Origin of the sequence: Marivita sp. (assembly GCF_020055675.1) — a bacterium.
Taxonomy (GTDB): domain Bacteria; phylum Pseudomonadota; class Alphaproteobacteria; order Rhodobacterales; family Rhodobacteraceae; genus Marivita.
Genome location: NZ_JAIPUS010000023.1, coordinates 1 through 55,694, shown reverse-complemented (window position 1 = coordinate 55,694; position 55,694 = coordinate 1). Strand labels below are relative to the sequence as shown.

General features: G+C 62.7%; 55 protein-coding genes and 1 tRNA gene (1 of these 56 running past the window's edge). 32 read left to right on the top strand and 24 right to left on the bottom strand.

The window, feature by feature from the left end; translation table 11 throughout:
- A protein-coding gene (locus LCF59_RS13820) for an ATP-binding protein (RefSeq protein WP_292288197.1) crosses the window boundary here: on the top strand, positions 1 to 1,296 show its 3' portion. It extends 249 nt beyond the left edge of the window; 1,296 of the gene's 1,545 nt are visible here — the last part of the coding sequence; the start codon falls outside the window, past its left edge; it ends in the stop codon at positions 1,294 to 1,296.
- A gap of 494 nt (positions 1,297 to 1,790) precedes the next feature.
- Here LCF59_RS13820 and LCF59_RS13815 read toward each other — a convergent pair whose 3' ends face one another.
- Complete coding sequence (locus LCF59_RS13815; RefSeq protein ID WP_292288196.1) at positions 1,791 to 2,210, bottom strand: hypothetical protein; 420 nt, start codon at positions 2,208 to 2,210, stop codon at positions 1,791 to 1,793.
- Positions 2,211 to 2,250: 40 nt separating this feature from the next.
- On the opposite strand from LCF59_RS13815, the gene mtgA reads away from it, so the two are divergent.
- From mtgA to msrA, 5 genes are all read left to right on the top strand, one after another.
- A complete protein-coding gene (mtgA, locus tag LCF59_RS13810) occupies positions 2,251 to 3,063 on the top strand; it encodes a monofunctional biosynthetic peptidoglycan transglycosylase (RefSeq protein WP_292288195.1) in 813 nt (270 codons plus the stop codon).
- A 123-nt stretch (positions 3,064 to 3,186) separates the two neighbouring features.
- The gene (locus tag LCF59_RS13805) at positions 3,187 to 3,852 is read left to right on the top strand and encodes a glutathione S-transferase family protein (protein ID WP_292288194.1); all 666 of its coding nucleotides are present in this window, start codon (positions 3,187 to 3,189) and stop codon (positions 3,850 to 3,852) included.
- 96 nt (positions 3,853 to 3,948) lie between these two features.
- A complete protein-coding gene (queG, locus tag LCF59_RS13800) occupies positions 3,949 to 4,983 on the top strand; it encodes a tRNA epoxyqueuosine(34) reductase QueG (RefSeq protein WP_292288193.1) in 1,035 nt (344 codons plus the stop codon).
- A gap of 75 nt (positions 4,984 to 5,058) precedes the next feature.
- Positions 5,059 to 5,508 carry a peptide-methionine (R)-S-oxide reductase MsrB gene (msrB, locus tag LCF59_RS13795; RefSeq protein WP_292288192.1) on the top strand — a complete coding sequence of 150 codons (450 nt, stop codon included), beginning with the start codon at positions 5,059 to 5,061 and terminating at the stop codon, positions 5,506 to 5,508.
- The gene (gene msrA, locus LCF59_RS13790) at positions 5,505 to 6,011 is read left to right on the top strand and encodes a peptide-methionine (S)-S-oxide reductase MsrA (RefSeq protein WP_292288191.1); all 507 of its coding nucleotides are present in this window, start codon (positions 5,505 to 5,507) and stop codon (positions 6,009 to 6,011) included. The genes msrB and msrA overlap by 4 nt, the downstream gene beginning before the upstream one ends.
- A gap of 96 nt (positions 6,012 to 6,107) precedes the next feature.
- Here the strand turns inward: msrA and plsY are convergent, their stop codons facing one another.
- The 5 genes from plsY to LCF59_RS13765 are packed head-to-tail and all read right to left on the bottom strand — an operon-like array spanning position 6,108 to position 9,936.
- Positions 6,108 to 6,719, bottom strand: coding sequence for a glycerol-3-phosphate 1-O-acyltransferase PlsY (gene plsY, locus LCF59_RS13785; RefSeq protein WP_292288190.1), 612 nt, complete (start codon positions 6,717 to 6,719; stop codon positions 6,108 to 6,110).
- Complete coding sequence (gene pyrC / locus LCF59_RS13780) at positions 6,719 to 8,014, bottom strand: dihydroorotase (RefSeq protein WP_292288189.1); 1,296 nt, start codon at positions 8,012 to 8,014, stop codon at positions 6,719 to 6,721. The genes plsY and pyrC overlap by 1 nt, the downstream gene beginning before the upstream one ends.
- 3 nt (positions 8,015 to 8,017) lie before the next feature.
- Entirely contained in the window at positions 8,018 to 8,407 is a 390-nt protein-coding gene (locus tag LCF59_RS13775) for a hypothetical protein (RefSeq protein WP_292288188.1), read from the bottom strand.
- A 21-nt stretch (positions 8,408 to 8,428) separates the two neighbouring features.
- Positions 8,429 to 8,965, bottom strand: coding sequence for an aspartate carbamoyltransferase catalytic subunit (locus LCF59_RS13770; RefSeq protein WP_292288187.1), 537 nt, complete (start codon positions 8,963 to 8,965; stop codon positions 8,429 to 8,431).
- Between the two features lie 8 nt (positions 8,966 to 8,973).
- Positions 8,974 to 9,936, bottom strand: a complete 963-nt coding sequence (locus LCF59_RS13765; RefSeq protein ID WP_292288186.1) for an aspartate carbamoyltransferase catalytic subunit — start codon at positions 9,934 to 9,936, stop codon at positions 8,974 to 8,976.
- Between the two features lie 189 nt (positions 9,937 to 10,125).
- On the opposite strand from LCF59_RS13765, the gene LCF59_RS13760 reads away from it, so the two are divergent.
- From LCF59_RS13760 to LCF59_RS13740, 5 genes are all read left to right on the top strand, one after another.
- Positions 10,126 to 10,608, top strand: coding sequence for a hypothetical protein (locus LCF59_RS13760; protein ID WP_292288185.1), 483 nt, complete (start codon positions 10,126 to 10,128; stop codon positions 10,606 to 10,608).
- 70 nt (positions 10,609 to 10,678) lie between these two features.
- Positions 10,679 to 11,467, top strand: a complete 789-nt coding sequence (locus LCF59_RS13755; RefSeq protein WP_292288184.1) for a uracil-DNA glycosylase — start codon at positions 10,679 to 10,681, stop codon at positions 11,465 to 11,467.
- Positions 11,468 to 11,470: 3 nt separating this feature from the next.
- Positions 11,471 to 12,013: a molybdenum cofactor biosynthesis protein B gene (gene moaB / locus LCF59_RS13750; RefSeq protein ID WP_292288183.1), complete on the top strand. Its 543-nt coding sequence runs from the start codon at positions 11,471 to 11,473 to the stop codon at positions 12,011 to 12,013.
- A 94-nt stretch (positions 12,014 to 12,107) separates the two neighbouring features.
- Positions 12,108 to 13,565 carry an HlyD family efflux transporter periplasmic adaptor subunit gene (locus tag LCF59_RS13745; protein WP_292288182.1) on the top strand — a complete coding sequence of 486 codons (1,458 nt, stop codon included), beginning with the start codon at positions 12,108 to 12,110 and terminating at the stop codon, positions 13,563 to 13,565.
- A 3-nt stretch (positions 13,566 to 13,568) separates the two neighbouring features.
- Positions 13,569 to 16,976 (top strand): efflux RND transporter permease subunit, encoded by a 3,408-nt coding sequence (locus LCF59_RS13740; RefSeq protein WP_292288181.1) that lies wholly within the window; start codon positions 13,569 to 13,571, stop codon positions 16,974 to 16,976.
- Here LCF59_RS13740 and LCF59_RS13735 read toward each other — a convergent pair whose 3' ends face one another.
- Positions 16,977 to 17,825: a protein-disulfide reductase DsbD domain-containing protein gene (locus LCF59_RS13735; protein WP_292288180.1), complete on the bottom strand. Its 849-nt coding sequence runs from the start codon at positions 17,823 to 17,825 to the stop codon at positions 16,977 to 16,979.
- A 103-nt stretch (positions 17,826 to 17,928) separates the two neighbouring features.
- On the opposite strand from LCF59_RS13735, the gene LCF59_RS13730 reads away from it, so the two are divergent.
- On the top strand, positions 17,929 to 18,486 hold the full coding sequence (locus tag LCF59_RS13730; protein WP_292288179.1) for a YqgE/AlgH family protein: 558 nt from the start codon (positions 17,929 to 17,931) through the stop codon (positions 18,484 to 18,486).
- Positions 18,487 to 18,507: 21 nt separating this feature from the next.
- On the opposite strand, the gene LCF59_RS13725 is transcribed toward LCF59_RS13730, so the two are convergent.
- Together LCF59_RS13725 and LCF59_RS13720 are read right to left on the bottom strand one after the other, a co-directional pair.
- The gene (locus LCF59_RS13725) at positions 18,508 to 19,563 is read right to left on the bottom strand and encodes an MBL fold metallo-hydrolase (RefSeq protein WP_292288178.1); all 1,056 of its coding nucleotides are present in this window, start codon (positions 19,561 to 19,563) and stop codon (positions 18,508 to 18,510) included.
- The gene (locus tag LCF59_RS13720; RefSeq protein WP_292288177.1) at positions 19,560 to 21,260 is read right to left on the bottom strand and encodes an acyl-CoA dehydrogenase; all 1,701 of its coding nucleotides are present in this window, start codon (positions 21,258 to 21,260) and stop codon (positions 19,560 to 19,562) included. Before LCF59_RS13720 ends, LCF59_RS13725 begins: the two co-directional genes overlap by 4 nt.
- A 138-nt stretch (positions 21,261 to 21,398) precedes the next feature.
- Between LCF59_RS13720 and LCF59_RS13715 the strand changes: the two genes are divergently transcribed.
- Together LCF59_RS13715 and LCF59_RS13710 are read left to right on the top strand one after the other, a co-directional pair.
- A complete protein-coding gene (locus LCF59_RS13715) occupies positions 21,399 to 22,352 on the top strand; it encodes an L-threonylcarbamoyladenylate synthase (RefSeq protein WP_292288176.1) in 954 nt (317 codons plus the stop codon).
- Between the two features lie 4 nt (positions 22,353 to 22,356).
- The gene (locus tag LCF59_RS13710) at positions 22,357 to 23,544 is read left to right on the top strand and encodes an MFS transporter (RefSeq protein WP_292288175.1); all 1,188 of its coding nucleotides are present in this window, start codon (positions 22,357 to 22,359) and stop codon (positions 23,542 to 23,544) included.
- Here LCF59_RS13710 and LCF59_RS13705 read toward each other — a convergent pair.
- The 3 genes from LCF59_RS13705 to LCF59_RS13695 form a co-directional block, all read right to left on the bottom strand.
- The gene (locus LCF59_RS13705) at positions 23,541 to 24,512 is read right to left on the bottom strand and encodes an MBL fold metallo-hydrolase (RefSeq protein WP_292288199.1); all 972 of its coding nucleotides are present in this window, start codon (positions 24,510 to 24,512) and stop codon (positions 23,541 to 23,543) included. The genes LCF59_RS13710 and LCF59_RS13705 overlap by 4 nt on opposite strands.
- 365 nt (positions 24,513 to 24,877) lie before the next feature.
- Positions 24,878 to 25,450 (bottom strand): 16S rRNA (guanine(966)-N(2))-methyltransferase RsmD, encoded by a 573-nt coding sequence (gene rsmD / locus LCF59_RS13700; protein WP_292288174.1) that lies wholly within the window; start codon positions 25,448 to 25,450, stop codon positions 24,878 to 24,880.
- The gene (locus tag LCF59_RS13695) at positions 25,447 to 26,658 is read right to left on the bottom strand and encodes an FAD-dependent oxidoreductase (protein ID WP_292288173.1); all 1,212 of its coding nucleotides are present in this window, start codon (positions 26,656 to 26,658) and stop codon (positions 25,447 to 25,449) included. Before LCF59_RS13695 ends, rsmD begins: the two co-directional genes overlap by 4 nt.
- 95 nt (positions 26,659 to 26,753) lie before the next feature.
- Here LCF59_RS13695 and LCF59_RS13690 point away from each other — a divergent pair, with 95 nt between their 5' ends.
- Positions 26,754 to 27,242 carry a peroxiredoxin gene (locus LCF59_RS13690; protein WP_292288172.1) on the top strand — a complete coding sequence of 163 codons (489 nt, stop codon included), beginning with the start codon at positions 26,754 to 26,756 and terminating at the stop codon, positions 27,240 to 27,242.
- 63 nt (positions 27,243 to 27,305) lie between these two features.
- Here the strand turns inward: LCF59_RS13690 and LCF59_RS13685 are convergent, their stop codons facing one another.
- Both LCF59_RS13685 and mutY read right to left on the bottom strand, forming a co-directional pair.
- Positions 27,306 to 28,448, bottom strand: a complete 1,143-nt coding sequence (locus LCF59_RS13685; protein ID WP_292288171.1) for an alkane 1-monooxygenase — start codon at positions 28,446 to 28,448, stop codon at positions 27,306 to 27,308.
- A gap of 76 nt (positions 28,449 to 28,524) precedes the next feature.
- A complete protein-coding gene (gene mutY, locus LCF59_RS13680; protein ID WP_292288170.1) occupies positions 28,525 to 29,580 on the bottom strand; it encodes an A/G-specific adenine glycosylase in 1,056 nt (351 codons plus the stop codon).
- An 82-nt stretch (positions 29,581 to 29,662) separates the two neighbouring features.
- Between mutY and LCF59_RS13675 the strand changes: the two genes are divergently transcribed.
- The gene (locus LCF59_RS13675; protein WP_292288169.1) at positions 29,663 to 30,175 is read left to right on the top strand and encodes a DUF721 domain-containing protein; all 513 of its coding nucleotides are present in this window, start codon (positions 29,663 to 29,665) and stop codon (positions 30,173 to 30,175) included.
- 36 nt (positions 30,176 to 30,211) lie between these two features.
- Positions 30,212 to 30,901: a DsbA family protein gene (locus LCF59_RS13670; RefSeq protein WP_292288168.1), complete on the top strand. Its 690-nt coding sequence runs from the start codon at positions 30,212 to 30,214 to the stop codon at positions 30,899 to 30,901.
- A 69-nt stretch (positions 30,902 to 30,970) separates the two neighbouring features.
- Here LCF59_RS13670 and LCF59_RS13665 read toward each other — a convergent pair whose 3' ends face one another.
- From LCF59_RS13665 to LCF59_RS13650, 4 genes are read right to left on the bottom strand one after another with little or no spacing between them, the layout of a single operon-like run.
- Positions 30,971 to 33,013, bottom strand: a complete 2,043-nt coding sequence (locus LCF59_RS13665; RefSeq protein ID WP_292288167.1) for a hypothetical protein — start codon at positions 33,011 to 33,013, stop codon at positions 30,971 to 30,973.
- Entirely contained in the window at positions 33,013 to 35,784 is a 2,772-nt protein-coding gene (locus LCF59_RS13660; protein WP_292288166.1) for a DUF4159 domain-containing protein, read from the bottom strand. The genes LCF59_RS13665 and LCF59_RS13660 overlap by 1 nt, the downstream gene beginning before the upstream one ends.
- On the bottom strand, positions 35,781 to 36,659 hold the full coding sequence (locus tag LCF59_RS13655; RefSeq protein ID WP_292288165.1) for a DUF58 domain-containing protein: 879 nt from the start codon (positions 36,657 to 36,659) through the stop codon (positions 35,781 to 35,783). Before LCF59_RS13655 ends, LCF59_RS13660 begins: the two co-directional genes overlap by 4 nt.
- A complete protein-coding gene (locus LCF59_RS13650; protein ID WP_292288164.1) occupies positions 36,656 to 37,663 on the bottom strand; it encodes a MoxR family ATPase in 1,008 nt (335 codons plus the stop codon). Before LCF59_RS13650 ends, LCF59_RS13655 begins: the two co-directional genes overlap by 4 nt.
- 69 nt (positions 37,664 to 37,732) lie before the next feature.
- On the opposite strand from LCF59_RS13650, the gene LCF59_RS13645 reads away from it, so the two are divergent.
- On the top strand, positions 37,733 to 38,323 hold the full coding sequence (locus tag LCF59_RS13645) for a DUF1285 domain-containing protein (protein ID WP_292288163.1): 591 nt from the start codon (positions 37,733 to 37,735) through the stop codon (positions 38,321 to 38,323).
- Positions 38,324 to 38,442: 119 nt separating this feature from the next.
- Here the strand turns inward: LCF59_RS13645 and LCF59_RS13640 are convergent, their stop codons facing one another.
- Positions 38,443 to 39,261 carry a sulfotransferase family protein gene (locus LCF59_RS13640; RefSeq protein ID WP_292288162.1) on the bottom strand — a complete coding sequence of 273 codons (819 nt, stop codon included), beginning with the start codon at positions 39,259 to 39,261 and terminating at the stop codon, positions 38,443 to 38,445.
- A 139-nt stretch (positions 39,262 to 39,400) separates the two neighbouring features.
- On the opposite strand from LCF59_RS13640, the gene LCF59_RS13635 reads away from it, so the two are divergent.
- Both LCF59_RS13635 and LCF59_RS13630 read left to right on the top strand, forming a co-directional pair.
- Positions 39,401 to 40,978, top strand: a complete 1,578-nt coding sequence (locus tag LCF59_RS13635; protein WP_292288161.1) for a DUF5928 domain-containing protein — start codon at positions 39,401 to 39,403, stop codon at positions 40,976 to 40,978.
- 11 nt (positions 40,979 to 40,989) lie between these two features.
- Complete coding sequence (locus tag LCF59_RS13630; RefSeq protein WP_292288160.1) at positions 40,990 to 41,361, top strand: histidine triad nucleotide-binding protein; 372 nt, start codon at positions 40,990 to 40,992, stop codon at positions 41,359 to 41,361.
- A gap of 70 nt (positions 41,362 to 41,431) precedes the next feature.
- On the opposite strand, the gene LCF59_RS13625 is transcribed toward LCF59_RS13630, so the two are convergent.
- Positions 41,432 to 42,349 (bottom strand): ABC transporter ATP-binding protein, encoded by a 918-nt coding sequence (locus LCF59_RS13625; protein ID WP_292288159.1) that lies wholly within the window; start codon positions 42,347 to 42,349, stop codon positions 41,432 to 41,434.
- A 76-nt stretch (positions 42,350 to 42,425) separates the two neighbouring features.
- On the opposite strand from LCF59_RS13625, the gene LCF59_RS13620 reads away from it, so the two are divergent.
- From LCF59_RS13620 to LCF59_RS13605, 4 genes are all read left to right on the top strand, one after another.
- Complete coding sequence (locus tag LCF59_RS13620; RefSeq protein WP_292288158.1) at positions 42,426 to 42,611, top strand: zinc-finger domain-containing protein; 186 nt, start codon at positions 42,426 to 42,428, stop codon at positions 42,609 to 42,611.
- On the top strand, positions 42,608 to 43,228 hold the full coding sequence (locus tag LCF59_RS13615) for a Pr6Pr family membrane protein (protein ID WP_292288157.1): 621 nt from the start codon (positions 42,608 to 42,610) through the stop codon (positions 43,226 to 43,228). Before LCF59_RS13620 ends, LCF59_RS13615 begins: the two co-directional genes overlap by 4 nt.
- A gap of 100 nt (positions 43,229 to 43,328) precedes the next feature.
- Positions 43,329 to 46,133: a DNA polymerase I gene (gene polA / locus LCF59_RS13610; protein WP_292288156.1), complete on the top strand. Its 2,805-nt coding sequence runs from the start codon at positions 43,329 to 43,331 to the stop codon at positions 46,131 to 46,133.
- Between the two features lie 236 nt (positions 46,134 to 46,369).
- Positions 46,370 to 46,834 (top strand): DUF305 domain-containing protein, encoded by a 465-nt coding sequence (locus tag LCF59_RS13605; RefSeq protein ID WP_292288198.1) that lies wholly within the window; start codon positions 46,370 to 46,372, stop codon positions 46,832 to 46,834.
- Positions 46,835 to 47,055: 221 nt separating this feature from the next.
- On the opposite strand, the gene LCF59_RS13600 is transcribed toward LCF59_RS13605, so the two are convergent.
- Together LCF59_RS13600 and LCF59_RS13595 are read right to left on the bottom strand one after the other, a co-directional pair.
- Positions 47,056 to 47,131, bottom strand: a tRNA-Ala gene (locus LCF59_RS13600).
- A 69-nt stretch (positions 47,132 to 47,200) separates the two neighbouring features.
- Positions 47,201 to 47,515 (bottom strand): TIGR02300 family protein, encoded by a 315-nt coding sequence (locus LCF59_RS13595; RefSeq protein WP_292288155.1) that lies wholly within the window; start codon positions 47,513 to 47,515, stop codon positions 47,201 to 47,203.
- A gap of 177 nt (positions 47,516 to 47,692) precedes the next feature.
- On the opposite strand from LCF59_RS13595, the gene LCF59_RS13590 reads away from it, so the two are divergent.
- Positions 47,693 to 48,313, top strand: a complete 621-nt coding sequence (locus LCF59_RS13590) for a M48 family metallopeptidase (protein ID WP_367273405.1) — start codon at positions 47,693 to 47,695, stop codon at positions 48,311 to 48,313.
- A 30-nt stretch (positions 48,314 to 48,343) separates the two neighbouring features.
- Positions 48,344 to 48,994, top strand: a complete 651-nt coding sequence (locus LCF59_RS13585; RefSeq protein ID WP_292288153.1) for a GntR family transcriptional regulator — start codon at positions 48,344 to 48,346, stop codon at positions 48,992 to 48,994.
- Between the two features lie 18 nt (positions 48,995 to 49,012).
- On the opposite strand, the gene LCF59_RS13580 is transcribed toward LCF59_RS13585, so the two are convergent.
- Positions 49,013 to 49,852, bottom strand: a complete 840-nt coding sequence (locus LCF59_RS13580; RefSeq protein ID WP_292288152.1) for a universal stress protein — start codon at positions 49,850 to 49,852, stop codon at positions 49,013 to 49,015.
- Positions 49,853 to 50,051: 199 nt separating this feature from the next.
- On the opposite strand from LCF59_RS13580, the gene ccoN reads away from it, so the two are divergent.
- Genes ccoN through ccoP form a run of 4 tightly spaced genes read left to right on the top strand, consistent with a single transcriptional unit; the run spans position 50,052 to position 53,482 of the window.
- The gene (gene ccoN, locus LCF59_RS13575) at positions 50,052 to 51,656 is read left to right on the top strand and encodes a cytochrome-c oxidase, cbb3-type subunit I (RefSeq protein ID WP_292288151.1); all 1,605 of its coding nucleotides are present in this window, start codon (positions 50,052 to 50,054) and stop codon (positions 51,654 to 51,656) included.
- A gap of 16 nt (positions 51,657 to 51,672) precedes the next feature.
- Entirely contained in the window at positions 51,673 to 52,401 is a 729-nt protein-coding gene (ccoO, locus tag LCF59_RS13570; protein ID WP_292288150.1) for a cytochrome-c oxidase, cbb3-type subunit II, read from the top strand.
- A gap of 11 nt (positions 52,402 to 52,412) precedes the next feature.
- Positions 52,413 to 52,607 carry a cbb3-type cytochrome c oxidase subunit 3 gene (locus tag LCF59_RS13565; RefSeq protein ID WP_292288149.1) on the top strand — a complete coding sequence of 65 codons (195 nt, stop codon included), beginning with the start codon at positions 52,413 to 52,415 and terminating at the stop codon, positions 52,605 to 52,607.
- 5 nt (positions 52,608 to 52,612) lie between these two features.
- Complete coding sequence (ccoP, locus tag LCF59_RS13560) at positions 52,613 to 53,482, top strand: cytochrome-c oxidase, cbb3-type subunit III (RefSeq protein WP_292288148.1); 870 nt, start codon at positions 52,613 to 52,615, stop codon at positions 53,480 to 53,482.
- 227 nt (positions 53,483 to 53,709) lie between these two features.
- Here the strand turns inward: ccoP and LCF59_RS13555 are convergent, their stop codons facing one another.
- Entirely contained in the window at positions 53,710 to 53,865 is a 156-nt protein-coding gene (locus LCF59_RS13555; protein ID WP_292288147.1) for a hypothetical protein, read from the bottom strand.
- 100 nt (positions 53,866 to 53,965) lie between these two features.
- Between LCF59_RS13555 and LCF59_RS13550 the strand changes: the two genes are divergently transcribed.
- The gene (locus LCF59_RS13550; protein WP_292288146.1) at positions 53,966 to 54,853 is read left to right on the top strand and encodes a LysR family transcriptional regulator; all 888 of its coding nucleotides are present in this window, start codon (positions 53,966 to 53,968) and stop codon (positions 54,851 to 54,853) included.
- 71 nt (positions 54,854 to 54,924) lie between these two features.
- Positions 54,925 to 55,694 (top strand): 4Fe-4S dicluster domain-containing protein (locus tag LCF59_RS13545; RefSeq protein ID WP_292288145.1); only part of this gene is annotated, 770 nt, incomplete at its 3' end.

Here is a 55,694-nt window from a genome sequence, read left to right as displayed (position 1 = left end):
ACTGGGTGCAAGTCGACGGAAGATGAGCACCTCACGAACTTGGAGACCGTTGGCGAACTCTGCCCCGATGCCCGCATCGAGTTTAAGCGCGTGTTGGTGCAAAACCATAATAAAAACGAAGACTATGTAATTCTCTTACGAGTACACTATCGAGATGACAAACTAGTAGAGATTACGGATGGATCAGCCTTCATCAGGGAAGGCGATAAAAAAAGAAAACTCACTGAGGCAGAAAAACGAGAAATTCGCCTAAATCGAGGCGAATTGGATTGTGAGTCTGAGCCTGTCAACCTGACTTTTCCCGATGATTTTGATATGGGACTTCTCAATGAATATCTAGAAGCGTTCATTCGAAAACGTCAGCTCGATAATCGATACACTATCGAAGACATCTTAAAGCTATCAAAGCTTGGGACGGACGCTAAGTACGGGTTCCAACCCAACCTTGCTTGCGCGATGCTCTTTGCCAAAGACCCCAGAGCTGTCGTCCCGGGGGCCTTCATACGGGTGATGCGCTATGACGGCACACGGGAACAATTTGGTACGCGCTTGAACTCAGTTGCCGACAGGATTTTTGAGGGGCCGATTGCTCGTCAAATTCAGGACGCGGAGTTATACATAGAGACGCAGGTCCGCAACTTCACTCGACTCGGCCCGGACGGGAAGTTCATCACAAAACCCGAGTACCCGAAGGAAGTTTGGCTTGAGGGCATCGTAAATGCGGTCGTCCATCGTAGCTACAATCTCCGGCAAATGAACATCTACGTGAAGATGTTCGAAGACAAGATGGTGGTCGAGTCTCCTGGGTCTTTCATGCCGCCGACGACTGAAGAAACGGTCTACGACGCTCACAACCCCCGCAATCCTCACCTCATGTGGGGGTTATTTTACTTTGACTACGTTCAGTGCGCTTTTGAGGGAACACGGCGGATGAGGGCAGGAATGCGACAGGCAAACCTCCCTGATCCGCATTTCGTGCAACGTCAGAGTGGAACTTTCTCCGTTACGGTTTCGCTAGAGAACGACGTGCAGCATCGAAAACAGTTTGTTCGCAGCGAAGCAGCAGCGGCCATCGCTCCAGAGGAATACGACACTCTCAACGAAAGCGAGAAGATGATCGTTAACTATCTCGTGGATAATAATTCGGTGAATGTCACAGATGCCGGTCTTGTAATAGCTAAAGATTGGAGAGAAACTAAAATAGTCCTCGAAGGCTTAAAGACAAAGGGGGTCATCGACAGATCTCCAGGTAAGCATCGTAGTAGGCATAGATATTACTATTTAAAGATCCGATAGATTTTTATACCGCTGGAGAAAGCAAGCTGATAGGAATAAGCCGCACAATCATTCTGAAAATCGTTCTAGCTTATTGGACTGAACCTTAATTTAGAGCCGTGATAATCGGCATAATTCACGAGTTTTGAGTACTACCCGTTGAGCTCAAGTTCAATTTTATGCAGCCGCGAGCCAGTACCGCGGATCCTGAGAACGGCAGATAAGGGCAGGTCAGTACCGGTCTATCATATTTCACGACCTTAACTTTGCAAACCCCACTCGCTGCGCATCGCCGCCGTTCGTCCTGTCCGCAGCGAACGGCCGCTTCCCGCCCCGTCTGTCGATGCCCTGCTTCGTGTTGCGCCTTGCAGGAGGGGCTGCTCGGGGCTGAACCCCGGCGACTGTTCCGTTGCAGTTAATGTGATCTTGCCGGCGTCATGGGGGCTTGGCTGTGCTCCGAGGTTCTATGCAAGGCCGTTCGTCCTATGGTTGCAGGCGTCTGTGCGCGTATGGCACTAGGAGAGGTAGGTTGCGACAAGGGCCAGGAGCGGTGCGGCGATGGTGGCGGCGGCCAGGAGGCGGTTCCGGGCGAGGCGGAACCACGCGCCGAGCATCAGGCCGAGGCCGAGCATCGCGGCGGGCAGGGTGATGGATCCGACCATGGCGACGGTCATCCAGATGTCGATATGACCGGTACGCGACAGTATCCAGAGCGTGAAACTGGCCAGGGCGGCGGCAAGAATGCTTGCCCCGCCCAACACCGCGGCTTTCTGCGCCAAGGATGTCACATGGCCGATCACGAGGCCGAAGATGTAGAAGCCGCCATAGAGGATCAGGATCATCATGTCGGGGTTCTCGACGAAAATCACGGGAACGTAAACGTATTCATGCTTTTGCCTTGGCTGTGCCGTGACAAGACCGGAATCCGGCGTCATACGCAGGGCGACCCAAACGTCCGGGGGGATGTTTTCACCGATGGCTGTTGCGCATAGGCTGCACGAGATGGCAGGCGAAAAACCGAAATCGACGTCGCAGCAGGGCCCCAGGCTGACCACGCCAAAGGCCAAGCGTGCGCGCACCTCCAAGGCGCCCTCTGTGGTGGACAGGGTGCTTGCGCCCTATCGCTGGCTGGTCCGGTGGAGTTTTCGCACCGCGCTGGGGCTTGTTGTGCTGGCGCTGTTGATCGTGGGGCTTTTCGGGATCGTGACCCCCCCGACGACGCACACGATGTGGTCGGAAGGGCGCCGGCTGGGCAGTTCAGTGACCCAGGTCTGGGCCGATCCGGAGGCGATTGCACCGGTGATGATGCGCTCCGCCGTCGCGGCGGAAGATGCGAATTTCTGCCTGCATTGGGGCTTTGATGTCGATGCGATCCAGGCCGCGATCGAAGCGGGCGGTGCGCGGGGGGCCTCCACGATCTCGCAGCAAGTGGTGAAGAACGTGTTCCTCTGGCAGGACAGGTCGTGGCTGCGCAAGGGGATGGAGGCGGTGCTGACCCCGGTGACCGAGGCGGCCTGGTCAAAGCAGCGAATCCTAGAGATTTACCTCAATGTGGCGGAATTCGACGAAGGTGTTTTCGGTGTTCAAGCCGCGGCGCGGCATTATTTCGGGGTTGATGCGGCCGATCTGAGCGCGTCGCAGGCGGCGCGGCTGGCGGCGGTGTTGCCGTCCCCCAAGACGCGGTCGGCCTCGCGGCCCAGCAATTTCGTCGAACGCCGGGCGCGGCAGATCCGGGCCGGGGCCGAGACGATCCGGCAGGATGGGCGCGCGGCCTGTTTCGGGGGCTGACGGCGACAGGCTGTGAGACGAATTCCGCCCGCGCCGCATTTATGACCCGGGGGGCCATTGTATTGCGGACCGCTTCGCGGCAATGAGGGGGCACTGATCCACCCTTTTTTGGACCTCGACCGCATGGCCAAGCTATATCATGTTCCTTTGTCGCCGTTCTGCCGCAAGGTGCGTCTGAGCCTTGCGGAAAAGAAAATCGAGTGTGAGCTGATCGAGGAACGTTACTGGGAAAAGGACCCTGATTTCCTGCGCCGCAACCCGGCTGCGAAGGTGCCGGTTCTCAGGCTCGACGGGCGCACGATGGCCGAAAGTGCCGCGATCTGCGAATATATCGAGGAAAAATATCCCGAACCGCCGCTCATGCCGCGGTCCGCGGACGCGCGCTACGAGGTGCGGCGCCTGGTGGGCTGGTTCGATGACAAGTTCCACAACGAGGTGACGTCGAAACTCTTGTACGAGCGGGTCAACAAGAAGGTCACCAAGCAGGGTTTTCCGGACAGCAGCAACGTGAAGGCGGGGTCGAAGGCGATCAAGTACCACCTCGATTACATGGCCTGGCTGCTCGATCACCGGCGCTGGCTGGCCGGTGATACCATGACCCTGGCCGATTTTGCGGCGGCCGCGCATTTGTCGTCGCTCGACTATATCCGGGACGTGGACTGGAATCGCAGCGAGGCGGTCAAGGACTGGTACGCCAAGATCAAGTCGCGCCCGGCGTTCCGGTCGATTCTTGCCGACCAGGTGCCGGGCTTTCCGCAACCGCCGCATTATGCCGATCTGGATTTCTGAGGCGGCCCGGAGTCTTCGTCTCAACACTCCGGCCTTGGGGGGCCAGCCCCCCAAACCCCCCGGCATATTTGCAAAGAGAAGAAGAGGAAGTCCGCGATGGAACTGACGGGCCGGGTGAAGGCGCAGGCCGTGGCAGAGGGGTTTTCAGCCTGTCGCATCTGTCGGCCCTGGGATGTGCCCGAGGTGCCGGCGCGGTTGCAAGCCTTTCTCGATGCCGGATATCACGGCCAGATGGGCTGGCTCGCGGATCGGGCGCATTGGCGCGGCGCGCCGCAGGTGCTGTGGCCCGAAGCGCGGTCTGTGATCCTGCTGGCCGAGAATTACGGCGCGGACCAAGACCCGCTGGAGGTTTTGGAGATGCGCGAACGGGCGGCCGTTTCGGTCTATGCGCAGAACCGGGATTACCATGACATCGTCAAGAAGCGGCTCAAGCGGCTGGCGCGCTGGCTGATTGATCAGGCCGGCGGTGAGGTGAAGGTCTTTGTCGATACTGCGCCGGTGCCGGAGAAGGCCCTGGGGCAGGCGGCCGGTCTGGGATGGCAGGGCAAGCACACGAACCTCGTGTCGCGCGACCTGGGGTCGTGGTTTTTCATCGGTTCGGTGTTCACGACGCTGGATCTGCGCCCGGATGCGGCGGAGACGGACCATTGCGGGTCTTGCCGCGCCTGTCTTGATATCTGTCCGACAGATGCCTTTCCCGCGCCGTACCAGCTCGATGCGCGGCGCTGCATTTCCTATCTGACGATCGAACATCGCGGGCCGGTGGATGAAGAATTGCGCCCCCTGATGGGCAATCGCATCTATGGCTGTGACGATTGCCTGGCGGTCTGTCCTTGGAACAAGTTTGCCAGCCGCGCGGCGGAGGCGCGGTACCATGCCCGCGACGACCTGCGGGCACCGGCGCTGGCCGAACTGGCGCGGTTGGACGATGCGGCGTTCCGGGCACGGTTTTCCGGCTCTCCGATCAAGCGGATCGGGCGCGACCGGTTCGTGCGCAACGTGCTTTATGCCATTGGCAATTCGGGGGCCGCCCGGCTCCGGGCGGTGGCGCAGGACCTTGTGGACGATCCGGATGCGGCCGTGGCGGACGCGGCACGCTGGGCCGTGATGCAACTGGCGGAGACGGGTTGAAAAGGGTGCAACAGGGGTTGGACTCTGGCCAGCGCGCGCCATTTATAGGGAAAGCGACAGCACAGGAGGCGGCGGATGGCCAAATATGAGAAGAACCCTGACGTTATCGCGACGCTCAGTCCGGAGCAGTTTCGCGTTACCCAGGAAAATGGAACGGAACGGCCGGGTACCGGGGAGTACCTCGATAACACGGCCCCCGGCATCTATGTCGATATCGTCAGCGGCGAGCCGCTTTTCGCATCCGCGGACAAATTCGAATCCGGGTGCGGCTGGCCAAGCTTTACCAAGCCGATCGCACCGGTGCATGTGACCGAACTGCGCGACACCACCCACGGGATGATCCGCACCGAGGTGCGCTCGACCCATGGTGACAGTCATCTGGGGCATGTTTTCCCCGATGGTCCGCAAGACAGGGGTGGTTTGCGTTATTGCATCAATTCCGCCAGCCTTCGCTTCATTCATCGGGACGACATGGAGGCCGAAGGTTATGGCGCTTACCTGAGCCAAGTGGAGGATATGGCATGACTGAACGCGCTGTTTTGGCAGGCGGCTGTTTCTGGGGGATGCAGGATCTGATCCGCAAACTGCCCGGAGTAGAGAAAACCCGCGTTGGGTACACCGGCGGTGATGTGCCGAACGCGACCTATCGCAACCACGGAACACATGCCGAGGGGATCGAGATCCTGTTTGATCCGGAGGTGATTTCGTATCGCCGGATTCTCGAGCTGTTTTTCCAGATCCACGATCCGACCACGCTGAACCGGCAGGGCAACGATGTGGGGATGAGCTATCGCTCGGCAATCTATTACGTGGATGCGGAGCAAAAGGCGGTGGCCGAGGAGACGATTGCCGATGTCAACGCGAGCGGTCTGTGGCCCGGCAAGGTGGTGACAGAGGTGGCGCCCGTGGGTGAGTTCTGGGAAGCGGAACCCGAGCATCAGGATTACCTCGAACGGTTCCCCCAGGGGTATACCTGCCATTTCCCGCGCCCCGACTGGGTTTTGCCCAAGCGCGCGGCGGCGGAATAAGGCGACCCGATTTCGCAACGCCCCCCCGCGCCAGGGGCATGATACAGGGCCTGCGTCCTTGATAAAGCGACGTGCCCTGTCGCCAGGGCGCGCGGGTTATCCCCTCGACCCGCCGATCCGGGGTTCCTGGCCGTCTTTCAGGCGGGCAAGATTTGTCCGGTGCCGCCAGATTATCAGGCTCGTCAAAAGCAGGGTCAGCAGGAAAATCTGGCCCTGTCCGACCAGCAGGCACATCAGCGGTGACCAGGCGGCCGCGACAAGCGCCGACAGGCTGGAAATCCGGCTGATCGCGGCGGTGGCCAGCCAGATGGCACAGGCCAGAACACCGACAGGCCAGGCCAGCCCCAGCAGCAGACCAAGGAAGGTGGCGACACCCTTGCCCCCCTTGAAGCCCAGCCAGACCGGGAAGCAATGGCCCAGGAACGCCGCAAGGGCCGCGACCTGTGCTGCATCTTCACCGGCCAACGCGCGGGCCAGCAGAACGGCCGCCACGCCCTTGGCCGCATCGAGCACCAGGGTGGCGGCGGCGGCGGGTTTGTTTCCGGTGCGCAGCACATTGGTCGCGCCGATATTGCCCGATCCGATTTCGCGCAGATTGCCGAGGCCGAATGCCCTGGTCAGGATCAATCCGAAGGGGATGGCGCCGAGCGCGTAGCCGATGATGGCCCAAAGCAAAAGGATCAGCAGGCTCGACTCGGATACAGGCATTACGGACTCCGGTAGACTGAGGTTCCACTGACGAAAGTTTCGAGAACCTTACCCTGCAAGCGGGCGCCATCAAAGGGGGTGTTCTTGGATTTGGAAAGAAGCTTGAACCGGTCGAGAACAAGCGGTTTATCCGGATCGAACAGCACCAGATCGGCGGGCGCGCCCTTGGCCAGGCGACCACACTCAAGGCCAAGCCGCCGCGCCGGATTCAGCGACAAGGCGCGAAAGAGCGTCGGCAGATCGAGATCGCCGGAATGATAAAGGCGCATCAGCACCGGCAGCAGGGTTTCCAGCCCCACCGCGCCGCTGGCGGCTTCCTCGAAGGGCAGGCGCTTGCTTTCCTCGTCTTGCGGGGTGTGGAACGATCCGATGACGTCGATCAGCCCGGATTTGACGGCTTCGACCACCGCGTGCCTGTCATCCTCGGCCCGCAGGGGTGGTTTCACCTTGAAGAAGGTGCGGTAGTCCGCGACGTCATATTCGTTGAGCGTGAGATGGTGCATGGAGACACCCGCCGTCACGTCGAAGCCGTTCCGCTTGGCCCGTTCCAGCGCGGGCAGGGCGCGGGTCGTGGTGATCTGGTCGGCATGATAGCGCACGCCTGTCATCTCGATCAGCGCGATGTCCCGGTCGATCCCCATGCGTTCTGCCATGGGCGACACCGCTGGCAAGCCGCGCAGCGACGCAAACTTGCCGGACGTGGTGGCGGCGCCTGCCGAGAGGTTGGGTTCCTGCGGATGGCCGACGATCAATGCGCCCAGGGCGCGGGCATATGTCATGGCGCGCGACAGAACCTTGGTGTCGCGCACGACGCTGTCGCAATCGGTGAAGGCGACGGCGCCTGCATCCATGAGAAACCCGATCTCTGTCATCTCGCGGCCTTCGCGGCCCTTGGTCAGGGCGGCCATTGGCAGGACATGCACCGGAGCCGCCTCGTTGGCGCGGCGGCGGATGAATTCCAGGGATTCGGGTGTGTCGATGGCCGGGGCCGTGTCGGGGCGGGTCACGATGGTGGTCACCCCGCCTGCCGCCGCGGCCAGACCGGCAGAGCCATAGCTTTCCTTGTGGCGCTCGCCGGGTTCGCAGATCTTGACGCCGATATCGACGATGCCCGGCGCCACGCATTTTCCCTGCGCGTCGCGCCGGTTGTCCTGCGGCACGTGGTCGGTGCCGATGTCGGGTGTGGGAGTGTCGAACCGTTCGGCGATCACGCCGTTGCGCAACAGCAGCGCGCCGGGGGCGACGGTCCCGGTTTCGGGATCGACAAGGCGGGCATTGGTCAGAAGCAGGGTCATGGGTCAGGCCGCCTTGTTTTGCCGGGCCGCGTCGATCCGGTTCAGGACCGCCTGCGGATCGGGTTGGTACTTGATCAGGTGCTTGTCGCCATTGCGGGTGATCACCTGGACCGACCCCGCGATGATGCGCAGCTTGACGATATCGTCCAGCCGCGCCTTGCGTTCGTAGGGGCCCTTGAGGCTTTGGCCGGAGAGGGTCCAGCTTTCTTCCATCACCTCGTCCAGCATGTACCAGCCGCGCAGCCCCACGGCAAAGAGGCCGCCCACGGCCCCTGTCCAGACATGCGGATTGCCCAGCAGCCAGAGAATGGCCATGCCGGCGGCCATCGCAATGGCGGCCATGACGGCATGCGCGCGGATATAGGTGGACCTGTCGGGTTTGAATTCAGTCATACGGGCCTTTGGCAATACGGTTCAGTTGAGCAGGACCTTGGCAAGGATGATGCCACCTGCGACGAGACCAAAGAGCACAAGCACCAAAATCACCACCGAGGTGTTCGTTCCCGGCGCCGGGGCGGAGGCTCCGCCACCCACGCCCTTGGCCGATTCGGTGTGGATCGGGGCCGCGATGGTCGCAGCTTGCGGTTCGTTGAAGGTCCCCATCCAGCGCAGCGGACTGGAGATGGTCAGATCCTGTTCCGTCTGGTTGAAGGCCTGAGAGGGCAGGACAAGGGCAAAACCGGTGAGCGCGTCGAGCTGGGCGCGCATCTTTTCGAACTCCGAACCGGTGATGTCATGCGCCGTGGCAAGGTATTGCGACAGCGGCATCTCTCCCAGGTCGCGGATGTCGATCACATCGACAAAGGCGGCGCGGAGGGAGGTTGCGCCAAGCGCGTATTGCAGGGGCCATTCGCCGGTCCCGGCCTGGGTGGTGAAGCGTTCCATCGCTTCGCGGGGCAGGTCGATGTGAAACACCCGCACCACGCCGCGTTCGCTGCCTTTGATGTGCATGGAGGTTCTCATGCCATCACGCTTACGTCCTGCGCCGCGCGCCGGACCCTGAGCGATTGCGCCAGTAGGTCCATCGCCGCCATACGCACGGCGACGCCCATTTCCACCTGTTCTTGAATCACCGACCGGTTGATGTCGTCGGCCAGCGTGCCGTCAATCTCGACGCCGCGGTTCATCGGGCCGGGATGCATGACGATGGCATCGTCCCTGGCATAGCCCAGCTTTTCGGCATCGAGCCCGTAGCGGTGGTAGTATTCGCGTTCAGACGGAATGAAACCGCCATCCATGCGTTCTTTCTGAAGCCGCAGCATCATCACCACGTCCACATCGCGCAGCCCTTCACGCATGTCTTCGAACACCTCGACACCGAAGTCTTCGATCCCGGACGGCATGAGCGTCTGCGGACCGACAAGGCGCACGCGGTTTTCCATCTTGCCCAGAAGCATGATGTTCGACCGGGCGACGCGGCTATGTGCGATATCTCCGCAAATCGCGATGGACAGCCTGTGCAGCCGCCCTTTGGCGCGGCGGATCGTCAGCGCATCAAGCAGCGCCTGCGTCGGATGTTCGTGCCGCCCGTCCCCCGCATTCAGAACAGCGCAATCGACCTTCTGGCTCAGCAGGTCGACCGCCCCGGAATGGGGGTGCCGCACGACCAGAAGATCGGGCCGCATCGCGTTCAACGTCAGCGCGGTGTCGATCAGGGTTTCCCCCTTTTTCAGCGAGGACGCCTGCATCGCCATGTTCATCACGCCCGCCCCGAGCCGCTTGCCCGCCAGTTCGAAGCTGGCCAGCGTGCGGGTCGAGCTTTCGAAGAACATGTTGATCTGCGTCATGCCGGCCAACACCTCCGTGCAGGATGTGCGCGTGCGGTTTCGTTCGGCATAGGTGTCGGACAGGTCGAGCAGGGTTGAAATCTCGTCCGGGCGCAAGGCTTCTATTCCGAGAAGATGGCGGTGTGAGAATGACATCGTCTGAAAAGCCCCCTGTTTGCGATGCTTATAGGCAGCGTGGACAGGTCCAGCAAGACGCGGGATTGCGGCGGCGTGAATTGGCCGGGCCACTATATGTTGGGGGTTTAATAAAAAAGACTTCGCCTTATGGTTGACGCGTTGCCGGTGTCTATTTACGGCTGGTCCCAATACATCTGTGGGGAAATAATGAAATTCAAAAGCTTTTTTGCCGCCCTTCTGTTGGGAGGCGGGCTCTTTCTGAGTGGCTGTGCAGAACAAGCGCAGCGTGTGCCGGCAACCTATATTCCGAGCATCGTGTATCGCGGTGCGACTTGCCAAGAGTTGTATGACGAACGCGTGATGCTGGCGGGATACGTCAAGGACGTGACGCAAGAGCAACGCATGGCGGCACAATCGGACACGGTTTTCTTCAGCTATTCGTTGATCTTCTGGCCCGCGATCTTTGCCCTGCCGATCAGTGTCGATATGTCGTCGCAACTGGCCACGGCGCGCGGGCATTACGACGCGCTCAGCAAGGCGATGGCCGAACAGGGCTGCATGCGCGGGGCGCGCGGGAGCGCGCCACAGGCGCATGCGCCGGAGATACGCCGCGGCGCGCCGACAGGGGCAGCGCATCCGGTCGTCCTGCCGAACTGGAAACGCTATCCCGGACAGTTCCCGCCGCTGTAATGCACGGGTGCCCGGCGACGGGACGTGATCGGTGCTTTTGTCGGCTTGGGTCGCGGGGTAGGTTGCGGACATGGATTCGCAGATCGACTGGCACGCGGCCCGCGCCGCGCTGGACTGGCAGCTTGAAATGGGTGTGACCGAGACGATCTCGGACACACCCATCAACCGTTTTGAACAGATTGCCCCGCCGCCCAAGGCCGGGGTGGCCCAGGGCGCGCAGGCCGCCGTACAGCCGGTGTCTGCCGCATCGGCCTTCGACCCGGTGACCGAGGCCGAGACCTTGGCGCAAGGGGCGCAGGATCTGGCCCGGTTGCAGGCCGTGATGGCGGATTACCCGCATTGCGAATTGCGCAAAGGCGCGCGCAACCTTGTCTTTTGCGACGGGGTTGCGGGCGCACGGGTGATGATCGTGGGCGAAGCGCCGGGGCGCGACGAGGACCGGATGGGCAAGCCCTTCGTCGGCCGTGCGGGGCAATTGCTGGACCGGATGCTGGCGGCGATCGAACTGGGCCGGGACCGCGCAGGGGCGCAGTCGGTCTATATCACCAACGTCCTGCCCTGGCGGCCGCCGCAGAACCGCGATCCGAAACCCGATGAAATGGCAATGATGCTGCCGTTTTTGAAACGGCACATCGCGCTTGCCAACCCGGATGTCCTGGTCTTGATGGGCAACGTCCCCTGCCAGGCGCTGCTGGGCAAGCGCGGCATCACGCGGCTGCGTGGCGCCTGGGCCGAAGCCGAGGGCCTGCCCGTTCTGCCGATGTTTCACCCCGCCTACCTGTTGCGCAATCCGGCGGCCAAGCGCGACGCCTGGGCCGATCTTCTGAACCTGCGCGCGCGCCTGGACATGAAAGCCTGAGCCATGACCCGTATCGATGACAGCAAGGACTTCCTGCCGATCCGCATCGCCGTTCTGACGGTCAGTGACACCCGGTCGCTGGACCAGGACCGATCCGGAGACACGCTTGTGGGACGGATAGACGGCGCCGGGCACATCTTGGCGGATCGCAAGATCGTAGCGGATGAACGCGACCAGATCGCAGAGCAGCTGCGCGCCTGGTGCGATCAGCCGGATATCGATGTCGTGATCTCGACAGGTGGCACCGGCCTGACCGGGCGGGATGTCACGGTCGAGGCGCACAGGGATGTCTATGACAAGGAGATCGACGCGTTCGGCACGGTGTTCACCATGGTGTCGTTCCAGAAGATCGGCACCAGCGCGGTCCAGAGCCGGGCAACCGGGGGTGTGTGCAACGGCACTTACCTCTTTGCCCTGCCCGGCAGTCCGGGAGCCTGCAAGGATGCGTGGGACGAGATCCTGAGGCTTCAATTGGATTATCGGCACCGGCCTTGTAACTTTGTCGAGATTTTACCGCGACTGGATGAACATTTGCGACGGAAATGATGCGCCGTCCCGTGTAAGGACAAGACGTGTTATTGGAAAACATTCAATTCCGACTATCTGTAAGGTCGGGACTTGAGGACAAGGATTGTCGCGGATGCGGTTTTTGCGCCGGAGCCTGACGGGACTCTTTTTGATGGCTGTGACGCTTGGGCTGTTGGCCTTTGCCGGCGTGCAGGTGCGCGACGCCGTGCAGGACCGTATGGCGCAGGAACCGCGGTCGTTCGAACAAAGCGAACGGGTGTTCGCCGTGAATGTGGTTCCGGCCGAGTTCGAGACGATCACGCCTGTCATCACCGCCTTTGGTGAGATCGAAAGTCGCCGCACGCTGGAAATCAGAACCGCCGTCACGGGGCGGGTCATCGAGATCGCGCCCGAGTTCGTCGAAGGCGGAACGGTGACAGAAGGCCAGGTGTTGGCGCGGCTGGACCCAACCGATGCGGAGTCTGTCCTGCAGCGGGTGCAAAGCGACATCGTCGATGCCGAGGCCGAACAGCGCGAGGCAGAGCGCGCGCTGGTTCTGGCACGGGACGAATTGGCCGCCGCGCAGGATCAGGCCGACTTGCGGGACCGCGCGTTCCAGCGGCAACGCGATCTGGAAGAGCGTGGCGTTGGCACGGCGGCCGCGGTCGAGGTGGCCGAACTGGCAGCAGGGCAGGCGCGGCAAGCGGTTCTGTCGCTGCGGCAGGCGATCGCGCAGGCCGAAGCGCGGATCGATCAGGCCGCCACGCGATTGTCCCGTGCCCGGATTGCCGAGGCCGAGGCGCAGCGGCGGCTGGATGATACGGTGATCACCGCCGGGTTCTCCGGCACGCTTGCGGATGTCTCCGTGGTGCAGGGGCGGCTGGTGTCGTCCAACGAACAATTGGCCCGCCTGATCGATGCAGATGCGCTCGAAGTGGCCTTCCGGCTTTCGACCCAGCAATTCGCGCGCCTTCTGACCGAAAACGGCACGCTTCGGACCGCCGATGTGCGTGTGGTTCTGGACGTCTTTGGCACGAACCTGAACGCGCAAGGCACGTTGATCCGCGCCGGGGCCGCCGTGGGTGAGGGTCAGACCGGGCGTCTTTTGTTCGCCACTCTGGACAGCGCGGCCGGTTTTCGCCCCGGCGATTTCGTGACGGTGCAGATTGATGAACCAGCGCTCGACCGGGTGGCGCGGCTTCCGGCCACAGCGTTGAATGCCGCAGGCGAGGTGCTCGTGCTGGCCGAGGAAGACCGGCTGGACGTTGTTTCGGTCGATTTGCTGCGGCGACAGGGCGATGATGTGCTGGTCCGGGCAGAGAACCTGCGCGGGCGCGAGGTCGTGGCGGAACGCACGCCGCTTCTGGGGGCGGGCATCAAGGTGCGGCCCCTGCGCCAAAACGGTACGGCGGAAACCGAGTCTCCCGACATGGTCGAGTTGACCGAGGAACGGCGCGCGCGGCTGACTGCCTTTGTGCAGGCCAACACGGGTATGCCCGAGGCGGCCCGGCAGCGCCTCCTTGACCAGTTGTCGCAAGGCAGTGTCCCGGCGCGGGTGGTCCAGCGGATCGAATCCCGGATGGGAGGGTAACCGATGGCACGCGCGCTTCCCGGACGGGCCAGCGGGATCCTGAGCTATTTCGTGCGCCACCGGACGGTGGCCAACCTGCTGCTGGTCATCCTGATCGCGGCAGGCGCGTTTTCGATCCCGAACATGCGGGCGCAGTTCTTTCCCGATGTCGTGGTCGATGACGTGGATGTGTCCGTCGTCTGGGAGGGCGCAGGCGCCGAGGATGTCGACCGGGGCATCGTGCAGGTGCTGGAACCCGCGGTTCTGGCGGTCGAGGGCGTCGAAAGTTCGCAAGCGTCCTCGCGCGAGGGGCGGGCGAGCATCCGGCTCGAATTCGAACCCGATTGGGACATGTCGCGCGCGGCTGACGATGTCCAGCAGGCGATCGACGGGGTGACAACCTTGCCCGCCGATGCCGAAGACCCGGTGGTCCGGCGCGGCGGCTGGCGCGACCGGGTGACAGACCTGGTGATCACCGGGCCGGTTGGCGTGGATCAGCTTGCCCGCTTTGCCGATGAGCTGAGCACGCGGCTTTTTGCCGAAGGGGTCACGCGGACCACGATCCGGGGGCTTTCGGCGCCGCGCACCGTGGTCGAGGTGCCGTCGGCCAACCTGATCGCCTTTGACATCACGATGGCCGAGATTGCCGAAGCCATCGCGCAGGAGGTCGATACCGATCCGGCCGGCGATGTCGGCACCGCGAACACGCGGGTGCGCACCGGTGTCGAAAAGCGCAGCGCGGACCAGATTGCCGATATCGTTCTGCGATCCAACCCGGACGGATCGACCCTGAGTGTCGGCGATGTGGCCACCATCCTGATCGAAGGGATAGACCGCGAACGCAGCTATTTCGTGGGCGAGGATCCCGCCATCTCGATCCGAGTGGATCGCAGCGCACAGGGCGATGCCATCGCCATTCAGCGCAGGGTCGAGGAGGTGGCCGCCGAGTTCGAGGCGTCGCTGCCCGAGGGTGTGAGCGTCGACCTGATCCGCACGCGGGCGGAGCTGATCTCGGGGCGGCTGGATATCCTGACCGACAATGCGCTGACCGGCCTGGCGCTGGTTTTGATGCTGCTCTTTCTTTTCCTGAATGTGCGCACCGCGTTCTGGGTGGCGGCCGGGATTCCCGCTGCGCTGCTGGCGGCGATCGCGCTGATGTACATGGCGGGGATCACGATCAACATGATCTCGCTGTTTGCCCTGATCATCACGCTGGGGATCGTTGTCGATGATGCCATCGTGGTCGGCGAACACGCCGATCACCTAGCGCGCACTGGTCTGACCCCGATCGAGGCAGCAGAACGCGCGGCGCAGCGAATGGCATTGCCGGTGTTTTCTGCCACCTTGACGACGATCATTGCCTTTTATGGCCTTGTCATCATCGGCGGGCGGTTCGGGGACCTGATCTCGGACATTCCCTTCACGGTGATCGCGGTGCTGACGGCGTCTTTGATCGAGTGTTTCCTGATCCTGCCCAACCACATGGCCCACGCGATTGCCCATAGCGCGAAGGAACACTGGTACGACATGCCGTCGCGCGTGGTGAACAGGGGCTTCCGCTGGGTGCGGGAAACCCTGTTCCGTCCCTTTATGGCGCGGGTGATCCAGGCGCGCTACGCGGTCCTGGCCGGGGCGGTTCTGCTCCTGGCCTCACAGGCGGCGCTGTTCATCCGGGGCGATGTTCAGTGGCGGTTCTTCAATTCGCCCGAACAAAGCTCTGTCACCGGCAATTTCGCAATGGCACCGGGCGCCACCCGCGCGGATACGTTCGAAATGATGCGCATCTTCCAACGCTCGGTCGAGGACGTGGCGCAGTCCTTCGAAGATGAACATGGCGTCAACCCGATCGACTATGTCATCGCCGAGGTCGGCGGCAATGCGGGTCGCGGAATCTCGGGTGCGGACACCAAGGATGCCGACCAATTGGGCGGTATTTCCATCGAGATGATCGATGCCGACCTGCGGCCCTTCTCCAGCCGCGCTTTCGTGAGCGAGCTGGAAGACAGCGTTCCGCGGCATCCTCTGGTCGAGACGATCAGCTTTCGCAGCTGGGGCAGCGGACCGGCCAGCGATTCGCTTGATGTGCAGTTTTACGGGGCGAATGCCGAGACGCTGAAGGCAGCGTCAGAAGACCTCAAGAAAGCGCTGTTGCCTTACCCGGAGGTCTCGGCGGTCGAGGACAACCTGGCCTATGACAAGCAAGAGCTGATCCTCGAACTGACGCCGCAGGGAAAGGCGCTGGGCTTTACCATCGACGGCCTGGGCCGGGTGCTGCGCGCGCGACTTGGCGGGATCGAGGCGGCCACCTATCCCGACGGCCCGCGCAGCGCCGAGATCCGGGTGGAACTGCCCACCGGTGAATTGACCGCGGATTTCCTTGAACGCACGCAGATGCGGACCCCGGGCGGCGCATATGTCCAGCTTGCCGATATCGTCAGCGTGGAGCGGCGGACCGGGTTTTCCACCGTCCGGCGCGAAAACGGGATTCGCCTGATTTCCGTCACGGGCGATATTTCCGAAGACGATCCGGCCCGCGCCAATGACATCATGCTGGCGCTCGAAACCGAGATCCTGCCCACCATTGCCAGCGAACGGCAGGTCGACTACCGCCTGTCCGGTCTGAGCGAGCAGGAGGGGGAATTCCTCAATGATGCGCGCACCGGTCTGATCCTGTCACTGCTGGCAATCTACCTCGTGCTGTCGTGGGTGTTCGCAAGCTGGACGCGGCCCATGGTTGTCATGGCGGTGATCCCGTTCGGGCTGGTCGGTACGATCTACGGCCATGCGCAATGGGATGTGCCATTGAGCATGTTCACGGTTGTCGGCCTGCTCGGGATGACCGGGATCATCATCAACGACTCCATCGTTCTGGTCACAACCATCGACGAACAGGCGCAAGATCGCGGGCTTGTGCCATCGATCATCGACGGTGCGGCCGACAGGCTGCGGCCGGTGTTCCTGACCACGGCAACCACGGTCCTGGGATTGATCCCGCTGCTTTATGAACAATCGAGCCAGGCGCAGTTCCTCAAACCGACGGTGATCACGCTGGTCTACGGGCTGGGCTTCGGGATGTTCCTCGTCCTGCTGATCGTGCCGTCCCTTGTCGCGATCCAGAGCGATATCGGCCGTCTTGCCCGCTCTGCGCGGCGCGGTTTGAGATTCCGCCGCCCCGGTGTTCGGGCCGCAATCGGATTGGCCGGTGTGTTGATCGTCGGCTGGCTGGCGGCCACCATGGGGGCTTTTGCCCTGACCGGCGGACTTCCCGCCACGCTGAGTGCCGCGTTGGCGGGCAAGGCGCTGGGCGGTGAGATTGCACTGGGCACGATCCTTGGGCTTTTTGTCCTTGGCGCGGCGCTGATCTGTTTGGCTGTCTACGTTTTGGCGATCATTGCGCTGGGTCTCTCGCGACGGCGCAACGCGGCCGTGTGATCAGGGCGTGCAGCCGCGAATATCGACGGCGCGTCTGTCGCCGATCACGGTGAACCGCAGCTTCGAGCGGTCCAGCGCAAAGCTTTTGCCCTCGACATGCAGCAGCCGCGTGCTGGCATGTAGCGCATCGGCGTCCCGCATGCTGTCGGGTTCGGCCACCCAGACATGCGGATTGCCCGCCTCGACCACCACGTATTCGGTGCCGCCGGCAGAGGGCATGTCGATCCGCGTGTGCAGGACGAGCCCGCCGTTCGCGCCCGGCTCGATCCGGCAGCTCACGGCGCGCACCCCGGCCTCTTGCGCCGTGTAGGGCATGTCGGCCAGGGCTGCGGCGATCACGGGATCGGGGCGGGCCTGCGTGGCTGGCAAAGCCGCGGCAAAGCTGAGTGAGGCGGGGATGCAAATGTCCTTGCAGATGCCGATCTGCAGGTTGCCCTCCAGCACCATGCCGGCGTCTGCGGTATCGGGTGTCAGGCGCAGGGGGATGATCACCTCGCGCAGATAGCCGATTGACCGCATGCCCTGTTCGAAGAACACCACCGGGCTGGGCCAGATCGGGGTGACAGAGGCGATATTGCGCGAGTCGTGCCAATCGAGCTGCGGCGGAATGCCGGCATCGCCGGGCGCGCGCCAGTAGGTCTTCCATCCCGGGTCCAGCACGATGTGCAGCGCGGCCATATGGGTCCCGTCGTCCATGCGCCACCCCGGGCGCAGTTCGACCCTGGACACGCCGGTGGTGTCGCTGGCCGAAATCGAGGATCCGGAGACAAGGCCAAGCGACAGGGCCAGGACAGAAAGGACAAAGCGAAATTGCATCATATCCAAGGTGATGGCGGTTTTCGGTCTCAAAGAAAAGTCACAAACAGGCGATCCAGTGATGCATCCCCGCCCGTGTGCCCTTGCAACCCCGCAAGGGGCTGTCCATGTTTGGGAGGTGACTGGACCCGAACCCATGACCGACCTGACAGGTCGCCTGCTGATCGCGATGCCCGGGATGCCCGACCCGCGGTTCGAGCATAGCCTGATCTATGTCTGCGCCCATTCCGAGGATGGATCGATGGGGCTCATTGTGAACAAACCCTCGGCCGATGTGAGTTTTCAGGCGTTGATCGACCAGTTGTCGATCGAGAACACCGCGGATCTGACAGGCATCAACGTGCATTTTGGCGGCCCGGTGGAGCTTGGTCGCGGGTTTGTCCTGCATTCGACGGATTTCGAGTCCGAGATGACAACACTTTTCGTCGATGACGATTTTGCCATGACCGCAACGCTCGATGTGCTGGAAAACATTGCCAGCGGTGGCGGGCCGGAAAAACGGCTGATCGTGTTGGGCTATGCCGGTTGGGGGCCGGGGCAGCTTGAGGAAGAAATCATGCAGAACGGCTGGCTGATCTGCGACGCAAGCCGCGAGATCGTGTTTGACCGGGCCGACGTCGACAAATGGGAGGCCGCACTGGGCACGCTTGGCGTTTCGCCCCTGGCGCTGTCCTCGGAGGGTGGCCGCGCCTGACGCGGTAGCCCCGACACAGGGTCATCCCGATACGTGAAAACGCCAGGCGCCCCGGTCGTCCAGCGTGCGTGTCGCACGTCCCGCGTGCCAGAGGTGAAGGCAGTGGGCCACCGCCTCGACAAGGGCGAGCCCGTATTCGCCCTCCCCGATCTTGCGCTTGAAAAGCGGTGCAAAGCATTCTCCTGCGGTTCGCGGCGTGGCAAGATGCGCCTCGAGCCGCCGTAGCGCGCCATGGTGGTTCTCGATCAGTTGATGCAGCCGCAGCGGCACACCGGTGAAGGGCAGCTTGTGACCGCCCAGAACCAGATGATCCTCCCGCGCGATCGTGGACAGGCGTTCGCAGGCCTCGAGCCAGTCCGCAACGGGATCGGCCTCGGGTTCGGTGGCGTAGACCCCGATATTCGAGCTGATCGATGGCAGGATCTGATCCCCGGCAAGAACCAGGTTGTCGTCGCGCGACCACAGCGTGGCATGTTCGGGCGCGTGGCCATTGCCGATATGCACATCCCAGGTGCGCCCGCCTGCCGTGATCATGTCGCCCTGCCGGATACGGGTATAGCCGAGCGGCAGGGGCATCACGCAATCGGCAAGGTTGAACGGACGCTCCGTCCGGCGTTTTTCGAGGATCTCCGGCTGCATGCCGCAGCGCTGCCAGAACGCGAGTGTTTCGGCACTGGGTGTGGCTTGTTCATCGAGTTGAAGCATCCGCGCCATGAGCCACGCCGTGCGGGTCGTGATCAGATCGGCGCCGTGTTCGGATTGGAACCAGCCCGCCAGCCCGATGTGATCGGGGTGGTGATGCGTGACGATCACGCGGTGTATCGGTTTGCCGCCCAGCGGCCCGCCGATCAACCGCGCCCAGAGCGCGCGGCCGCGTCTGGACGCGAAGCCGGTATCGACAAGTGTCCAGCTGTCGCCCTCATCCAATGCATAGACATTGACGTGGTCCAGCTTCATCGGAAGGGGCAAACGACACCAGAGGACACCGTCGGCCACCTGCGTGGCGCCGCCCTCTTCCGGCGGGGCATCCCAGGGGTATCGGATACCGCCCGCGCTCGGGGTCAACCTGTCCTTCATGCCGCCAGGTCGTCCATGCTCAGGGCATACAGCGCCTCGGCCCCCTGCCGCGCATGGGCCAGCAGGCCAATGTGTTCTGGCAAAAGCCGGTGAATATAGAACTTGGCAAGGCGTTCATGTGTGCCATCCCGGTCGGCGCGCGCGGCCTTGAGATGAAAGTGACCGCCCAGCACGCGGGCAAAGCCGCGCAGGTAGGGTCCCGATCCGGCAAAGCGATCCTGCGCGCCCTGCGCCACCATCCATTCGGTCGTTTCGCGCAACGTCTCGCAGGCCTGCCAGACGGGTTCGGCCAGTTCGGGCAGGTCGGCGCGCGCCGCCTCGGCCTCGGCCTCCATTTCGTCGAGCAGGCTATACGCCGCCTCGCCGCCGTCCATCAGCTTGCGGCCCACAAGGTCCATCGACTGGATGCCGTTGGTGCCTTCATAGATCGCGGTCACGCGCACGTCGCGGGAATACTGCGCGGCACCCGTTTCCTCGACAAAGCCCATGCCGCCATGCACCTGCACGCCGGTCTGTGCCACCTCGATCCCCGTCTCCGTGCCGAACACCTTTGTGATCGGTGTCAGAAGCGCCGCGCGCGCGGCCCAGTCATCATGGCCCGTGGCCGTTTCCATGTCGACCGCGACGGCATTGGCCAGCGCGATGGCGCGGGCGGCAAAGGTGTCGGCCTTCATGGTGGCCAGCATCCGGCGCACATCGGCGTGGTCGATGATGGTGCCATTCTCGGTCCGGCCTTGCTGGCGTCCCTCGGCATAGGCGAGCGCGTGCTGATAGGCTCCATCGGCGACGCCGACCCCCTGCACGCCAACCCCAAGACGGGCATTGTTCATCATGGTGAACATGGCGCGCATGCCATCGTGTTCCTCGCCGACACGCCAGCCGGTTGCGCCGGCGTATTCCATCACCGCGGTCGGGCTGCCATGCAGGCCCATCTTGTGTTCGAGGCTGACCACCCGAAGATCGTTGGCCGCGCCGGGTTTGCCATCGGCGTCCGGGAGACGCTTGGGCACCAGAAACAGACTGATTCCCTTGGTGCCGGGCACCGCGTCGGGAAGACGCGCCAGAACGAGATGACAGACGTTTTCCGTGAAGTCGTTGTCGCCCCAGGAGATGTAGATTTTCTGACCCGTGATCGCATAGGTGCCATCATCATTCGGCTCTGCCTTGGTGGTCAGCGCGCCCACGTCGCTGCCTGCCTGCGGTTCGGTCAGGTTCATCGTGCCCATCCATTCGCCCGAGATCAGCTTGGGCAGGTACAGGGCCTTGAGTGCATCGCTCGCGTGGTTTTCCAGCGCCTCGATCTGCCCCTGCGTCATCAGCGGGGCCAATTGGATCGACAGGCAGGCGGCGCTCATCATCTCGTTCACGGCGGTGGCCATCGTCATCGGCAGACCGGTGCCGCCAAAATCGGGATCGGCGGCGATCGCGATCCAGCCGCCCTCGGCGATTGCCCGGAACCCGTCGTCGAACCCGGGCGGCGTCCGCACAATGCCGTTCTCAAGCGTCGCCGGGTGCAGATCCCCGGCCCGTTGCAATGGCGACAGCACGTCCTCGCACAGCTTGCCGGCCTCGGTCAGCACCGCCTCGACAGTGTCCGGGGTGGCTTCTGCAAAGCGGTCAGTCGCGGCGACCTGGCCAAACCCGACCACGTGATCGAACAGGAAACGGAATTCGGAAACGGGGGCACGATAGGTCATGAACACCTCTTGTTGGGTTGGGGCCGGTCGTTCTGCGGCTTGGCAATCGTGTGCCGGAGCGATAAACAATCGTCAGCCCTTGGTAATATCCTGACGAATGCGGACCCCCCCATCAACAAAAACGCGGCGTCAAATCGCATGAACCAAACCCCGCCCGAACGCCTGCCCGATACCGATGCGGGCCATCACATCGCAGCCGCCATGCTGCGCGCCGGCCGCCTTGTCGCCTTTCCGACCGAGACTGTCTATGGCCTCGGCGCGGATGCCACCAACGACAGGGCGGTGGCCCGGATCTTCGAGGCGAAGGGACGGCCCAGCTTTAACCCGTTGATCGTGCATTTCGCGGAACTGGAGGATCTCAAGCAACATGTTGTCTGGACCGACGAGGCGGATACGTTGGCGCGGGCCTATTGGCCCGGCCCTCTGACGCTTGTTCTGAAGAAGCACCCCGGCAGTGCGATCTCGTCGCTTGTGACGGCGGGGCTCGACACGATCGCTGTGCGGCTGCCTGGCCATCCCGCCGCGCAGGCGATCCTGGGGGCGCTTGGCCGGGGCGTTGCCGCCCCATCGGCGAATCGGTCCGGGCAGATCAGCCCCACGCAACCGTCCCATGTCCTCGACAGCCTTGGGGGCAGGCTCGACGCGGTGCTCGACGGTGGTGCGTCCGAGGTGGGGGTTGAATCCACCATCATCGGATTGCTCGACAAACCGGTTCTTTTGCGTCCCGGCGGGATCACGGAGGCCGAGCTGGCGAAAACGCTGGGCCGCAACATTGCCGTGCGGCACAAGGCTGAGGCGATTTCCGCCCCCGGCCAGCTCATGTCGCATTATGCGCCGACAGCACGTGTCCGCCTGAACGCAACAGACTGGCAGACGGGCGAGATGCGGCTGGGTTTCGGCGAGGTGGACTGCGACCTCAACCTGTCCGCGGACGAGGATCTTGTCGAAGCGGCATCGAACCTGTTTGACTATCTGCACCGTCTCGATGCCAGAGGCGGCGAGGCGATCGCCGTCTCCCCGATCCCGCATGAAGGGCTGGGCATCGCCATCAACGACCGTCTGAGCCGCGCCGCGGCCCCGCGCGACGGCTGACCGGGTGACCATCGAAACCGATCCGAGCCGGCCGCCGACAGGCCTGATCGCCCTGCTTTCCGGGTGCAACTTCGTCATCGGCATGGGCGCCTTCGTGGTTATCGGCATGGTGCCGCTCCTGGCCTCCGACCTCGGAATCAGCACCGCCGCCGCCGGGGGCGCGTTGACGGTCTACGCGCTGGCTTACGCGGTCCTGTCGCCGCTGCTGGTGTCCATCACCGGGCGGATCGGGCGGCGCCGGGTGATCGCGGCCGGGATGGGTCTTTTTGCGCTGGGCACGCTGTTTTCGGCTTTGGCGCCGAACATGACCCTGCTTTACCTCTCCCGCGCGCTGGCGGCAGCGGGGGCCGGACTCGTGACCCCGGTGGGTGCCGCGGTCGTGGCGGCGTTGGCGCCGAAAACCGCTCAGGGCAAGGCGATTGCAACCTTCTATTTCGGTCTGACGCTGTCGCAGGTGTTGGGCGTGCCCGCAGGCGGCTGGATCGCCTTCACCTTCGGCTGGCGCGCGGCGTTCTGGATCGTGCTGGCACTTGCGCTTGTGGGCGCCGGGCTGGTCTGGGTGCGGGTGCCGGCCGGCCTGCGCTTCACGCCAGTGTCGCTGCGCGATCTGGGACGCGCGCTCAGAGACGGGGTCGTGATGGGCGCGGTGCTTTTCACGGCGAGCTTTCTGGGCGCGATCTATGTGCTTTTTACCTATCTTGCGCCGCTGCTGGAGCAGACGATGGGCTATGGCCGCGACGGGATCACCCTTGTCCTGCTGCTCTTTGGTGCGGGCGCCGTGGCGGGCAACCTGATCGGCGGCGTGCTGACGGACCGGCTGGGACCGGTCAAATCCCTTGTGCTGCTCTGCCTCGGGCAGATCGTGCTGATGCCGGCCTTTTCGGGTCTGCCCGTTTCGGGAGGGCTGTTGCTGGCCCTGGTCTTTGTCTGGTCCGCCTTCGGCTGGTCTTTCGTCGCGCCGCAGCAGGTGCGGTTGCTGCAATTGGCGCCCAGCCTCGCCGGAGTTGTCCTGGCGCTCAATGCGGCGGCGATCTATGTCGGGACGGCTGCGGGATCGGCGCTGGGCGGGGCGGTGCAAACCATGGGTGATTTGACATGGCTGGGCGCCGCCGGCGGGGTCGTGGCGCTGGGCGCGCTGGGCCATATCCTGTGGTCCCACCGCGCCGCCAACCTGCGGTCTGCAGGGCTCTAGTCGAACTTCCAGAGCGCCGGCACAAAGCTGTAGGTCTCGCCCTCGCGCATCACGTGGCCGACACCCGGAAAGGGGAAGTGATAGCCCAGCACCGCCATTCGGTCGGTGGCCGCCATGTCCAGAAGCCGCTTGCGCGTGGCAACGGTCTGATCCCCGTCCGAGTCGAAATCATTGTACCACTCGGGATGGGCAAAGTTGGTGTAGGCGTGGCTCATGGAATCGCCCAGCGCGATCAACTGCTGTCCTCCGCTTTCGACCACCACGGCCATATGTCCGGGGGTATGGCCGGGCGTGTCGATCACCCGCACGCCGGGCACCACCTCGAATCCGTCCGACATCAGCTCCCACTCCGCGCCGTCCACGGAGATCGAGTTTTGCGCGCCCACGACAAATTGCTGAAGCTCTTGCGGCACCTGCGTGGCAAGCCCGTCCTGCATCCAGTAATCATGCTCTGTCTCGCCGAGGTAATAGGCGGCATCCGGGAAGATCGCCTCGTCGAAATCGTCACGAATGCCCCAGATGTGATCGGGGTGCGCGTGTGTGATGACCACATCGGTGATCGATGAGGGGGCGATCCCGGCAGCCTCCATATTCACCAGAAGCCGCCCGGCCGTCGCCATGAAACGGTTGCCCGACCCGACATCCACCAGAACCGTGCGGTCGCCGATCTCGATCAGGATGTGATTGGTGTGCGAGATATTGGTCTCGGTCGACAGGTAATGCGCTGCCAGAAACGCCTGCACCCTGTCAGGATCGGCATTCACCCCCAACCCTTCTGTTGGCAGGGCAAGATAACCATCCGACAGGATAGTGATCTTTGCCTCGCCAAGCGTGAAGCGGAAATGCCCCGGATTGCCGCCCTCCGGTCCACCAAGATTGGCAAGGGCCTGTGCGCCCGGCAGGGCAAAGGCAGGCATGGCAGCGGCGGTTTTCAGAAACGCGCGGCGGGTTGGGCGCAATGGCATGATGTCTCCTCCGGGAAATAAATTCAGATTTGTGAATAACATGGGGACCCACGGTGCGGCAATTGGCTTTTGCCAGGCAGCGCCAAAGGCCGCGACAGGGCGCAACTTGTCGAAGATGGGCACACTTTGGTGAGGATGGATGACGGCCGGCAGGATCCGGGACCCCGGCAAAGCTATTCCTGCAGCCTGTCCAAATCCCAGCGGCGCCAGAGGCAGGACAAAAGCGTTTCACCGGCGACCGCTGTGGCGCAATCTGCAATCAGGACCGGCCCATTCCCGGACGGTGGGCGCGTTTCCAACGGCTTTGCGTGTTCTGACAGGGCTGTGTCCTGCGCGGTCGGGACGTAAATCGTCATGCCCCAAGGTTATCACGCGCCGCCGGATTTCCCAAATCGCAACACCGTCACATGCGTTTCGCCGTAGCGCCGCGTGTCGAGACAGGTAAAGCCTTCGGGGGCGGCTTGCGGCGCGTTTTCTTCCCAAACGACCAACGCGTCCGCGGCCAGCCAGCCCGCTGCAACCGCAGCGTCTATGGCCTTTTGCCCAAGCGATTTTCCATATGGCGGATCAAGAAACACAAGCGTTGCCGGCGCCCCGTCGCAGGGCGGCAGTCGGGTCGCGTCGCGGCCGAGGACGCGGGTTTCTTGGCAGCCCAGCGTCTTGATGTTTGCCTTGATCAGCGACAGTGCCTTGCGGCCGTCATCGACGAACACCGCGCTGGATGCGCCGCGCGACAGCGCCTCGAGCCCCAGCGCGCCTGTCCCTGCGAAGAGATCGAGCACATGCGCCCCGTCGAACGGATCGCCAAAGCGGCCCCCGCACAGCATGTTGAACAGGCTTTCACGCACCCGGTCAGTGGTGGGCCGCAAATGGGCCCCGGCATCCCCCTTGCCAACAGTCGCGAGCGGTCGGCCGCGATAGGTGCCGGCGATGATCCTCACGGCTTGAGCAGTGCCTTGAGATCGGTGTCGGGGTCGCGGACCAGGTCGGCATCGGGGGATTTGCCCGCCTCGATCAGGCGCTTGCCGACCATGTAGGCGCGTGGATCGTTCATCGCGTCAATCGCCAAGAGCCGGTCATTGGCATAATACCAGTGCGACAGGCCGGACCCATCGCCTTTGCGCACCACGACGCGGTCATAGCCGGTGTTCAGCCCGGCGATTTGCAGCTTCACATTGTATTGGTCGGACCAGAACCAGGGCTTTGCATCATAGCCGCGATCCAGCCCAAGGATATTGTCGGCGACGCATTCGGCCTGATCGATCGCGTTGCCGACGCTTTCGAGCCGCAGCTGCTGGCCGCGCCACGGGAAGGACGTGCAATCCCCCGCCGCCCAGATGTGCGGGTCCGACGTGCGGCCATGCGTATCGGTGGCGATGCCATTGTCGAGCCGCAGGCCCGCTGTCTCGGCCAGGGCCGTGTCGGGGGCGATGCCAACGCCGACCAGAACGAAGTCCACGTCGATGCTGTCGCCATTGCCCAGGACGGCACCGGTCACATGGCCGTTCTCGCCTGTCAGATAGTCGAGGGCGACGCCTTCGCGCAGGTCGACACCGTGTCGCGCATGCAGGTCGCGAAAGAACGCCGAGGTTTCGGGCGCCGCGACGCGCTGCAGGATGCGGTCGGCCATTTCCACGAGGGTCACACGCATGCCCCTCTTGGCCGCGACCGCCGCCGCCTCGAGTCCGATATAGCCACCGCCGACGATCAGCACACGCGCATCGGCGGCAAAGCGGGGGGCCATCGTGTCAACATCGTGCAGGCCGCGCACCACCATCACGCCGTCCAGATCGCCGCCGATCGCAGCCGGCAGGCGGCGCGGCCTCGATCCGGTCGTCAGGACCAGTTCATCATAGTGCAGCGTTTCACCGCCGACTCGCACCGTCTGCGCGGCGGGGTCGATATCGCGAACCGGCGCGCCCAGCTTCAGGGTGATACCCTGCTCGACATAAAAGCTCTCGGGACGCAGGTAGAGACGTTCGCGCTGCATGTCGCCAAGAAGATAGGCCTTTGACAGGGGCGGGCGTTGATAGGGCGGGACCGGCTCTTCTCCGATCAGGGTGATCCGGCCCTCGAACCCTTTGGACCGCAGCCGTGCCGCGCAAGAGGCGCCGGCTTGACCTGCGCCCACAATGATTACATGAGCCATCGCCTCCACCTTTTTTGAAACTTCCGTTGGTGTCGTTCCGCGAGACCCTATATGGCAGATCACGAGAATTGCAATTCAACAGCGAGGGACGATCCATGACAATCGCACAAGGTGACACGTTGCCAGACGCCACATTGGTCAAGATGGGGGCCGATGGCCCCGAATCCGTGGATTTGGCGGCGCATGCCAAAGGCAAGAAACTTGTGGTCTTTGCCGTTCCGGGCGCGTTCACGCCGACCTGCCATGCCGCGCATGTGCCCAGTTTCGTGCGGACCAAGGATCAGTTCACCGAAAAGGGTGTGGACGAGATCATCTGCGTGTCCGTGAACGACCCGTTCGTCATGCAGGCCTGGGGCGAGGCGACGGGGGCTACCGAGGCCGGGATCACCATGCTCGGGGATGCACAAAGCGCGTTTACAAAGGCGCTTGGCCTGGATTTCGACGCACCGCCTGCCGGCTTGATCTCGCGGTCCAAGCGCTATGCGATGCTGGTCGAGGATGGCAAGGTCACCAAGCTGCATGTCGAGGAAAGCCCCGGCGTTTGCGAGGTTTCGAGCGGTGAGGCGCTGCTCGCCGAGATGTAGGCGATCCGCGCTTTTTTGACAGGAGCGCGCTGACCTTTGGAAAAACCCTGGCCCGGCCGCGGATCACATCCCGTGCCGGGCCTTGTCATACGCAGACCAATCCGCGATCTCGGGGTAATACCGCGCCCGCCACGCCTTGACGCGCGGGTTCATCATCGCCCGCCATTTGCGCGGGAATAGCGCGAAAAAGGTCATCACCGGGTAGCCATATGGCAGTTGCGGGGCCGCGTCCTCGGCATAGGTCTGCAACAGCGGAAAGCGGCGGTCTGGCTTGTAATGGTGATCGGAATGCCGTTGCAGGTTGATTAGAAACCAGTTTGACGCGGTGTGTGACGCGTTCCAGCTGTGACGCGGTTTGACGTGTTCGTACTTGCCATTGCCCAGGTGTTTCCGTGTCAGCCCGTAATGTTCGACGTAATTCACCAGCTCAAGCTGGAAGATCGCCGACGCTGCCTGCAACACGAAAATGAGCACCCCCATCCATCCGCTTATCGCAAAGGCCAGTGCCAGGAATCCCAGTTGCAGCGCGCCGTAGCGCCAGAACGGGTTGCTGCGGTGCCACCATTCCAGCCCCTTGCGGGCCAGCTTGTCGCGTTCGGCGCGAAAGGCAGAGCGCAGGCAACTGCGCAGCACGCGCGGGTAGAAACGCCAAAAACTTTCGTTGTAGCGCGCCGTGACCGGATCGCGCGGCGTGCCGACATACCGGTGATGCACCAGCAGATGTTCCGACCGGAAATGCCCGTAAAGCGCCATCGTCATCAACAGATCCCCGAGCCAGCGTTCCAGGCGATTGCGTTGGTGCATCAGTTCGTGCGCGTAGACGATGCCGACGCTGCCGGACAGGATTCCCATGCCGACGGTGATCAAATAGATCTCCAGGGCGCCCAGATGCCCCGCACGCGGGATGTACCAGATCAGGCCGAAGATCATCAGGAATTGCAGCGGTGGCCAGACCAGCGTTATGGCCCGGTGCCAGACCAGGGCACTGTCTTTCGTCTGCGCGTCCATGTTGTCGGTGTTCAGCCCCAGCGCTGCATCGAGCGTCGCGAAGACACCCCATGTGGCGAGGATCGGTACGAGCACCCAAGGCCCCCCAATGATGGCGCCAGACAGGACAAGGGGGATCATGAGAAGCGAGAGCCAGAACGGCAGAGCCGCCCGCAAAGGCAGGCGCGCGGTTTGGCTGTGCAAGCTGCTTTCGGTCATGGGGTTCCCGGCTCCTGGTCGTGGTGTCAAACTAGCAGGGCAGGTCAGGGTTATCCAAGCCTGACGTTGCGCGGCGTCAGGATCCGGTGGTCAGCGCGTGGGCCTTGCGCATCACTGTCGGAAGATCCGAGGGGTCGAACGCATCCGCCTCGACGAAATGGCCTCGCGCGGGCTTGCGGTCCATCGGCACCAGCGCGGTCTTGACGGTCAGGCGCAGGTGAAAATGCGTGAAGGTGTGGCGCGCCTCGGTGGGCAGGGTGCGCCATTCCGCGTGGATTGGCGGGTCCTCGGCCGGCGCATCGCCCCAGTCGCTGCCCGGCCAGCCCAGCATGCCGCCCAGCAGCCCGCTGTCGGGGCGTTGTTCCAGCAGCCACGCACCATCCACCCGGCGGGCAAGATAGGCGATACCGCATCGTATCGGTTTGCGCTTCTTGGGGGCTTTCCTGGGCAGGTCCTGCGCCGTTCCCGCATCCCAGGCCGCACAGGCCCGCCGCCAAGGGCACAGCCCGCAGGCGGGATTGCGCGGGGTGCAGAGCGTGGCGCCCAGGTCCATCACGGCCTGTGCATAGCATCCGGGCCGGTCGCTCGGAGTCAGGGCGGAGGCATGGTCCATCAGGATGGGCTTTGCCGCGGGCAGCGGTGTGTGTTCGTCATGGAGCCGTGCCATGACGCGCTCCACGTTGCCATCCAGCACCGTCGCAGGCTGGTCGAACGCAATGGCGGCAATCGCGGCGGCGGTGTAGGGTCCGATGCCCGGCAGCGCGATCAGCCCGTCATAGGTTTCGGGAAACTTGCCGTCATGCTCGGAATGCACCACGCGGGCGCATTTGAGAAGGTTGCGGGCACGGGCATAATATCCGAGCCCCGCCCAGGCGGCCATGACGTCTTGATCCTCGGCCTGTGCCAGATCGCTCACCGTAGGCCAACGCATCGTGAAGGACTCGAAATAGCTTTTGACAGCGGCCACGGTTGTCTGTTGCAGCATGATCTCGGACATCCAGACACGGTAGGGGTCGGGGCGCACGCCTTGCGCGCGCGCTGCCGGGCCAACACGCCACGGCATCGCGCGGGCGTGCCGGTCATACCACTCCAACAAGAGGGACGGGTCGGGCGCATCACGCAAGTTTGACATACCTTTGATTTCGGGTCTCATTTACGGGCTGGTTGCTGTGGCATCGGACCACTAGAATAGCGTTCGGACAAGGGAGTCAAACATGCCGCCGCGCGCCGGGTATACCAAGGGCTTCAAACGCACATCGAGCCTTTTGCAGACGCAGATCCGCAAGACGTCCGAGACGCGTGGCTTTGCGCAATCGCGGCTTTTGACGCATTGGACCGAAATCGTGGGCGAGGATATCGCAGCGATCAGCCGTCCTGTCGAGGTCAAGTACGGCCGCAGCGGCTTTGGCGCCACGTTGACTCTTCTGACCACGGGGGCGCATGCGCCGATGCTGGAAATGCAGAAGGAAAAACTGCGCGACAAGGTGAACGCTGTCTATGGCTATAACGCGATTTCGCGTGTCCGCGTCACACAGACCGCGTCGACGGGCTTTTCCGAAGGTCAGGTGAGCTTTGATCACCGCCCCGATCAAGCCCGGACAAAAACACCGCCGCAGATCCTGCCAGAGGCGCAGGACATGGCGGATGGCGTTCGCGATGACGGTTTGCGCGCAGCGCTGGAGCGTCTGGCCACGAACGTCTATTCCAAAACGCAAAACAGGACCTAGGTCAGGTCCAGGACCAAAAAAGCAAAGGGTTTCGCAATGAAGCAACGGTTTACGACGATTGCACTGGCAACCGCCCTCGTGGCGGGGGCTGGCTGGTGGGTGGCCGGAACGGGCACAGCGCCGACCGAGACCGGACAGGCCATGACCCTGCCCGGTGCCGCGAACGCGCAGGAGGCCGCGAGCGGCGAGGCCGCCGATGCGACGATCCAGGAAATGGTGCTCGGAGCCGAGGATGCGCCGGTCGAGATGATCGAATACGCGTCCTACACCTGCCCGCATTGCGCGACCTTTCACGACGGCGTGTTCGAGGACATCAAGCGGGATTACATCGACACCGGGAAGGTCAAGTTCACCTACCGCGAGGTGTATTTCGACAAGTACGGTCTCTGGGGATCGCTTGTGGCCCGCTGTGGCGGTGAGGACCGGTTCTTCGGCATCACGGACATGATCTATGACACGCAGGACACCTGGTCCCGTGCCGGTTCCGAAGCCGCCATCGCCGAGGAGTTGCGCAAGATCGGCCGTATTGCCGGGCTCGAAGGTGACCAGCTCGAAGCATGCCTGAGCAACAACGAAAAGGCCCGTGGCCTGATCGAATGGTACCAGGTGAATGCCGAGGAACACGGGATCACCTCGACCCCGTCCTTCGTCATCGACGGAGAAACCTATTCGAACATGAGCTATGACGAGTTCCGGGACATCCTGGACGAAAAATTGGGCAGTTGATGCCCGGTCCGGCGCGGGCGTCGTGAACGGTCACGACTGCCCTGCGCCGGCCCATCGATCTCCCGACAGTCAGGTGCGCCGCCCTTCGCGCAGCCATGCACCCAGGATCAGGCCAGAGGCCAGAAGCAACACCAGCCATCCCGGCAGCATCGGTGTCTGCGTCACATCCAGCGTTTCATATGCCTCTCGAGGTGTGATGCCAAGCCAGCCGCGCCCCGCGGCGGGGCGGCCTTCGCCGACGGCGCGGATGCCGGGCAGGCCCTCTTCCAACCGGCGCACGCCGCCATTGGTGGCGTCGATTGCCGGTTCGAGCGCGTCGCCGCTGGCAATCGTCTGCTCGAATTCCCTTGGCGCGGCTGGCCCCAGGCCCACAACGGCGTCCTGATCGCCTTCCGACAGGCGATAGAGCCCGATCTCGGCCCCGGTATAGAGCGCTTCGAACTGGCCTGGTGACACTTCGTCCAGCGTGATCTCTTCTTCCGTGCCATCGGGGCGGATGATCGTGACCGCGCCGATGCTGTCCTCCAGAGTGCGTCGGATGATGCGCATTGTCTGTCCGGTGGGTTCGGCCCAAAGCGCCTCTTCCTCAAGCTCGGGTTCTTTCATCATCCAGTGTGCCAGCCGCCGCAGAAGATCGAGCTGCGGGCCGCCGTTCTCGAATCCGCGCGACCAAAGCCATGCATGATCCGACGCGATCAACGAGACGCGACCTTCCCCGACACGGTCCAGAACCAGAAGCGGCCTGTCGTCGATCCCGCTCATCAGGACATCGCCCGCAATCGGATCGACATCGATCTGGCGCATCCAGCGACCCCAGCTTTCGGTCCCGGACAGGCCGGCTGTGACGGGATGGCGGTCTCCCAGCTCGGTGATCTCGGGCTGGTAGCCGCGTTCGAACACCCTGGCCGTCGGCTCTGCCGGGATGATGTCGGCCAAGGGTGAACGGTAGATACTGTCGGCGCTTGCGAAATCCGGCCCTGCGGCCACGAGAACCGCACCACCGCCTTCGACATAGCTGCGCACGTTGTCCAGATAGATCGCCGGCAGAATGCCCCGCCGCTTGTAGCGGTCAAAGATGATGAGGTCGAAATCCTCGATCTTTTCGAGAAACAGCTCGCGGGTCGGGAAGGCGATCAGCGAAAGTTCGGAAACCGGCACGCCATCCTGCTTTTCAGGCGGGCGCAGGATGGTGAAATGCACGAGATCCACAGAGCTGTCGGATTTCAACAGGTTGCGCCAGGTGCGCCCCCCTGCATGCGGCTCGCCCGAGACCAGCAGCACGCGCAGCCGATCGCGCACGCCGTTGATTTGCACCAACGCCGTGTTGTTTCGGTCGGTCAGCTCTTCTTCGCCGGTGGGCACGCTGAACTGGATCACGTTCAGCCCCCCATGCGGCAAGGTGATCGGCAGGTCCACATCCTCCCCGATCGGCATGGCGAATTGCTGTGGCTCCTCGCCATCCACGGAAATGTCGATGGTGGTTTCCGTGGCGTCCGGGGCGGCGCCTTCATCCTCGACCCGCAGGGTCAGCGTGACAGGCTCGCCCAGAATGGCGAAGGCGGGTGCGTTCTTGACGATCAGCCGCCGGTCCCAATCGGTCTCTTTGCCGGTCAGCAGCAGATGCATGGGGGCGGGCAGGTCCGGGGTTCGCTCCAGGTCGTGCAAACGCCCATCGCTCAACAGGAACACCCCGGCGATCCGTCCGCGCGGTTCTTCGGCCAGCGCATCGGAGACGGCCGACATGAGCAGCGTTCCGGTGTCGCCCTCACCATCGCCGACGGTGATGCGGCGCACTTCGGTGTTCTGGCGTGTTCTCAGGTCGGTGATCAGCGATCCCGCCGCGTCCTCGGTCACTCCCAAACGCGCACCCAGCGATTGGCTGGCGCTTTTGTCCTCGACCACCAGGACGATGTCCGAGAGCGGCGCGCGGTCCTCGGCTTGATACGAGGGCTGTGCCAGGGCGGCCAGCACCACGAGAGCGGCAAGCCCGCGCAATCCCCAGCCCCGCAGGCCTCTTGAAAAGGCAATCGCGATCCCGATCAGGGCCAAAGCGCCCAGGATCGCAATCAATTGCCACGCCAGAAGCGGATCGAAGACGATACTGCCAGTCATCAATTGCCCAATCTGTCCAGAAGCGCAGGCACGTGCACCTGGTCGGATTTGTAGTTCCCGGTCAGCACGTGCATGACCAGATTGACGCCGAAGCGATACGCGATCTCGCGCTGGCGCTCCCCGGAATAGCCGCTGCCGATTGGGTAGATCGGGTTGCCCCGGTCATCCATCGCCCAGGCAGAGGCCCAGTCGTTGCCGCCGATGATCACCGGGGTCACGTTGTCATTGAGGTTGCGGAACGGCATGCCGTCCACCAGTTCCGCGTCGGGCGGCGCGGCTTCAACCCAGACATCATGACTGTTGTGGCGGCCGGGGAAATCCTGAAGCAGGTAAAAGGTGCGCGTCAGCACATGATCCTCGGGAATCGGCTCTAGCGGCGGAATGTCCAGGGGAGCGGCCAATTGTTGCAGCTTGCGGCCATTCGGGCTGCCGGTGCCAAAGCGCGCGATATCTGCGTCGCGGGTGTCGAACATGATCATCCCGCCGGACCGCAGATAGGTGTTCAGCTTGGCATAGGCTTCGTCGGAGGGCGTTGGCTGGTCCGGTGTGATCGGCCAGTAGAGAAACGGAAAGAACGCCAGCTCATCGGTTTCAAGATCGACCGCCATGGGATCGGCCGGTTCCACCGACGTGCGGAAGAACAGCGTTTCGGACAGGCCCCGCAACCCCGCCTGCGCCCTTTGGTCCAGATCCTCGTTGCCCGTGACCACATGGGCGAATGTCACTTCGGCCGTGGCCCCGAGCGCGAACTCGGTCTCGTCGGATTGCGCCTGTGCTGCGTGGCCCGGCATCAGGAGGGCCGCCAGCAGCAGCGCCGCGGCCTGCGTCGCGCGCGGTCCGGAAAGCCGGCCCGACAGGAACAACGAGGCCAGGATATCAGCCATCAACAAAAGCATCGCCGCGGCAAGCAGCCAGCCTCCCAAGGGCGTTTCCTCGGATTTCACCAAGCCTTCCACCGGGATGTCGGCGGGCCAGTTTGCCGGCGTCAAGGTGGCGTCGGCCTCAAGGACGTTGCGCGCCAGCGCACGGTCCTGACTTTGATACACACCGGGGCGCAAATCCGGCCCGAGCGGTGCGCTGACAAGGTCTTCGCCTGCCACACCGGGCAGGGTGCTGCCGTCGCTCGTGGCGCCAAACCCGTCCAGCACGATGCTGGGTTGCCAAACGGTGCCTTCCAGGTCCTCGGCATCGGGTTGCGCGCCGGATCCGGCGGCGATGGACAGCCGTTCCAGCATTTGCACGAACAGGCCGGACAGCGGCAGGGAGGACCATTCCGCGTTGGCGGTGACATGGAACAGGATGATTTGTCCCTGTCCCACTTTCTTTCGGGTGACCAGCGGCGTGCCATCGCTGAGCTGTGCGATCACGCGGTCGGCCAGTGCCGGGTCAGGTTGCGCCATCACCTGCGCCGACACGGTGACGTCAGGCGGGATCGCCAGGCCAAAGAAAGGGCTGTCCTCGGAAAATTCGGCCAGCGATTTCGGCTCACCCCAGCTCATTGCGCCACCGACGCTGCGGCCACCCGAACGCAGGCGCACGGGCATCAGCGGGTCCTCCGTGTCGCGGCTGATGTCGCTGGCGGCAAGGCGGGGTCCGGCAAAGCGCAGCAGGATACCGCCGCCGTCCAACCAGTCCAGAAGCGCGTCTTCCTCGGCGTCGCCCAGCGTCGCCACATCGGCCAGGGCAATCACATCGGGGTTGGCCGGGATCATGTCCATCAAGTTGCCGTCGAGCAGGTCCGCGCTCGGGTCCAGCGCCTTTTCGAGGTAATGCAGCGGGGCCAGCAATTGGAGCCCTTCGCGGTCTTCGCGGCCGGCGACAAGCGCCACTTCGCGGCGGCGCAGGCTGTCATCGGGGAGGGTGGTTGCCCCGGCGCTGCGGTTGCCCTCGATCTCGAAACCCAGGATGCGGGCGCGCAGCTCGGACGGGAGGGACAGCGCGGTTTCCGCCATCGCCGCATCCGGGTCAAAACGCGCGGTGGCGCGGGCCAGAACGGCGGGGTTGCCGGACGGATCGCGCCCTTGCGCCAGGATCGTCACGTCGCGCTCCGACCCGGTTTGCGCCCGGACCGCCGTGAGGATGATATTGCCATCCTCGAACCGCGCGGGCGCGAGGCCCAGAATGGTTTGCCCGGCCTGAAACACGGTCACGTCGCCACGATCCTCGAGCGCGCTCAGAAGCGGGGCGCGTGTCTCGCGCTCCAGACCGTCGGACATCCAGTAGGTGTCAAAGCCGCCCTCGGGCAGCAGGTCGAGCGCGCTGTCAACCGCGTCCGGGCGTGGCTCCCACGGGGCGGGGGACAGCCCGACAAGCCGCGCGCTCAGGTCATCGGCAGTCTGGAAATTGGCCTGTTCCGGCTTGGTCAACTGAAGCAGCGCCACGCGCCTGTCATCCCGCGCCGCCTGTGCCAGAAGCCCGTCCAGCGCAAGCATCCGCGCGCGCCAGGTCGCGGCACTGGCCCAGGAGCTGTCCATCACCACCAGGAGCGGCGCATCGCTTGCCGCGGTTTCGTCGCTCTCGGGGTTCAGGATCGGGCCGGCGAGGCCGACGATCAGCATCGCAACCGCCAGCATGCGCAGCAAAAGCAGCCACCATGGCGTGCGATCGCTGACTTGCTCGTCATCTTTCAGGCCCAAAAGCAGCACAACGCCGGGAAACATCCGCCGGATCGGTGCAGGCGGCACGGCGCGCAGGATCAGCCACAGGGCTGGCAGCGCCAGCAATGTCAGCAAAAGCCACGGTGTCACAAAGCCGATCCCGAAAAGCGTCATCCGTATGTCCCGTCCATAGCGCGATAAATCCAGAGCAGCGCCGATTGCGCGCTCTCGCTCGTGTGGTGGCAGGTGTACTGCCAGCCTGCCAGCCGCGACAGGTGCTCAAGCCGTTCCTTGCGCTCTGCCAGACGATCCAGGTAGCGGTTGCGCAGGTCCCCGGCCTTGAGCGTTTCATGCACCATCCCGCCGCCGACGCTTTGAAAGATCGTGCGCCCGTCAAAGGGGAATTCCTCTTCGCTCGGGTCAAGGATCTGCACAAGCGCTCCGCGCACGCCACGATCCGCCGCCTTGGTCAGCGCGGCCTCGACCGGGGCGGGATCGTTTAGAAAATCGGAAAAGAAGATCGCGCGCGATTGCGGAAGCATGCCGCGCGCCTCGGGCTCGGAATACTCGTCCGGCTGATCCATCGACAAAAGCTCTGCCAGCCGGGATATCTGTACCTGTCCGCGCCGCGGCGGCAGATCGAAACCGGTCAGGCCAACACGTTCACCTCCGCGAATCAAAAGGATCGATGCGGCCATCGCAAGGGTTCGGGCGCGGTCCGCCTTCGTCCCAAGACTCTTGTTCGATGCAAACCGCATCGAGGCCGCCTGATCGACCCAGAGGATCACGCTTTGGGCGATCTGCCATTCCCGCTCCCGCACAAATTGGGTGTCGCTTCGCGCGGATCGCCGCCAGTCGACATCCCGAAGCACATCACCTTGCTGCATCGGGCGGTATTGCCAGAAATCATCGCCCAGACCCGACCGCCGCCGCCCGTGTTCGCCCAGCAGCACGGTTCCCGCCAAATGCTCGGCGCGCGCCAGCAGGGCCGGAAGCCGCGCGGCCTCTTCCTCGGAGCGCTGGCGAAGAGCGGCGACAGGAGATGTCACGCGGCAGCCTCGATCCTGACCATGCTTTCAGCCACTTCGTCGATGAGACCGCCCAGGTCTTCTCCCCGCGCACGGGCAGAGAAACTCAGGGCCATGCGGTGCGACAGAACCGGGCGCGCCATGTCCAGAACATCCTCGGGGGCTGGCGCGAGCCGCTTTTGAAGAAGCGCGCGCGCCCGCACTGTGAGCATCAGCGCCTGCGCCGCGCGCGGGCCCGGACCCCAGGCGACGGTGTCCTTGACCCGGGCACCGGCCAATTCATCGTGCGGGCGAAACGCGCGGACCAGATCGAGTATCATTTCGACCACCGCGTCCCCCACCGGCATCCGCCGCAAGAGCCTTTGCGCCGCGATCAGCTCTGCAGAGGTGAAAACCGCATAGGCTTCGTCCTCTTCGGCGCCGGTCGTGGCCAGCAGGATGTCCTTTTCGGTCTGGCGATCAGGGTATTGCACGTCGATCTGGACCAGGAAACGGTCGAGCTGTGCCTCGGGCAGGGGATAGGTGCCCTCCTGCTCGATCGGGTTCTGCGTCGCGAGAACATGAAACGGAGCGTCCAGAGTGCGGGTCTCTCCCGCCACCGTGACCTCTTTTTCCTGCATTGCCTGCAACAGCGCCGATTGCGTGCGCGGCGACGCGCGGTTGATCTCGTCGGCCATCAGAAGTTGGCAAAAAATCGGCCCGGGAATGAACTTGAACGCCCGACCGCCATCGGCTCCGGTCTCCAAAACTTCGGAGCCGAGAATATCTGCCGGCATCAGGTCAGGCGTGAACTGCACGCGGTTGCCATTCAAGCCCATCACGGTGGAAACCGTCTCAACCAGGCGCGTCTTGCCCAACCCCGGCAGGCCGATCAAAAGCCCATGCCCGCCGCACAACAGCGACGCCAGGGTCAGCTCGACAACGCGGTCCTGGCCGATAAAGCGCCGGGTGATGGCTGTCCTTGCCTGCGCAAGCTTGTTTTCCAGCGCTTCGATATCTGCCACCAAATCTTCGGTTGGGGCCATGACGTGTCTCCCTTGCGCATTAAGTCATTTGTAGAAAGTGTAACGCGCATGAGAAAAATGGCAAAAGCAATGAGCGCACAAGATCGTGTTATTCCCTCCGCAGACGGCATCGCTGCCTCTGTTCGCGCCACCGGGACCAAGGGCTTGCCGCCGGTGCATCTGTGGGAACCGCCGTTTTGCGGCGACCTGGACATGCGGATCGCCCGGGATGGAACATGGTTCTATCTGGGCACCCCGATCGGACGGCCCGGACTGGTCAAGCTGTTCTCCTCCATCCTCCGCAAGGACGGCGACAAATATTATCTTGTCACGCCCGTGGAGAAGGTGGGCATCACCGTCGATGACGCGCCCTTTGTCGCCACCGATTTCGAGGTCTCCGGCGAAGGTGAAGACCAGGTGCTTACTTTCCACACCCATGTCGACGATACCGCCGTGGCGGGCCCCGATCACCCGATCCGGGTCGAACGGGATGCCGAAACCGGCGAGCCGTCTCCTTATGTTCTGATCCGTGCCAATCTCGAAGCGTTGATCGACCGCAAGAGTTTTTACCGGCTGGTCGATTGCGGTGCGCATCATGTCGTGGACGGCACGTCCTGGTTCGGCGTCTGGTCGGCGGGACAGTTTTTTCCGGTCATTCCGTCCCGGGACCTGCCGGACTAGAGCGCGCCGGGCAAAACAGACCCCGCTTCTGCGCCTGTCCGAGCGGCGGGATCGCACGGCCAGAGACCGGAACGCCGGTGTGATGGGGGGGGGCGACGCCCCGCCCGAGAGTGTTCGGCTCAATCGCCCAGCTTTGCATGTACCTCTTCGAGGTCGATCTCGCCAATCGGCATCTTGTTGCCCGGATTCTCGAAATCATAGCGGAACAGTTGGAAGTCCTTTTTGTAAATCTCGTAGACCAGATGCATCGACAGGTCATCGAAGTAATCCTCGACCGGATGCGCGCGCTTGGGGCCATGCCCCTCGCTTTCGTTGAAACGCGGGATTTTGGCCAGATCGACGGGGTTCTTGGTCTCGACCGATTGCAGTACTTCGGCCATTCCGTCGTTGAAGCTTTCGGTCCAGAAGATGTGATCGTAGCGCCCGCCGTTCACGATGAAGGTGCTGATATGTCCCGACATCGCCGACCAGTGAATGTCAGGGTCCATCGGCCGTCGCCAGCGGATCGTGTCGCGCGCGAACAGCAGGAACCGGCGAAAGCTCTTGATCTGGTCGAATTCCTGCTTGCCGTCGTCGCCCCCCACCTCGATCCCGTATTTCTGGATCAAGAGCGGCACAAGATTGCCGCGGTAGCGTTTTCCGTTGCGCTGGATGCCGCAGATCTTGTCGAAAAACGAACTCAGGATGCGGGTGTAGGGATTGCGCACGCAGGTGAAGGCATATGTGTCCTGCGACTGGATCCGCTTCTTGATCGGTTCGCGGCTCGGGTCGAGCGCCCATTTGTGCAGCCCGCTCTGGGCGTCATGAATATCGCCGTCAAAGAATGTACCGTGATCCGAAAAAAACATGATCTGACCAATGGTCGAGCATGCGCATTTTGGAACCACGCGGTAGACCATGCTCTCGCTCTCGGTCATCCACGTTCCGGGAAATCCCATAATCTGCCGCCTCCAGCCACGTCCCAGTTTGTTGTCTTCCGGAACGATTAACAAAAAAACAAAGAAATCCGGTTTATTCAATCGCTGAACGTGCTTATCAAGATGTAATGAGGTAAAGATAGGGCAGAAGAACCACTGAATGGCAAATATTGCCTTCATATTGCTGTGCCACAAGGATCCCGATGCAATCATCCGGCAGGCGCTCAGCCTGACGGCCGTTGGCGATTTCATCTCCATCCATTTCGACGCGCGCGCCGATGCGGCCGCGTTCAAGACCATCCAGACGGCCCTGTCGGACAATCCCAACGTCACCTTTTCCAAAAAACGCATCAAATGCGGATGGGGGGAATGGTCGCTGGTGCAGGCGACGCTCCACGCGGTCGAGGCCGCGGTCGAAGCCTTTCCGCGCGCGACGCATTTTTACATGCTCTCGGGCGACTGCCAGGCAATCAAGACCGCCGAATACGCGCATGAGTATCTTGACCGCCTTGACGCCGATTTCATCGAGAGTTTCGATTTCTTCAACTCCGACTGGATCAAGACGGGGATGAAGGAAGAGCGGTTGATCTACCGCCATTTCTTCAACGAACGCTCCCAGAAATGGATCTTCTACAAAAGCTACCGCCTGCAACAGCGCCTTGGGTTGACCCGCAAGATCCCGGAAGACCTGGAAATCCAGATCGGCAGCCAATGGTGGTGTTTGCGCCGCCGGACGGTCGAGGCGATCCTGGCGTTCTTGCGCCAACGCCCCGATGTCAAACGGTTTTTCAGCACCACCTGGATCCCGGACGAGACGTTTTTCCAGACCCTGGTCCGCCACCTGGTGCCCGAACAGGAAATCGAGTGCCGGACCCTCACCTTCCTGATGTTCTCGGATTACGGCATGCCGGTCACCTTCTATAATGACCATTATGATCTCCTGCTCAGCCAGGATTTCCTGTTCGCGCGCAAGATCAGCCCCGAGGCGCTCTATCTCAAGGAACGGCTGGGCACGCTCTACTCTGCCCGGGGTGTGAATTTCGAGATTTCCAACGAGGGCCGCTCGCTTTACAAATTCCTTACGGGCAAGGGCCGCATCGGCCGCCGGTTTGCGCCGCGGTTCTGGGAAACTGAAAGCACGCTGGGCCGCGAACGCGAATTGCTTATCGTAGTGTGCAAGAAATGGCATGTGGCGAAACGCCTTGTCTCGCGGATCAGCCAGCTGACAAACATCCCCTGCATCGAATATCTCTTCAACGAAGAGAACACCGAACTCCCGGATATGGGCGGCATCCAGACCACGCTGGGCAAACGCCACCGCCACCGCCGGTCGCTGATGCGGATGCTGTTCGATTATTACGATTCCGACCGCATGGTGGTGTGTATGGACCCCGGCAATCTCGACCTGCTCGAGGATTTCTGCCGCGACCGCGCCACCACGCGGCTGCTCGAAGTGGATTGCGCGTTTTCCGACGACTACCTGATCGGTCACGCCATGCGCGTTGGCCTCGCCGGAGACCGCACGCCACGTGAAACCCTTGAACGGCTCTTGCCGACCATCCGCAACGATATCCTGCATGAAAGCGACCGCATCCGCGACGCCGAGTTCGAGAACCACACCCGCATCCGCGAGGATGACAGCATCGACGTCAACGCCGCCGCGCTCGCCGGCTTCTTGTCCATCGCGCCCAACCAAGCGCTCCAAATCGCGCAGACAGATCACCTTTTTGCTGACTGAGGATACCAGACATGACCTATGTCTATGACGACCAGAACATTTTCGCCAAGATCCTGCGCGGAGAGATTCCGAACGACACCGTCCTGGAAACCGAACACACGCTGGCCTTCCGGGATATCCAGCCACAGGCGCCGGTGCATGTGTTGGTGATCCCGAAAGGGCCGTATGTCTGCTACGATCATTTCGCCCGCGACGCGAGCGATGCCGAGATTGTCGATTTCACCCGCTCCGGGGGCGAGGTGTGCAAGCGGGAAGGCGTGCAGGAAAACGGCTACCGCATCATCTCCAACGCGGGTGAGGCAGGGGTGCAGGAAGTGCCGCATCTGCACATCCATGTGCTCGGCGGTCGGGGTCTTGGCCGAATGTTGCAGCCCGCGCCGTAAAGGCCGCGCAGCCGGCCTTTACCGCAATTTCGAAATTGCGGTCCAAGCGTTTTCGAAAACGCTTCTCCGCTCACCCCGACCGGGTGAGCGACAGGAAAACATCCTCCAGATCGGCCTGCTCGGTGCGCACATCGCGAACCCGCACACCATTGTCGCGCAAGAGAGCCAGAACATCTTCTGCCGAGGTCTGCCGCGCGCGGTAACTGACCGCGAGCGTCCCATCCTCGCGCGGTATGACAGTGATCCCGTTCACGCCCGGCAACGCCCCGACCGGCGCATCGGGCTGGATCACCATCGTCTTGGCATCGAGCTGCCCCAGCAGGTTGCGTGTGCTGTCCCTTGCCACCACCGCGCCGTGATTGATGATCGCGATCTCGTCGCACATCTCCTCGGCCTCTTCGAGGTAATGCGTCGTCAGGATGATCGTCATGCCTGACTCGCGGTTGAGCTTGCGGACGTTCTCCCAAAGCATCTGCCGCAACTCGATATCCACCCCCGCCGTCGGCTCGTCGAGGACCAGGACATGCGGCCGGTGCACCAGCGCCTTGCCCAAAAGCAGACGTCGCCGCATCCCTCCCGAGAGGGTCCGCGCATAGGCTTCGGCCTTGTCGCTGAGACCGACCATCTCGAGGATCTCGTCCGAACGACGGTCCGACTTTGGCACGCCGTAAAGCCCGGCCTGCACCTCAAGCGCGCCGCGCGGTGTGAAGAACGGGTCGAGGTTCAGCTCCTGCGGCATGACCCCGATCGAGGCCCGCGACTGGCGCGGGTTCACGTCCTGATCCCAGCCCCAGATCGTCACCTGTCCCGAGGTTTTGGTGACCAGCCCCGCGAGGATATTGATCAGCGTGGACTTTCCCGCACCGTTCGGTCCCAAGAGCCCGAACACCGATCCGCGCGGCACCGCGAGGTCGATGTCCGTCAGCGCCTCCTTGCCTCCCGCATAGACCTTGCGCAGCGCGTTTATCTCTATGGCGTCCTGTGTCATCGCTGTCTCTTGCCCCTTGAGCCGTGTCGTCCTAAACCGCACCTAGTGGAAAACACACACAAAGGAAACGCAGCAGATGGCCACGCAAGCGCCCGAAACCAAGATCGTGGACAGCTATCGCATCGCCTGTGATGGCGGCGGCGGGGCCTTGGGCCACCCGCGCGTCTGGCTGCAAATCCCGCCGGACACCGGCTGGGTCGAATGCGGATACTGCGATGCGAAGTTCATTCACAAGGATTTCGCCGACCAGCAAGACACGTGACCCTGGCCCGCGCCTGTGCCGCGACCATCGCGGTTTCCGTCATGGCGTCCCTCGCAACTCGGCTCTGGCTGCGCGTGAATGTCGACGGAGAAAACGGGGCCGAGGCGCTCTGGGGCATGTACCTGTTTTACACCATCTGGACCAACACGCTGATCGGGCTGGCCTGTGCGGCCGTTGCGCTGGGCTTGCCGATCAGGGCCCGGAGGCTCAGCAACCTTCTGCTTTCCATCATCATCGTCGCGGCTGTGTACCATGCGCTTCTGGCGCAGATGAATGACTTTGCAGGCATCGACCGGCTCGTCGATATCATGCTTCATACCGCCATTCCCCTGGGCTTTGCGCTGTTCTGGCTGGCTTTCGTGCCGAAATCCGGTCTGCGGCTCGGTGATATCCCCTATTGGCTGATCCTGCCGTTGGTGTATTGCCTCTATGCCATGACCCGCGCTCAGGTCGATGGTGACTATCCGTATTTCTTCCTCGACCTGGCCGATCTGGGCCTGGCGCGCACCGTGGTCAACATCCTTGGCCTGCTCATTGCCTTCGCCGGCGTTGGCGCCGTTATCGTTCTGCTGGCCCGCGTCTTGTCGCGCTTTGATCGCGCCGCGCGGATCAATTGACCGGGATCGGAGACGCCGGCACATCTGCGCGATGTTGGCACTGGAACCGTCTTGCCGTCCGTGGCACACCAGAGCCAATCCAAGCAAAGGGGCGCGCGACATGGCATTCGGCAAGGGACACCATCTACACCTGATCGATGGCTCGGCCTTCATCTTTCGCGCCTATCACGCGCTGCCGCCGCTGACCCGGAAATCGGATGGACTGCCCATCGGGGCGGTCTCGGGTTTTTGCAACATGCTGCAAAAATACGTGGAGGGGAATCACGGCCCCGACGCCCCGACCCATATCGCGGTGATCTTCGACAAGGGCAGTCACACGTTTCGCAACGACATGTACGACCAGTACAAGGCCAATCGCGAGGCGATGCCCGAAGACCTGCGGCCGCAGATTCCGCTGACCCGCCAAGCCACCGAGGCGTTCAATATCGCCTGCAAGGAAAAGGAGGGTTTCGAAGCCGACGATATCATCGCCACGCTGTCCGAGCAGGCCCGCCAGGCCGGCGGGCGCGTGACGATCATTTCCTCGGACAAGGACCTGATGCAGCTTGTCGGCGGTGGTGTCGAAATGCTCGATGCGATGAAAAGCCGCCGCATCGACCGTGACGGCGTGTTCGAGAAATTCGGCGTCTGGCCCGACCGTGTGGTCGATGTGCAGGCATTGGCCGGCGACAGCGTCGACAACGTGCCGGGCGCGCCGGGCATCGGGATCAAGACGGCGGCCATGCTCATCAACGAATTCGGGTCTCTGGAAGAGCTTCTGGACCGCGCCGAAGAGATCACGCAGCCGAAGCGCCGCCAGACGCTCATCGACAAGCGCGACCAGATCGAGCTCAGCAAGAAACTTGTCCTGCTTGACGCCAACACGCCGCTCGATTTCACGCTCGACGATCTCGAAGTGCGCGACCCGGATCCGGAGCGCCTGATGGCGTTCCTGACCGAAATGGAATTCCGCACCCTGACCAAGCGCATCGCCGACGCGCTCGAGGTCGAGGCCCCGGTGATCGAGGATACCACCCCGGAAGGCGCCAACCCGCCCGAGGGGGACGCTCCGACGCTTCCCGCGATCACCCCCGACGGCTATGAGTGCATCCGCGATCTGGAAAGCCTGAAAAGCTGGATCGACGCGGCGACGGAGATCGGCCATGTCGCCTTTGACACCGAAACCACCGGTCTCAACGACATGACGGCCGAGCTTGTTGGCCTGTCGCTTTGCGTCTCACCGGGCAAGGCGTGCTATGTCCCGCTTGGTCACAAGTCCGAAGGTGGTGACGGGCTCTTTGGCTCGGATGAGCTTTCAGAGGGTCAAATCCCGCTGCAAGAGGCGCTGGATGCGCTCAAGCCATTGCTCGTCGACCGGTCGGTCATGAAGATCGGCCAGAACATGAAATACGACACGAAGATCATGTCGCGTTACGGGATCGACATCGATCCCATCGACGACACGATGCTGATGTCCTACGCGATGAACGCGGGGCTGCACGGCCATGGCATGGACACCCTCAGCGAACGCTACCTGGGCCACGTCCCTATCCCGATCAAGGACCTGATCGGCAGTGGCAAGAGCCAGAAGACCTTCGACCGCGTGCCAATCGAAACCGCCACCCGCTATGCCGCAGAGGATGCCGAGATCACGCTGCGCCTGTGGTTGATGTTCAAACCGCAATTGCACCAGGTCAAGGTCACCCGCGTCTACGAAGGGATGGAGCGCCCCCTGGTTCCCGTTCTGGCCGGGATGGAAAGAAACGGGATCAAGGTGGACCGCGACACGCTCAGCCGCATGTCCAACGCCTTCAGCCAGAAAATGGGCGGTCTTGAAGATGAGATTTACCAGCTCGCGGGCCGCAAATTCAACGTGGGCAGCCCCAAGCAACTGGGCGAAATCCTGTTCGATGAAATGGGGATCGAAGGCGGCAAACGTGGCAAGACTGGTGCGTATGCCACCGGTGCGGATGTCCTCGAAGACCTGGCCACGGAACATGAATTGCCGCGCCGGGTGCTTGACTGGCGGCAGTTGTCCAAGCTGAAATCGACCTATACCGACGCGCTTCAGGACCACATCAACCCGGAAACGGGCCGCGTTCACACATCCTATTCCATCGCCGGGGCCAATACCGGACGACTGGCCTCGACCGATCCGAACCTGCAAAACATCCCGATCCGGTCCGAGGAAGGCCGGCGCATCCGCGAAGCCTTTGTGGCCGAACAAGGCAAGACGCTTGTCGCGCTCGACTACTCCCAGATCGAGCTGCGCATCCTTGCCCATATCGCCGACATCCAGGCGCTCAAGGACGCGTTCAAGGAGGGTCAGGATATCCACGCCGCCACGGCGTCGGAAATGTTCAACGTGCCGCTGGACGAGATGACTCCGGATGTGCGCCGTCAGGCCAAGGCGATCAATTTCGGAGTGATCTACGGCATCTCCGGGTTTGGTCTCGCCCGCAACCTGCGCATTCCAAGATCCGAGGCGCAGGGGTTCATCGACCGCTATTTCGAACGCTTCCCGGGCATCAAGGCCTACATGGAGGAAACGACCGAATTCGCCAAGAAACACAAACGCGTCGAAACCCTGTTCGGCCGCGTGATCCACACGCCCGAGATTACCGCCAAGGGCCCGCGTGCCGGTTTTGCCAAGCGCGCTGCGATCAATGCTCCGATCCAGGGCACCGCCGCTGACATCATCCGCCGCGCGATGGTGCGTATGCCCGATGCGATTGCGGGGCTGCCTGCAAAGATGCTGCTCCAGGTCCATGACGAATTGCTGTTCGAAGTGGATCAGGGCGCCGAGGATGACCTGATCAAGGCGGCCCGCGATGTGATGGAGGGGGCCGCCGATCCGGTGATCAAGCTGGCTGTCCCCCTGGTCGCGGATGCGGGGCAGGGTGCCAACTGGGCGCAAGCGCATTAGGATCGTCCTGCGCGTCAGGTAAGTCCGTTGCCGCCGCTGGCACGGGCTTGACCACAGCGCGCGCAACGCGCGGATCATGTTTCTTTTGGAACGGGTCCCACCTTTTCCGTGTTGTCCACTCGGCAACAGGAAAATAGGAAACGACCATGGCAGATCAGGCGTCACCAAACCCGCAAACGTCGTCAAGGCAACACAGCAGCAACCACGGGTCCGGCAACTACCTGCGCTTTCTTGCCATGATCGCCACCTCGACGATCGTCATGTTCGGGTTGATGTATCTGAACACCTACGTGCTGGATCATGTCTTTTTTTCCCAGACCCGCATGTGGATGGCGCTCTACATGGGTGGCGCGATGGCGATCATCATGCTGTCGTTCATGCTGGGCATGTATTCCAACCGCAGGGCGAACATCGCGATCTTTGCAGGCGGCCTGATCGCGCTTGGCCTGGGTGTCGGGCTTGTCCGTTCGCAGGCCACGGTGGGCGATGTCGCCTGGATGAAGGCCATGATCCCGCATCACTCCATTGCTGTTCTGACGAGCGAACGTGCCAACCTGTCTGACCCGCGGGTTCAAGCCTTGGCAGAAGCGATCATCGAGGCGCAGCGCAACGAGATTGCCGAAATGCAGGGCTATATCGCCGACATCGAGGCAAACGGCGATGCCGCCCCCGGCACGGAGCGCGCAGGTCCCGGGCAATAGCTTTGCAGACCAAGAACCTGACAGCGCGGCACAGGTACTGACGAGGCACCGAACAGATCCTGGCAACTCTGGCAGCGATCGGCGCGGCCGACATGGCCCAAGGGTCCGGACCTGCTCTCGTACCGCCTCTGCGGCGCGTGCCGAAATCCGGTCAGCAAAACGCCAAAGATCAGCCCCTCTTTTCAAAGAAGCTGCCAAGGTTCAGCGTAAAAAAGGAAAATTGGTGGAGCCTAGGGGGATCGAACCCCTGACCTCTTGCATGCCATGCAAGCGCTCTCCCAGCTGAGCTAAGGCCCCGATTGTGAACATTGCATTAAGCAATGGCGGGGGCAGGATCAAGCGTGATTCCGCCCCGGCGCCGGAAAATTAATCGTTATCCTCGTTGGCGACATCGGCAATCTCGTCAAGCGAAACATTGTCGTCGTCATCGTCTTCCAGAACGTCATCGGCCAGTTCGACTTCGACATCATCCTCTTCCAACGCCTCGGATTTTTCCGAGCTTTCGGCGGTGGTCTTGGTCTGGCGGTCCTCGGCGTCCGCCGCAATCATGCGGGTCTTGCCGGTCGCCACTTCCACCACTTCGCCTGTATAGGGGCTGATGATCGGGTCGTTGTTCAGGTCATAGAAACGCTTGCCCGTGGTTGGGCAAAGGCGTTTGACGCCCCATTCTTCTTTGGGCATGGGTCATCCCCTTCAATTGCGTGGTCATATCGACAATCCGCGCCAAGTGCCATATCACCGAACCGGTGTCAAAGGCTTTGCGTCGCGGATCATGTCGAGCATCAAATGGGCGTCAGAACTCTTCCCGGCAACCCCGGAATCACAATAAACCTGCGAAAAAATGCGCGTGCGCGGCGCATGACGCTGCGGATCTCGCGGATCGACGGCGGCGTCACCCTGACCGTGCCGCGCGGCGTGTCCGAGCAAGAGGCGCTGGCCTTTGCCGCAGAAAAGCAGGGCTGGATCAGCACGCATCTGTCAAAGCAGGCAACCGCCTCCTCGGTTGGGCCGGGTCAGAGCCTTGATGTGGCCGGACAGCGGTTTTTTCTGCGTGACGGCACGGGCAAGCGGTTGCAGGTCGACGGCAACGTGATCGCGCTGCCGCAACCGGCTGAAAAGGGACGCGCGCAACTTCAGGCATGGCTCAAGGAGCAGGCGCGCGCGGAGCTGACCCGCGCTTCGGACCGGTACGCCGGCCGCATCGGGCGCCGCTACCAGCGCATCACGCTGCGGGACACACGGTCGCGATGGGGGTCATGTTCGTCCGCAGGGGCGCTGATGTATTCGTGGCGGCTGATCCTCGCCCCGCCGGCCGTGCTTGACTATGTCGCGGCGCATGAAGTCGCGCATCTCCAGGAAATGAACCATTCGCCCGCGTTCTGGCAGGTTGTGCGCGATCTCTACGGCCCGCATGATGCCGAACGGAAATGGTTGCGGCAGGAAGGGCCGAACCTGCATCGCTTCCGCTTTGAGGCTTGACCACCGCTGCGCCTGTGATCACAGTCCGGCATGAGCATCCTGACCCGTCCCTCCGAACCCACCGTATCCGCGCATGACCGCGTCTATCGCGGACTGCGCAACCGCATCATGTTCGGTCAGATTTCGCCAGGACAACAACTCACGCTCCGGGGCATCGGCAAGGAATTCGATGTCTCCATGACCCCTGCGCGCGAAGCCATTCAGCGCCTTGTCGCGGAAGGCGCACTGTCGATGTCCGCGTCGGGGCGCGTGTCCACGCCGGAGCTGTCCAACGACCGGATCGAAGAACTCGCCTCGCTGCGCTCCCTGATCGAAGTGGAGCTGGCCAGCCGCGCCCTGCCGCGCGCGCATCTCGCGCTGATCGACCGCTTGCAAACGATCAACGGGTCCATCTCGGACGTGGTCTCGAACCGTGATGCGGTGGGCTATATCCGCACGAACCTCGACTTTCACCGCACGCTCTACCTGCGCGCGCAGGCTCCTGCGATGCTGGCGATGGCAGAAACCGTCTGGTTGCAGCTGGGTCCGACGATGCGCGCCCTTTACGGCCGGCTGCGCCGGACCGAGGCGCCGCAATACCACCGGTTGATCATATCGGCTCTGAAGGCCGGGGATGAACCCGGCCTCCGTCTTGCCGTGCGCTCCGACGTGACCCAGGGACTGCGCCTGCTCACCGGGTGAACCGGAGACTGCGTGACCTCAATGCGCCATGAAGACCGGCACTTCGCAGGTTTCCAGCATGTTGCGCGTGGCGCCGCCAAGAATCGCCTCGCGAAAGCGGGAATGGCCGTAAGCGCCCATCACGATCATGTCGGCATCGATGTCCGTGACATGCCGCCGCATCACGTCGGACACGCGCGGCATGGTTTTCGACAACACGTCGATCTCCACCTTCACCCCGTGGCGTGCCAGGTATTGCGACAATTGCCCACCGGGATCCGAACGGTTCGGCCCATGCTTGGGCGGATCGATCACCACGATATGCGCAGTTTGCGCCTGAACGAGAAGGGGCAGGGCGCTGCGCACCGCGTTCAGCGCTTCGGCGCTTTCGTTCCAGCCAATGGCCACGCGCTGCGGCAACGCCAGGTCCGGGCCTGCCTCGGGCAGAACGATCACCGGGGCCTGCCCCTCGAACATGGCGCCTTCAACCGCCGGTTCAAGCTCGACACCGCGATCGTCGCCATAGGGGCGGGGGACAATCGTCAAATCGGCAAACCGGGCATAGGACGCGACAAATCGCGCAATATCGGCCAATTGGCACACCGTCTCGTTCACGCCCCAGCGCACGTCCGATTTGCCCAGTTGACGCTTCGCCTCCTGGGCCAGACCGCTGGCATCCTGCTGTGCCTGCTGCAGGGTCTGCTGCAACACCTCCGCGTTCATGCCGGCGTAGTAATATCCCGTCTGCGTGCGATCGACACCAATGCATACAACATCCAGATGCGCATCAAGCGCCCGGGCGATCGACACGCCCTGTGCAACGGTATCGCTCAAATGGGCTTGGTCGGTAACAACAGCCAGAAGCGTTTTGAAAGACATGGGTGGCTCCTCGATTGAAATGGTCTTGCCGCCACCCTCCGGCAATCTGAACCGCAGCGCCTTGATGCCCATCAAGAAAACCGTCAATTTCTATTGATGCAGATCAAGGATAGGTTTCGCCACTTTCCCCATTAAGAACCCAGTCTGAAAACCGCCCTCGCGGCAGCCGAATCGTGTGGGACTGACGAAGGAACGAAAAATGTTGAACTATATCAAGCTGATCGCGCTTGGTTTGATCACGCTCTTTGCGATGATCGCTGCGAGCTACGCGCGCGATTTGGCCTATCAGGTTCACGCCATCATCATCATGGCGGTCTCTGCCGGGCTTTTTCTCTGGACGTTGCGCAATACCGATGAGCCGGTGCCGGCGGCGACGCTGGAAACGAGTTACATGGACGGCGTGATCCGCTACGGCGTGATCGCAACCGCCTTCTGGGCTGTCGTCGGGTTCCTCGCCGGGACATTCATCGCGTTCCAACTGGCGTTTCCGGGGCTCAACTTCGATTGGGCGCAAGGGTATGCGAACTTCGGACGCCTGCGCCCGCTGCACACCTCTGCGGTGATCTTTGCGTTTGGCGGCAACGCCTTGATCGCAACATCCTTCTACGTGGTGCAGCGCACGAGCGCGGCGCGGCTTTGGGGCGGTAATCTTGGATGGTTCGTGTTCTGGGGCTACAACCTGTTCATCGTGCTCGCCGCGACGGGTTACCTGCTGGGGTCGACCCAGTCCAAGGAATACGCCGAACCGGAATGGTATGTTGATATCTGGCTCACCATCGTCTGGGTGGCCTATCTGGCGGTTTTCCTCGGCACGATCATAAAGCGCAAAGAGCCGCATATCTACGTGGCCAACTGGTTCTTCCTTTCGTTCATCGTTACGGTGGCGATGCTGCACCTGTTCAACAACCTGAGCATCCCGGTCTCGATCTGGGGATCGAAGTCGGTTCAGGTCTTCGCAGGCGTGCAGGACGCGATGGTGCAATGGTGGTATGGCCACAATGCCGTGGGCTTCTTCCTGACCGCCGGGTTCCTTGGCATGATGTATTATTTCGTGCCGAAACAGGCGGAACGCCCGGTCTTCAGCTACAAGCTGTCGATCATCCACTTCTGGGCGCTGATCTTCCTGTATATCTGGGCCGGTCCGCACCACCTGCACTACACGGCTCTGCCCGACTGGGCCTCGACGCTGGGCATGGTATTCTCGATCGTGCTCTGGATGCCCAGCTGGGGCGGCATGATCAACGGCCTGATGACGCTTTCGGGCGCCTGGGACAAGCTGCGCACCGACCCGGTGATCCGGATGATGGTGATCTCCCTGGGGTTCTACGGCATGTCCACCTTCGAAGGGCCGATGATGTCGATCCGCGCGGTCAACTCGTTGTCGCATTACACCGACTGGACCATCGGTCACGTGCACTCCGGCGCGCTTGGCTGGAACGGCATGATCACCTTCGGCGCGCTCTACTTCCTTGTGCCGAAACTGTGGAACCGCGAGCGGCTCTATAGCCTGAGCATGGTCAGCTGGCACTTCTGGCTCGCCACCATCGGCATCATCCTCTACGCCGCGTCCATGTGGGTGACCGGCATCATGGAGGGCCTGATGTGGCGCGAAGTGGATGCCAACGGTTTCCTCGTGAACGCCTTTGCCGACACAGTGGCCGCCAAATTCCCGATGTATGTCGTGCGGGGTCTTGGTGGGGTGCTCTACATCGCTGGCGCAGTCATAATGTGCTACAACCTGTTCATGACCGTCAAACGGAGCCCGGCTGTCGAAGCCAGCAACTCCGTTGTCCCGGCCGAATAAGAAAGGGACCGACTCAATGTCCATTCTTGAAAAACACAAGATCCTCGAGAAGAACATCACGCTTCTGTCGATCTTTGCCTTTCTGGTGGTCACGATTGGCGGCATCGTTCAGATCGCACCGCTGTTCTGGCTGGAAAACACCATCGAGGATGTAGAGGGCATGCGCCCCTACACCCCGCTGGAGCTGACCGGTCGCGACATCTATGTGCGTGAGGGCTGCTATGTCTGCCACAGCCAGATGGTCCGCCCCATGCGCGACGAGGTCGAACGCTATGGCCACTACAGCCTTGCAGCGGAATCGCAGTATGACCACCCGTTCCAGTGGGGCTCCAAGCGGACAGGGCCGGACCTTGCCCGCGTCGGTGGCCGCTATTCGGACGAGTGGCATGTGGACCACATGCGCGATCCGCAATCCGTGGTGCCGGAATCGGTCATGCCGAAATACGGTTTCCTGGAAAACCGGATGATCGAGCCGACCTATATCGCGGATCTTCTCAAGACCCACAGTCTGATCGGTGTGCCCTATACCGAGGAGATGATCGAGAACGCGGCGGCCGATTTCGAGGCGCAGATCGACCCGTTCGGCGACTATGACGGGCTGATCGAGCGTTACGGCGAGAAAGTCAACGTGCGCAACTTCGACGGGCAGCCGGGTATCTCGGAAGCCGACGCGCTGATCGCCTATCTGCAGATGCTGGGCACGCTGGTCGATTTCTCGACATTCACGCCCGTGGCGAGCCGGTAAGGGAGGACAAGATGGAAACCTATACCTTTCTTCGCGCATTTGCCGATAGCTGGATGCTGCTGTTTCTGTTCGTGTTCTTCATCGGGGTGGTGATCTGGGTCCTTCGGCCCGGATCCACCAAGACCTACGAGGAACCGTCCAGCATCCCGTTCCGGCATGAAGACAAACCCGCTCCGCGCGGTGAAGCCGACGCCAAGGAGGCGTGACTGACATGGCAAGACAACCCAAGAAGAAGAACGAGGTCGAAACGACCGGCCACGAATGGGACGGGATCGAAGAGTATAACAATCCCCTCCCGCGCTGGTGGCTCTGGATCTTTTACGCCTGTATCGTATGGGGCATCTGGTACACGATCGCCTACCCGGCCTGGCCGATGGTTCAGGGCGCGACACAGGGCTACCTGGGCTGGTCCACACGGGCCAACGTGGCCGAGGAGATCGCCACGGCCGAGGCCGCCAATTCCGAGATCAACGAGCGGCTCGCTTCGGTCGAACTGACCGCGATCGCCGACGATCCCGAACTGGCCGGTTATGCCCGTTCCGCGGGCGAGGCCGTGTTCAAGACCTGGTGCGCCCAGTGTCATGGCTCGGGCGCGGCGGGGGCCAAGGGCTATCCCAACCTTCAGGATGACGCATGGCTCTGGGGTGGTACGATGGAAGACATCCATTATTCCATCGCCCACGGTATCCGGAACGAGGACGACCCGGATGCGCGTTATTCCGAGATGCCCGCCTTCGGCGATATCCTGGAAGAGCCGCAGATCGAACAGGTCGTGAACTACGTCATGTCGATGTCGCCGGCCTATGAACCACAGGACGCATCGCTGGTATCCGCGGGGGAGGAAGTCTACCTCGACAATTGCGCGGCGTGCCATGGCGACGACGGCAAGGGCGACATCTTTCAGGGGGCGCCCAACCTGACCGACGCGATCTGGCTTTATGGCGGGGATTACGAGACCGTCAAGGAGACGGTGATGAACTCGCGCTTTGGTGTGATGCCGCCGATGGGTGGCGCGCAACTGACCGAAGCCAAGATCCGCGCCGTGACCACCTATGTCCATCAGCTGGGCGGTGGCGAGTGATCGCACGACCGGCATAAGAACACCCGCGGGCGGCTTGCCGTCCGCGGGTCAGGCACTGGCTCTTCCGTCCTGTTCGCGCGTTTCCTGGGAGAGCCGGTGCCACCTATCTAACGCCGGGCGGCCCGGTCTGTCCACCCGCGTTTCCCGACCTTCCCGACATCTGCTTTCGAACGTCAAGCATGCAGCGGCGCCGCCCGCTGCTGTTTTGCGTTCGCCCGAGGCTGGGATCAGTCCCGGCGGCGGGCTTCGCTATGAGCCTCGAGCTCGGCGCGGGCGCGGTTGTCGAACCGCTCGCCCGGGGACCAGTGGCTGGGTGTTTCGCGGCGTGGCGCGAGGCTGCTCCGGGTTGCAGTCATGAAAGATTTTGCGAATACGCTGAACATGGCGATCTCCTGTGAGTGACGTTTCATGCTTTGAATATGGGGAAAAACCTGCCACCCTGCGACTCAGGAATGTTTGAAACGTGTAAGTTTGGATTACATGATGGATTGGCTTTCCATGCCGCCCCTGACCGCGCTGCGGGCCTTTGCGGCCCTGGCTGATACCGGCTCGGCCAGCGCGGCGGGGGCGGCGCTCAATGTCAGCCACGCGGCGATCAGCCAGCAGGTCAAGTCTCTCGAGGCGCATATGGGCGTATCGCTGGTGGACCGCACGGGGCGCGTATTGCGGTTGACCGATGCCGGGCGCAGTCTTGCCGATTCCCTCAGCGCGGGCTTTGGCAGCATCGCGCGCACGATCGATGCGCTGACCGGCGCGGATGCCGACCGCCCGCTTCAGATATCGACCACGCCGGGCTTTGCCGCACAATGGCTGATGCCCCGGCTGCTGGATTTCCGCAACCGTCACCCGGATGTGGACGTGATGATCAACCCCACCCCCGACCGTGTCCCGCTGGAGCCGGGCGGAATCGACATCGCGATCCGCCACGGGCTGGGCGATTGGCCGGGGGTCGAGGCCGAGTGCCTGTTCGTTTCGCCGCTGGTGGTCGTCGCGGCGCCAAGCCTGGTTGCGGGGCGCAAGATAACGGCCCCCGCCGATCTTCTGGACCTGCCATGGGTGCAGGAATACGGCACATCGGAATCGACCGACTGGCTCAGGCGCAAGGGGCTGGCTTCGGTACGCATCGGGGGTTTGACGCAGGTGCCGGGCAACCTTTTGCTGGAGGGGGTCCGCCAGGGGCAGGGCGTGTCGCTGACGGTGCGCCAATGGGTCGAGGACGATATTTCGGCGGGGCGGCTGTGCCTGTTGTTTGAAGAGCCCGAAGACACGGCCTATTTCATTGTCACAGCCCCCGGCCCGCTACGCCCCAAGGCGAAGGCATTTATCGGCTGGTTGCGGCGGCAGGCCGCGGCGACAGCCCTTGTAAATTGATCAGTTTCAGAGTCAGAATTTGATGCAAATCAAGGCTCTTTCCGGCGGTGCCTGAAACAACAGCCTTGTCAATGAACGCGAATACCGGAGTGATTCCGTTGTCTCAATCCCAGCCAGATGCTGCCCCCAGCCTCTATGCCGCCCGAGAACCTGTCTTTCCCAAGAAGGTTTATGGAAGATTCAGAAACCTGAAATGGGTGATCATGCTCGTCACCCTGGGGATTTATTACGTCACGCCCTGGATTCGCTGGGACCGTGGGCCGAACCTGCCCGATCAGGCGGTGCTGCTTGATCTTGGCAGCCGCCGGTTTTTCTTTTTCTGGATCGAAATCTGGCCGCATGAATTCTATTTCATCGCGGGTCTTCTGGTGATGGCGGGGCTTGGGTTGTTCCTGTTCACCTCGGCGCTTGGCCGGGTGTGGTGCGGCTATGCCTGCCCGCAGACGGTGTGGACGGATCTCTTCGTGCTGGTGGAGCGCTGGATCGAGGGCGACCGCAACGCGCGCCTGCGCCTGCACCGCCAGAAGAAGCTGGATTTCCGCAAGGTCCGCCTGCGCGTGACGAAGTGGATCACCTGGCTGTTGATCGCCGCCGCGACGGGTGGCGCCTGGGTGTTTTATTTCACCGATGCGCCGACGCTTCTGGTGGATCTCTTCACGCTCAATGCGCATCCGATCGCCTATACCACCATCGGCGTGCTGACGGCCACGACCTTCGCCTTCGGCGGCTTTGCGCGCGAGCAGATCTGCATCTATGCCTGCCCCTGGCCGCGCATCCAGGCCGCGATGATGGACGAGGACACGCTGACCGTCGCCTATCGCGACTGGCGCGGCGAGCCCCG

Bases quoted from the DNA above. Each gene is read 5' to 3' on its own strand.
- LCF59_RS13740 (WP_292288181.1), top strand. From the start codon at position 13,569: ATGGCACGCGCGCTTCCCGGACGGGCCAGCGGGATCCTGAGCTATTTC.
- LCF59_RS13725 (WP_292288178.1), bottom strand. From the start codon at position 19,563: ATGAAGGACAGGTTGACCCCGAGCGCGGGCGGTATCCGATACCCCTGG.
- LCF59_RS13730 (WP_292288179.1), top strand. From the start codon at position 17,929: ATGACCGACCTGACAGGTCGCCTGCTGATCGCGATGCCCGGGATGCCC.
- LCF59_RS13755 (WP_292288184.1), top strand. From the start codon at position 10,679: ATGGATTCGCAGATCGACTGGCACGCGGCCCGCGCCGCGCTGGACTGG.
- LCF59_RS13745 (WP_292288182.1), top strand. From the start codon at position 12,108: ATGCGGTTTTTGCGCCGGAGCCTGACGGGACTCTTTTTGATGGCTGTG.
- LCF59_RS13650 (WP_292288164.1), bottom strand. From the start codon at position 37,663: ATGGCCCCAACCGAAGATTTGGTGGCAGATATCGAAGCGCTGGAAAAC.
- LCF59_RS13660 (WP_292288166.1), bottom strand. From the start codon at position 35,784: ATGACGCTTTTCGGGATCGGCTTTGTGACACCGTGGCTTTTGCTGACA.
- LCF59_RS13815 (WP_292288196.1), bottom strand. From the start codon at position 2,210: ATGACGCCGGATTCCGGTCTTGTCACGGCACAGCCAAGGCAAAAGCAT.
- LCF59_RS13665 (WP_292288167.1), bottom strand. From the start codon at position 33,013: ATGACTGGCAGTATCGTCTTCGATCCGCTTCTGGCGTGGCAATTGATT.
- queG (WP_292288193.1), top strand. From the start codon at position 3,949: ATGGAACTGACGGGCCGGGTGAAGGCGCAGGCCGTGGCAGAGGGGTTT.
- LCF59_RS13695 (WP_292288173.1), bottom strand. From the start codon at position 26,658: ATGGCTCATGTAATCATTGTGGGCGCAGGTCAAGCCGGCGCCTCTTGC.
- LCF59_RS13605 (WP_292288198.1), top strand. From the start codon at position 46,370: ATGATCGCCACCTCGACGATCGTCATGTTCGGGTTGATGTATCTGAAC.
- LCF59_RS13675 (WP_292288169.1), top strand. From the start codon at position 29,663: ATGCCGCCGCGCGCCGGGTATACCAAGGGCTTCAAACGCACATCGAGC.
- LCF59_RS13585 (WP_292288153.1), top strand. From the start codon at position 48,344: ATGAGCATCCTGACCCGTCCCTCCGAACCCACCGTATCCGCGCATGAC.
- LCF59_RS13690 (WP_292288172.1), top strand. From the start codon at position 26,754: ATGACAATCGCACAAGGTGACACGTTGCCAGACGCCACATTGGTCAAG.
- LCF59_RS13685 (WP_292288171.1), bottom strand. From the start codon at position 28,448: ATGACCGAAAGCAGCTTGCACAGCCAAACCGCGCGCCTGCCTTTGCGG.
- plsY (WP_292288190.1), bottom strand. From the start codon at position 6,719: ATGCCTGTATCCGAGTCGAGCCTGCTGATCCTTTTGCTTTGGGCCATC.
- LCF59_RS13580 (WP_292288152.1), bottom strand. From the start codon at position 49,852: ATGTCTTTCAAAACGCTTCTGGCTGTTGTTACCGACCAAGCCCATTTG.
- LCF59_RS13595 (WP_292288155.1), bottom strand. From the start codon at position 47,515: ATGCCCAAAGAAGAATGGGGCGTCAAACGCCTTTGCCCAACCACGGGC.
- LCF59_RS13630 (WP_292288160.1), top strand. From the start codon at position 40,990: ATGACCTATGTCTATGACGACCAGAACATTTTCGCCAAGATCCTGCGC.
- msrA (WP_292288191.1), top strand. From the start codon at position 5,505: ATGACTGAACGCGCTGTTTTGGCAGGCGGCTGTTTCTGGGGGATGCAG.
- LCF59_RS13625 (WP_292288159.1), bottom strand. From the start codon at position 42,349: ATGACACAGGACGCCATAGAGATAAACGCGCTGCGCAAGGTCTATGCG.
- LCF59_RS13565 (WP_292288149.1), top strand. From the start codon at position 52,413: ATGGAAACCTATACCTTTCTTCGCGCATTTGCCGATAGCTGGATGCTG.
- LCF59_RS13550 (WP_292288146.1), top strand. From the start codon at position 53,966: ATGGATTGGCTTTCCATGCCGCCCCTGACCGCGCTGCGGGCCTTTGCG.
- pyrC (WP_292288189.1), bottom strand. From the start codon at position 8,014: ATGACCCTGCTTCTGACCAATGCCCGCCTTGTCGATCCCGAAACCGGG.
- mtgA (WP_292288195.1), top strand. From the start codon at position 2,251: ATGGCTGTTGCGCATAGGCTGCACGAGATGGCAGGCGAAAAACCGAAA.
- LCF59_RS13620 (WP_292288158.1), top strand. From the start codon at position 42,426: ATGGCCACGCAAGCGCCCGAAACCAAGATCGTGGACAGCTATCGCATC.
- LCF59_RS13775 (WP_292288188.1), bottom strand. From the start codon at position 8,407: ATGACTGAATTCAAACCCGACAGGTCCACCTATATCCGCGCGCATGCC.
- LCF59_RS13640 (WP_292288162.1), bottom strand. From the start codon at position 39,261: ATGGGATTTCCCGGAACGTGGATGACCGAGAGCGAGAGCATGGTCTAC.
- polA (WP_292288156.1), top strand. From the start codon at position 43,329: ATGGCATTCGGCAAGGGACACCATCTACACCTGATCGATGGCTCGGCC.
- moaB (WP_292288183.1), top strand. From the start codon at position 11,471: ATGACCCGTATCGATGACAGCAAGGACTTCCTGCCGATCCGCATCGCC.
- LCF59_RS13645 (WP_292288163.1), top strand. From the start codon at position 37,733: ATGAGCGCACAAGATCGTGTTATTCCCTCCGCAGACGGCATCGCTGCC.
- LCF59_RS13765 (WP_292288186.1), bottom strand. From the start codon at position 9,936: ATGTCATTCTCACACCGCCATCTTCTCGGAATAGAAGCCTTGCGCCCG.
- ccoP (WP_292288148.1), top strand. From the start codon at position 52,613: ATGGCAAGACAACCCAAGAAGAAGAACGAGGTCGAAACGACCGGCCAC.
- LCF59_RS13635 (WP_292288161.1), top strand. From the start codon at position 39,401: ATGGCAAATATTGCCTTCATATTGCTGTGCCACAAGGATCCCGATGCA.
- LCF59_RS13760 (WP_292288185.1), top strand. From the start codon at position 10,126: ATGAAATTCAAAAGCTTTTTTGCCGCCCTTCTGTTGGGAGGCGGGCTC.
- mutY (WP_292288170.1), bottom strand. From the start codon at position 29,580: ATGTCAAACTTGCGTGATGCGCCCGACCCGTCCCTCTTGTTGGAGTGG.
- LCF59_RS13715 (WP_292288176.1), top strand. From the start codon at position 21,399: ATGAACCAAACCCCGCCCGAACGCCTGCCCGATACCGATGCGGGCCAT.
- ccoO (WP_292288150.1), top strand. From the start codon at position 51,673: ATGTCCATTCTTGAAAAACACAAGATCCTCGAGAAGAACATCACGCTT.
- LCF59_RS13805 (WP_292288194.1), top strand. From the start codon at position 3,187: ATGGCCAAGCTATATCATGTTCCTTTGTCGCCGTTCTGCCGCAAGGTG.
- msrB (WP_292288192.1), top strand. From the start codon at position 5,059: ATGGCCAAATATGAGAAGAACCCTGACGTTATCGCGACGCTCAGTCCG.
- LCF59_RS13555 (WP_292288147.1), bottom strand. From the start codon at position 53,865: ATGTTCAGCGTATTCGCAAAATCTTTCATGACTGCAACCCGGAGCAGC.
- LCF59_RS13590 (WP_367273405.1), top strand. From the start codon at position 47,693: ATGACGCTGCGGATCTCGCGGATCGACGGCGGCGTCACCCTGACCGTG.
- LCF59_RS13770 (WP_292288187.1), bottom strand. From the start codon at position 8,965: ATGCACATCAAAGGCAGCGAACGCGGCGTGGTGCGGGTGTTTCACATC.
- LCF59_RS13720 (WP_292288177.1), bottom strand. From the start codon at position 21,260: ATGACCTATCGTGCCCCCGTTTCCGAATTCCGTTTCCTGTTCGATCAC.
- LCF59_RS13670 (WP_292288168.1), top strand. From the start codon at position 30,212: ATGAAGCAACGGTTTACGACGATTGCACTGGCAACCGCCCTCGTGGCG.
- ccoN (WP_292288151.1), top strand. From the start codon at position 50,052: ATGTTGAACTATATCAAGCTGATCGCGCTTGGTTTGATCACGCTCTTT.